This window comes from Bacillus sp. FSL W8-0920 (assembly GCF_038593215.1).
In the GTDB taxonomy this organism is placed as follows: domain Bacteria; phylum Bacillota; class Bacilli; order Bacillales; family Bacillaceae; genus Bacillus; species Bacillus pumilus.
Genome location: NZ_CP151974.1, coordinates 3,109,805 through 3,164,145, shown reverse-complemented (window position 1 = coordinate 3,164,145; position 54,341 = coordinate 3,109,805). Strand labels below are relative to the sequence as shown.

Below are 54,341 nucleotides of genomic sequence, written 5' to 3'. Positions count from 1 at the left end.
TCGGCTTGGCGCATGACGTTAAGTCGTTTGTTCGATACAACGCGAATAAGGCGCTCATGAACCTCGGCTTTGATGCGCATTTTCCAGATGAGCCGGTCAATCCGATTGTGATTAACGGACTAAGTACAAAGACGAAATCTTTCGATATGTTTAGTCTAAAAGGGAACGGTTACAAGAAAGCGACGGCTGAAGCAATCCGCGATGAGGACTTCTTTTTCGATGATTAGAGATGAGTTAGTCGGTAGGTTCTTCAAAAACAACGCCGACCAATCGTATCAAGTTGTGCGTTTCGTCGGTAGGAAAAAGAACGGAACTTCGATATTTCGTGTTCGTTTTCTTCAAACTGGTTATGAAAGAGACGTAGAAAAAGTCGAGATTAAGCGAGGTAAAATAAAAGACCGTTTCCAGCGATCAGTCTTCGGGATTGGTTATTTAGGGGACACGAAAATGGTTGGATATAAACGCGAGTATAGCGTGTGGGCAGGTATGTTAGAGCGTTGTTATGACAAATCTAGCAGCGGTTATCCCAACTACGGAGGGGTCGGCGTTTCCGTATGCGAACGTTGGCACTCCTTCGAAATGTTTTTGAAAGATGTTACTCGGATTGAAGGGTTTGATAGGGAGCTTTTTGATAATGGAGCACTTGAGTTAGATAAGGATATTAAACAGTTCGATTTATGTAAATCTAAACGGGTGTATTCGGTGGATACGTGCTGCTTCGTGACAAGAGAGATTAATAGAAAATATCGAGATGTCTCGGCAACGAAACTACTATTCAAAGCCACCTCCCCTTCCGGAGAATCATTTACGGTTTCTGGCCTACGTCCCTTCGCAGCCAAACACGGATTACACCGTCCGATCATTAAGAAGTGTCTCCGCGGAGAGCGCGCTGACTATAACGGATGGACTTTCGAACTCATCCGCGAGTCTAATTGGGGACGGAGTAAAAGCGCCTGAGAATCGGATATTTTATTTTTCCGCAGATTAATGTCCCGATTTCCGGCGCCCACATGCGACTGTACTTATGAAAGCGAAAATAAGGAGCTGATCATATGCGACAGACGATTAATAAAGGCGCTCTAATTGCGGCGTCAATCGTGCCGGCATTTTGGTACGCACATGCAGCGGGCTTTTGGTGGTTCGTGGCGGCGGGTGCGCCGTTCTTACTATACGTAGCAACAATGACGGGTGAAGACGTCAAGCAGGCGAAGGAGGGCGAATAAATGAGCGCGATAGATGCAGAAGTGTCCGACTTGCTTGGGAAGACGCTTGTTGAGGTTTCGCAGCAAGGCGACGACGTATTATTTTTCGTTACAGATTGCGGAAAAGAGTATCGAATGTATCACCGTCAGGATTGTTGCGAAGACGTCTATATAAACGATATTTGCGGAGACCTTTCCGATTTAATCGGTCATCCGTTGCTGATGGCGGAGGAAGTAATCAGCGAAGAGGAGCCGCCGGAAAGATTCTCCGATTGCTCATATACGTGGTCTTTTTACAAGTTTGCGACCATCAAAGGCGATGTGACTATCCGTTGGTTCGGATCATCTAACGGCTATTACTCGGAATCGGTCGATTTCGAATTATTGGAGGCCGAGTAGATGAGATTCGTCTTTGCAGCAGCAACAATATTCGGATTTATAACATGGTTAGACTGTTTTAAACCGTCAATAATTGAGGCATTTACGGTGTTTCTAACTATTGAAGCAGCTATGTTGGCGGTCGTTTTCGCCGCACTGAAGGAGGGCGAGTAGATGTTCAGAATTATTATCGAAACTAAAACCAACGTAAGGTATTACGCGGATACTAATAGCGAAGAAGCATCCGAATTCTCGGACGATTTGAAGACCTACGAAAATGACGAGTTTATCGATCTTCATTGTAATCGGACTAAATGGGTTTATCAGATCAGACGCGGTGACATCACGGGTGTCTCGATTAAGAGTATCGAGGAGGAATCGCAATGAACGTAAATATTAAACGGCTATCAGCCGACGCAACAACGCCGACATACGCACATTCGACGGACGCCTGCTTCGATCTATACGCGGCAGCCGACGTCATTATCGAGCCGGGCGCCACAGCGTTAGTGCCGACGGGCCTCGCGTTCGAGATTCCGGCAGGCTACGAAATGCAGATCAGGCCGCGTTCGGGCATTACGTTAAAGACGAACCTACGTGTTCAACTAGGAACGGTAGATAGCGGCTATGCGGGCGAGGTCGGCGTGATCGTGGATAATGCGACAATACTTGGTGCGAAGCATTTGGAGGCCGGCCCCCATAGCGTCTTTCACAGGCGTTCTTGGTACGTCAACACCGCCGATGGGGAACGTACTCATCTTCCGAGTACAGTCTATTCAGGAACGTACATCATCCGCAAAGGAGATCGCATTGCCCAAGCGGTCATCAAACCGGTAGAGCAAGCGACCTTTACGGTTGTGGATGCGCTGGAAGATACGGAACGAGGTGCGGGCGGCTTCGGAAGTAGCGGTATCGGGAAGGCGGCGAATAAATGATCACAGATAAGTGCGATGAGTGCGGTAAAGACGTGCCCGCAAGAGGAGTGTTGACGGTGTTTGACGATGGCTCATTCGAGATAGATGATAATCTTTTCGAAGCTGAATGCGTTGACTGCGGTCGTAGTTGGCTAATTACCGATTATTTATAGAAGGGAGGCGGCGAAATGCGAAAAGTTAAAATCGAAGGATACGTAATTTACGACAAGGATGAATTAATTCACGGAACTTGTGTGACACACGAAATCGACCATTGGCTATTTAATGAAGACTATGTTCGCGAATGGTCTTTTAACGCTGTCTCAGACGAGGAAGTTGAGTATGAGGAGGACGAATAGATGACGAAGTTGCCGCCGAGAAAAAGCGGGAAGACGTCTGTTCATGCCGAACAATTCGAACTAACTTCGGAATACGCACTCGACTTCATTGCGCTGCGTTCAATCGTCTATAGGACGCCGATCAAGACGACCTTACGCTGGGCCAACAAAAACGGCAGCGGATTGTGGGTTAATTTCGGATGGATAAACGAGGAGGAATACAATTCACTAGAACGAGACGTCTATGAAATGATCGTATTTTACGAAAACGTTAGCAGAAACGAAGCAAAGCGGAAGTATAGACGAATTGCGAAGAAGATCAAGGAGGCGTAATTTATGGGATTCGAATATGGGTCGTTATTTGTACACGATAGAAAACTGTGGTTTTTCGAAGGATATTCGACGAATGAAGAAATGTACCAAACGCTCAAATTACGAGGGGCTGGCGGTCTCCAAGTAGAAGCGTTAGCATCCGAATGTTATTTCTTGGGCGCGCCGAGCGAATTTGACTACGAAGAAATAGAACAGAACGCAAGGAGGGGCGGCTAAATGGCGGAAACCAAAATGAACGTACAGCTACTCGCACATACGCAATTAACGCAAGAATTTTTCGATGTTGCCGGTGACGAATTTCGCGACATTTTATTAAATCAACTTGCGACGGATGGGCAGGTCGTCGCCTTATCCGCAATCAGAACGTGCTACAGCGCAAACAAGCCGTCCGAAATCGTAGCCAAAGAAGGCGCCAAGTATTTCGGCTCTAAGGCGTCAGATGGCGGCGGGGGCACGGACGCCGACCGACTATTCCGACAGATCGTCGCATCAAAACACACGTCAACACTTGAACACCTAACGTTCACCTTTGCGATCGAAGGCGTTAGCCGGGCTTTACTGGCGCAATTAACACGGCACCGAGCCGGTTTTAGCTTCAGCGTCCAATCACAGCGTTATGTACGTATGGGAAGCGGCGACCGATCGGGCGGGTTCGATTATGTGGTTCCGAAGGAAGCGAAGATAGGGGCGGCAGAATACGTATTTGTTAGCGCAATGGAGGCGGCGCAAAAGGCTTACGATGACCTCCGCAAAGCAGGCGTGCCAGCCGAAGATGCACGCGCCGTCCTACCGCAAGCTGCGTCTACTAATCTCGTAATGACCGTTAATCTGCGTGCTCTACTAGACTTCTACGCTAAGAGACGGAAAGGTAACGGCGCCCAGGCGGAAATTGCCGACCTAGCCGAAACCTTACGCCAAGAAGTAACCGAAGTCGAGCCGTGGACTGCGCAATTCTTCGAGGGGGTGTCTGCATCGGTATAATAACGACCATGACGCTTGCGTGCGGATTATTATGTACGCAGCAACCCGCGGCAGAAAAGCCAGCGCCTATATTAACGGCTGATCAAGCGGCTTTACAGCGAGCCAATCAGCGCATCAAGACGTTAGAAGGTGAAGTGAAGACGCTAAAGAAGACGAAGGCTAAGAAATCGACGGTCAAGCATCAGACGCAATCAAAGCCGAAGCGCTCGTCATCTAAAACTTACGAAGTGACTGCGTATACGAACGGTGCCGAGTCTACGGGCAAGTCAGCCGGACATCCCGACTATGGCATCACGGCAAGCGGAGTACGTACCAAAACGGGCCATACGATCGCCTGCCCGCCGTCAATGGCGTTTGGCACTCGGCTGAATATTGAGGGCATCGGCGTTAGGGTGTGTGAGGATCGCGGCGGCGCAATTACGGAAGGACATATCGATCTATACGTTGCGGGCGTGGGCGAGGCGCGTAGCTTCGGCCGGCAGCGGCTAAAGGCGGAAATTATAACGAAATAGGGAGGCGTAATAATGGGTGATAAATGTCTTTGGAATTTCGGGTGGCATATGGATTACGGAAGCCTCGAAGGTTTATTCGTCGCAACGGAAGAAGCGGTCGTTAACCTGGTCGGAGAGGAACTATATTTCGGTGAGGTTAACGGGAAGCATAGCGAAATTTTTGGTGTTGTCGAAGAAGGCGACATTGTGAAAGTCGACTTAGATACGGAAACTATTGCGAAGGTTACAGCGGTTCTAGGAACGACTTGGTCCGGTTACAACCCGTTGAATTATCTCGAAGAGGAGGCGTTCTAATGACGGAAGAAAAACGCACTATACACGTATTAAAGGACGAGAAGCTCGGCGTAGACCGCGAATATGTTGCGGTGGATAGGAACGCGGAGGTTGGCGAGAAGATCGTTATAACTAAAGCTGAATACAACGAAGGAGAAATTTACGAAATAGGACATTACGGAAAAGTCTACATTGCTAATGGAGAAGGCGAGGTCAGCGTCGATTTCATCGGGTTTGATAACAGTTTCGTCGATGACGACGGGAAGTGGTTTGTCGGGGATGGAGAATGCAGTGACTACCACGTACTCGAACCGACCGACATCGTCCACATAGACGGTGAGCGCTACCGTATGGAAGACCGTAAGGCGGAAGTAGGCGAAAAGATTATCGTAAATAAAAGCTATGACATGCCAATCGGTCATATCAGCGTGGTGAAAGGTAATGACGTTATGTATGACGATGGTTCTTGTTATTTGGAAGACGAACTCGGCCGTGAGGATTATTTCGACGGAGAAAGCGACCAGCTTCTCGTCCTCACTCCGGTCCAAGACGATGCCGAACCGAAAGAATCCGACGTCATCACCGTACTTGCCAATCTAGGCGCAGAAGTGGCGGAATTAAAACGTACCGCCGCCCGCCATCAAGCCGAAATCAACGCCCTCCACGAAGATAAAGTGCGCCTCGGCGAACAGCTCGCAACACTAACGGCTGACATCGGCATCCAAACGGGGCTGAGCGGCTCATTCATTGCGGAGTTACTTATCGGATTAAAGAAGGCCGGCCTATGAAACTCGCAATCACGGGTAAGCTGGGCGCCGGCAAAGACGAAGCCGTCAAGTATCTCGTAACTATGTACGAATTCTTTCCGTTTACGTTTTCCGCAAAAGGTAAGGCGCTATTTTACGAGTTATTTCCGGAACTGCGAGGCGATTCAAAACAGCGCCAACCCATGCGTGATTTCATTAACGGAATAACGGAGCTAGATGTACCTGGCGCAAGCAACGTATGGGTCGCTTATTTGTTCCGCCGTATCAAAGACCACGAACATTTTCGGAATGGGCGTCCAAGCAACGTGTTAATTACGGATATTCGGAAAGAAGCGGAATATAGACGTGCAAAAGCGGAGGGCTTTAAAATCCTGCGAATCTCCGCCGACTCTGTTACGCGAGCCAAGCGTGCTAGGTGTCGGGGTGACGTATTTAATCTAAATGATTTAAGCCATCCGACAGAAACGGCGCTCGACCATTTCGAAGTTGATTACGAAGTCGCAAATGACGGCACGCTTGACGATTTATATGCGCGACTGGACGAAATTATGGCGATGGAGGGCGTTAAATGACGGAGGTTCCGAATCATGAACCTAATCCGCAAGATGGACGTTATTCTTCTCGTTATTTATCTAGAAAGCGAACGGTTTTATGGGATGAGGCGGCTTACACTGTTTTAACAAGTCCTAGAGACGTATCACTGCATCCCGGGTCGTTAAACGAAAGGAGCGAATACATGGGCGAATTTAACTTAACACCGCAACATACAGCGAATGGTCTCACCGTACTAGAACTATTCTGCGGCGGAGGTCTCGGCGCTGTCGGCTTCAAAGCGGCCGGCTTCGATATTGTAAAGGCGCTCGACTTCGATAAAAACGCAGTCAAAGCGTATCGACACAACTTCGGAGATCACGTAGAACAAGCGGACATCAGTACGGTTGATATCGGCTCTCTACCGAATACCGACGTCATTTTTGGCGGCCCTCCGTGTCAAGATTTCTCCGTTGCGGGCAAAGGCGCAGGCGCCGACGGAGAGCGCGGCAAGTTAGTATGGCGCTATCTAGAAATCATTGCCGCCAAGCATCCGAAAGCATTCGTGTTTGAAAACGTTAAGGGGTTGATTTCGAAACGCCACCGCGCGACATTTGACGATCTATTAACGAAATTCAGCGAAATCGGCTACGAAGTTTCTTGGCAGCTAATCAACGCGTGGGACTACGGAGTGGCTCAGAAACGCGAACGTGTGTTTATCGTAGGAACGCGAAAAGACCTCGGATTCAATTTCGAATTTCCGAAGCCGTTAGAAGGAGATTATAGGACGAAAGTGTTGCGGGATGTTATCGGAGATTTACCGGAACCGTATTCGCAGGACTGTTGTAAGTTTTGGACGCCAAAGCGTGAATACTCGTACGATCAAGCTAACCGCGTACAATCGCTAATCAAACCGTCTAATACGATTCCTGCGCATCACAATAGCGGACAGCCGATCCACCCAACCGAAGCGCCTCGACGTTTCACAGTACGTGAGTGCCTCCGAATTCAATCGGTGCCGGATACCTACGTTCTGCCCGACGACATTTCGTTATCAGCGCAGTACAGAGTCGTCGGCAACGGCATCGCATCTCGTGTCGCATGGTATATCGGTAGCGCACTTTCGGATCAGCTCAAAGAGAACGCGTAGGTACCTTTCGGATAGGCTAAGTGCGGCTGCTTAGACGCCTCGCCATCGCCGATCAAATAAAATCGTATCGGTAGCTCACGATCTTCAAGGCCGGCACCTTCTAAAACGCGACGAGCCGCCTTACTATATGCGCGCTTATCGAACTTAAACGGCTGCACTTCCGTCTTTACTTTCTCCGGCTTCGCGACGACTAGGCAGCCTGCTTCAGCGTCATAGCCGATCGTAAGGTGAAACGGAGCATTTGACGGCAGACCTATCAGCGATCTAGCGGCCGAGTTAACGTATATGCGGCCTTGCTTATCTAACGAAATATAGGCGGTATCATTAACCGCGGAAATCCATTCTAATGCCATACGTACACACCTCGCTTATTTTATAAGACGATTATAGACGATTTACAGGCGGAAAGCAAACGAAGGAGGCGGTATTATTGGGCGCATCGACGAACAAGCCCGACCAACATCTGCGGTATGAAACGCAATATAAACTAGACGGACCCGACGGTGTCAAGGCGGTTTTAGCCGATTACACAACGCTCAGACAACGGCGCTTCTTAGGCGACATGGCTGCTTGCGATATTCTAATCGACCTAGACCGCGCCATCGAATTGGCGGCACTGACCGGAAAGCAATACGAGGCACTACGTCTAGTCTATTTCGATGACCTATCGCAAACACAGGCGGGCGCGGCGCTCGGTATTACGCAGCAAGCCGTGGATTATGCGATTAACGCTGCGGTAAATAAGATCGTCGATATTTACTACTATTGGGCGTCACACGGCGAAGGTTACGGAACGAAGAAAGGGGCGGTTTGATGCTTAAAGTAAGTATCACGAGTCGTATGAAACAGTTCCTATGCGACCATCATTACTACCCGATAGCCATTGCCGAATTAGAGGATCGATCTAGTAAGGTTGTGTACGGCTGTGAAAAATGCGACTACATTTTAATATCGAAAAGGGAGGGCGCTTAATTGACGAAGGAAGAACTACACGAAGCCATTTCGGCTCTATACGAACGCACAAAAGCCGGCGCCTTAGAGCGCGAAGCACGCATATTGGAAATCGACGTTTTACTTGCTAAGTACGACGGCACACCGCCGGCCAACGCACTCGAACGTCTGTCCGACTTAATCTTATACGAAGAACTATCGGATACGCGTCGCAATAAAATGTCAGCCGAAGAATATCCGATCATGTCCGAACGCATGGAAAAGACACGCAAGACCGGTGAAGCATCCGATAAAATGGCTGAAGAATACGACATCACTGGCGCCAATTACGCCGTACCTAAACGTCGTACACGATCACCTTACGATAATTTATTCACGGACCGCCATGCAAAATCACGTAATAAGACGGCGCGCAAACGATACAACGCTTTTGTAAGCGGAAAGTCTAGCGGTCAATTCACCGTAAATATAGCAACCGGCATCAAAACGGTAAGGTCAGACGCTCAATAGGCGTCTTTTGTTTTGCGATAAATACGAAAAGGGGCGGTTTGATGAAGGTGACAAAATATGATCGCGTAGTAAATGAGGACGGAGAGCTCGGTGTATTTGTGCCGGACGCTATAAAAGCCGTCATTAGAACGCCGGAAGAACTCGAAAAGGCACGGCTGCGTGCGACATTAGCGCCGAAGAAACGGTTTCATCATGGGCGCAATTACATCGTATCTTACAACGACACACTCAGCGCTATTATCCGCGACCTATCACTCACGGAAGCAGGCGCAATGGTTAAAATCATGCTTCAGCTACGCATCAAAAGCGACGGTAAGCTCGTCAAAGGGGCGGCTGGAGATCCGATGAATAAGTCGGACATAGCACGTTTGCTTGACCGTAGCCGCTCGAATGCTAATGCGTTAGTCGGCCGCTTGGTTGAACTCGGCTTGATCGAACTAAAATACGACGGCATTTACGTCAGCAGCCGCTTTCATACGATGGGTGGCCGCATTAAAAACGAAGTATTTACGAAGGTCTATACGGTCAAAGCGCGACAGACCATCGCTAATCTGCGCCTAAATGAAATCGGTATGCTTTACAAGATAATTCCGTTCTTTCATTATAGCGAATATTACCTTTGCGCCGATCCTAACGCAGAAAAGGCGGATATTGAGTACATTGGTCGCGAAACGTTAGCCGAACTAATCGGACATGACGCATCGACCGTTTCGAAAATCATGGGCCGTCTGCAAGGCGTAGGCGCCGTTTTAGTTACAGGAACACGCAACGAGGTACGTTACTTAGTGCATCCGGATTTATTGTTCCGCCAGCCCGAAGGATTTAAAACGGAATGGACGGTTGCCGTACGAAAGTTATTCGATGATCACGCCAAGAAGTCGCGATAAAATGGAGGTTGATATTATGAATATTAGAGAATGGTTTGGGATGATTCCATATTCAGAAAAGACAGAGGCTCAATGCGCCCTAGATCGAGTGTTGTCATTGCATAGAGAGGCGATAGTCAAATACCTGGCGGTGCCTGACTGCGGAAGCTTTTATGACCTAATTCATTTAGCAGAAAGGTCTGACAATAAATCAAGCGATGTCTTATTCTTAGCCTGGTTGAAAGAAAAAGGCATACCTCAAATGCGGCATATTGATTTTAGTAAGATAGCCGATCAAGAAAAATTCAGCTATATGATCAATGTTGACGAGTTTGCGCTACAATGTGAGATGGATTTTTCGGATCCTGAAGAAGTCCGCGGCTGTATAGTTTCGTTTTTGAGCGACTTAAAGTGGTATGCTATTATTACGGGAGGTGAGACGGATGATCAAAGCGATCACTAAAACAGGCGAACTAAAGCCAGGCGGATCGCCGTCTAAATAAACGAAAAAGGACGCCTTTGAGGGCGTCTTTATTTTTGCGCTATATTCGCTTAGTCATTCCGCACTTGGAACATTTACGGAGAAACACTCCGCCTTTGATCGAACTGTTAAACTTCGACGTATCGCAATTGTCGCAACGTCCGCTCTTAACGTCGGGCATATCGCGCATATCATAAACGACAGATACGTCATAATCGCCTGGCTGCGGTCTATTCACGTCTTTCACCTCACAACCTTCGTATTATAACGTATCTATGCGCTTATTTAAACAACCTTCCGAAAGCCCTTCCGACGCTGCGTCGCATGATGCGTCCTCCTACGTCGTTTTTCTTCACTGCGTTTACGTCTCCCAAAAATCTAGCCCATCCGTACAAGAATCTGCGGAATTTCATATCGTCGTCCTCCTCGTATTTTAATCGTCGATCACTTCGACTTTCTTATAGCCGGAGCCATCTTCGTACTGCTTTTTCGTAAACTCTACGCTGATCCGATCCCCGGGTTTAGCGTTAACTTTGTCGGGGTTAAAAGCGAAGCCTCCGTCATCTGCCGATACTGCGTAGTCTGCGCCTTCTACAATGTATTCGCGCTGTATCGTTTCTTGCGCCGTTTCTGCTTCGAGAGCCATGTCGTCAGCTACGCGGTAAGCAATATCGACGTCTTCGTTTAGTTTAGCTGCGTAAATTCCTAGTGCTGCGTTGCCCGCGAGTGATAGGCCGAGTAGAGCCGTAATCCATTTCGTCTTTTTCATCGTGATTCCTCCCGTTGGGTATTATTTTCGTATAGTTTTATATCGTATCCGAACGCGATTAGAGCGAGTCTAAAGCCGAAATCAAAGCCGGCAGGTGCGTCGTCGCGTTCTCTTTTAAATAGTTCGGCGGCTCGTTCGAGTGCTTTCGCTGGAACTACTGAGTCGTCCAGGGCCGTCAATTTTACGTCCATTAGGCAATCTCCTCCTCGATATTTAGAAGGCCACCGCAGTTCGGACATTTAGCGGCGGGTTCGATTTCTACGTCTAGCCGGGCGAATGAACAGTCCGGGCAGTTATACTCGATCAATGAAATCAAGTTCCTCTATTAGGTCAGCAACATCATCTCTGTCAATTTGATCAACGTTATTTCTTAACTCGCTTAGAAAAGCGACCATTGCTTTTTTACTAAACTTAGTTAATTCGATTACCGCACTATCTGTTTGAATGTGCAGGGTGATTTTATTCGCTTTATCCTCTAAAGAAAAGTCGTACAGCACTGTTCGATTTCTTAATACTTCTGATATTTGTTCAATTGTTAGTTCTTTTTTCTGGTCTACTTTAAACATAGGATATCCCACTTTCTGTATTTGGTAATATTCGTAAGGTTATCACTCTTTATAATTTTTTTTAAAGGGTTATTTAACAACGATTTTAGTACGCCAGCGCCGTCTAATTAGCGTCGTAATAGTCTAGGAAGGGACGGCTGCTCGACGTCTTATTTTATTAGCGTTTTTATTGCGACCGTGCCACCGAAAATGATTAACGTAACGACGGCTGCGAAGTCAATCGGCTGCATTGCGTTATAATCCGTGAACGCGATCCAAACGACCAGTACGATAATGAGCAACGTATCAACCGTATTAATTTTGCGCATGTGTGGTATAATTGATTGAACCGGGGCTTAACGCCCCGTCCGTTTACTTGCGACGTTTCTTCTTGGAGGGAGACCGTCGCTTTCTTTTTGCTTTCCGTTGCTTCTTCATTGCCGTGATTTCCATTGCGGTTTTGATGATCGCCAACCACGACGCAAGCAAGACGGATATTTTAGTAGCCAGTTCAATCAATTCGTGCACCTCCTTTCTGTACCTTTATTATACGATATCGTATAACGTATGTCAACGGTTATTGCGAAAAAATATTCGATATCGTATAATTACTTATATAAATACGGAGGTGGTGCGGATGAGCAAGCGCATAAATGTAAGGCCGCGTCTGAGAGAACTAATGAAGGCGGACGGTTGGACGCAAACAAGGCTATCGGAAGCGTCGGGCGTTCCGCAGGGTTCTATCTCGCGGTTCGATACGAATAGTCGGCACGAAGATTGGCAGGTCGTTGCGCTAATGAAAGCGGGCGGATGGAAGTACGAAGACCTGTTCGAAATAGAGGACGAAGAAGGCGGAGAGTAGGGACGTTCAGGACGAGCGTCTCTTTTTTGCGCCGAAAAACGGATGGTCGACGTTTCAGTGTGGCGAAAACAGAACAAAACGGCCTTTCAGTGTGGCGAAAACAGAACACGCTAAAACCACCTTGACGCTTAGAGCCACGTGGGATACAGCCGTTTTTAGGCGTTAACGTTGTCTTATTCTTAGGGGAAGACCTAGCGTCACTCCGTTCCGCAGATAACGCAATTGAATACATATATAGAAGGACGGCGGGGCTTTATTTGCGGACGAGGCGGAGCCGAGGGCGCTATCACTTAAGTACATACGGAAGGGACAACGATAATAGGACGGACACACAGACGATAACTAAACGTAAGGACTGCGTAGATATACTTGTGTAACATGCGGATATGCTGTCTTACGTTATAGAGAGACGTAACGCTACGTAACATACTAACGGTAGGGTGACGATAGGTAGCGGTTTATTAGCCGAATAGGGTACCGTCATACAGGCGCTATGTAACGGTAGGCACAGGCGGTGTATATAATATAGTACGAAGACGGACGGTAGGGTGACGGGGAGGGACAGGCGAAGACATCCGCAATCAAGCAAGCGCCGCCGGCGGACGAGGCCTCCGAAAACTCAGGGGGTTGAAAGCCGAAGCCAATCCGTTTATGCAGGATCGTATACATGACGGCCGGCATAGGCAGCCCGTACGAATGGTGGCATGGCGGGGCTGGCACGATGCATAAAGTTAATTCTTTTCGTTGCGCTGCTCGAACGGCTACCGACCGCAGTGCATCAACGTTTGTAGTCAACGCGAATGTAACAGAAAGTCTTTTTGTTACTTTCGTTATGCAACGTTATGAATGCGTTATTCAATAATGATCGCGAAAAATAAACGAAAGCCGCCCGCCCCCAAGCGCCCCGGCCAAAAACGCGGAATCTAGTAAACAAAACTTGCGCACAATTTTTTAAACTCGGGGTGTTAGGCGTACTACAAAACGGAAGAGGAGGCGGTCACATGGACGGATGCATTCGTATTGCGGAAAACAAATACTTGACGAGAGAAACTAGCGAAATGGTTCGCATCTTCTTAGGCGTTGATCGGCCGGAAGATTTAACGCAATTAGACGGCTATGAAATTAAGCAGGAAACTTTCGTAGATCCTAACGGGCTTACGTGGGGAACGAATAACTATCGCCTTATTGCGAAAAGTGAGGACATCCAACCGCAAGAGATTCCGTTGTGTCCGGATGAACCTGGCGTGTTCTATTTCGAGACGGTGACTATACGAGGAGGCGATCGCCCATGATCACGCTACCTACATTCGCCACCTGTGACGCATGTAACCAACGAACCGCCATCGAATTAAAAGAACGCGCCGTACGAAAAAGCGTCGTCGAAACGTACTTTGATTGCATCGTCTGCGGCACGCATTACCCGACCGCGATCACGAATAGCGCGTTAAGGACGAAAATAGAGGCGCTTAAGCAGCTACGACTTACGGACGAGGCAGAACCGGTGGCAATCGCCTCGTTAAAAGCGGAAATAACCGCCGATATGAAAGTATTGCGGGAACGATACGGACTAGCATAACGAATTTAACACGTAAAATGCACGAAATTAGACGTTTTGGTAGCCGACTAGGGTATTCGTAAGGGTAGACGGTGAAAAGCGCTGATTTCGTGTGATTTTGAAGGGAGGGCGGATAGATGACGAAGTATCGCAAAAGACCGGTCGTAGTCGAAGCGGTTCTTTTTGAGCGCGGTATGGAGGATGGCTACGCTAGTTATCCGGTATTTTCGGACAAATTAATCGGGTTCTATCCGAAAAGCGGACCGGTACCTAAAGCGAATAACAAGCCGGCGATCAAAACTCTTGAAGGTTGGTACGAGGTTGAAGTCGGAAAGCATTACATCGTTACCGGCGTTCGCGGCGAGCGCTATCCGGTTGAAAAAGAGATTTTCGAAGAGATATACGAAAAGGTTAACGAATAAACGCAATCAGAACGAGGCTTCCGGTCAGCGCCGGCGGTCTTTTTGTGCTTGCGTTAAAATGCGCAGCAATAAAACGGACAAAGGGAGATGACGTGAATGGCGGAAAACAAACGCGAATCAGTCGGCAATTTAAACGTAAAGGTAGACGTAGATGTTTCGGAGGCTATCAAAGGACTAAAAGCGGTACAGCGCGCGGCGAAAGAGACGGTGAGGTCTCTAGCAGAATTACGTAGCCGAGACGAAGATGGTGGTAAATACAACGAGTACATCAAACGTATTGAAGACGTGGTCGGACAAAGATCCGGCGAGAGAGCGATGACAAACGATATTATTTATCGCGCATACGAAACTAAGTACGCAGGTCCGTTGTTGTTCAGACGAGCCGCCGGCGTTACTACTTCGCTGCGGGCGTTAGTCGAAACGTTCGATGACGTTGTTTATTTATCTTATTCCGACAAAAAAACATTAGAGAACGAATTGAACGGAAAGATCGTATTTAAAGATCCTGGTGTTAGGCTACCTGGATTTGCATCACCGATAAGACTAATAACGATCGAGGTAGTCGACGTGAATAAAGAATCGACGATAGTTATCGACGGCGTCGCAAACACATCAGCCAAGGTATTCAGATAAATAAAAAGCACCACGACCTAAATCGCGATGCTCTCGTATGCGACCGAAATCTCGTCGGCCGTGATTCCTATATATTTCAGCGTATCTTTTTCGGACGAATGGCCGAGAATCGCTGCGATACGATCGACTGCGATATCCATTTCGTACAAACGGTAGCCAAACGTTTTTCTAAGCGTATGAGTACCGATATTGCCGATCTTTTTGGCGATCTCGGCGCGCTCGGCGGCTTCGTTTAGAATGCGATAGGCTTGGACGCGGCTGATCGGCTTGGCGCCCTTACGGCTTGCAAATACGTAGTCTTCGTCGGCGCCTTCGAGTTCATTGACGAGCTTTTTGACGGCGGCTGAAAACGTAATGACACGCGTTTTGCTACGCTTGGCTTCGGTTATTTTAATAGACGTTTGGCCGCGAAGATCCCCGATCTTAAGCGAAAGTAAATCGGAAATACGAAGCCCAAAAGCCGTCCCTAATTGCAATAACAGACGGTCTCGCCCCGGTTTGAGGGCGTTTTTTAGTTTATTGAAATCGCGTTTACTTTTGATCGGATTCACTGCGTTAGCCATCCATATCACTCCAATGTAATAAAATATTATTTTCGATACATTCAATATACGATAACGGATTAATAAAGTCAACGATAAATTGACGGAAGGAGGACGCTAACTTGGCGTATATTAACGGTAAATTCTTAGAACGAGAAGAAAGGCAGGCGCGCATCGAAGCGGTCACCAAGCGGCTGAAGAAACTGCGCGACATAATCAAAGCCGGAAAGCACAGCGACTACCACGTCGATCTTATGCGGAAGGATCGCGACGAACTCATTAAGTTGAAACGGGTACATCGCGCCGAGGTCGATATGCTTTATTTCTTCTACGAATACTTTTCGGAAGCACGGAACCCGGAAAATCCGGATAACCTCGTGCCGACGACCTCAGTAGACATGGACGATGCGCCGAATTTCCACGCCAAGTTATCGTCGATCCTCGACTCGGTATCTAACCGGAATAAAACGGCCCGTATCGCTTGGGCGGCTTCGAGGGGGCACGCAAAGTCGGCGTATCTATCGAATGCCTATCCGGTGCGCGAAATCGTCTATAAAAAGCGCCGAATGATCTTGATTATTTCGGAAACGAACGCTGGATCGATTAAGTTTATCAAATGGGTCGCGGGCCAACTTAAATACAACCAAAAATTGCGGGAGGACTTTGGCGAAGTCCTGTACGAGCAGAAAACGCGCAACGAAAAGGATTCCGAAACGGCTTTTATTACTACGACCGGAATCAAAATGGAAGCCACGTCGCTCGGGACGCAGATTCGGGGATTCCGTAATGGTTCGCAGCGACCGGATTTAGTTTTACTGGACGACTTAGAGTCGCTTGACTCGAACAATACGCCTGAATTGCGGCAGAAGGCGAAGGATTGGCTTAACCAAGACCTTATGCCTGCGGGTGATCCTACGAAAACAGCGTTTATTTTCATGGGAACACTTGTGCATTTCGATAGTTTGCTGAACTACGTATTGAACGAGCGTCGCGATTTTATTAAGAACAGTTTTCCGGCGATCATCAAGCCTCCGAAGAGGACCGATTTGTGGGCGGAGTTCGAACGTATATACAAAGAGTACGTACCAAGCGACGAAGAAGTCGAAGAGATGATGCAGGCGGAATCGGAAGACTCAATGTCCACGCCGAATGCGCGCGCAGCTATTAGTTTCTATGAAGAACACAAAGCGGAAATGGACGGAGGAGCCGAGGTTTTATGGCCAGGGCGATTTCCTTTGCCTGCACTGATGATCGAAAAGGTCAATATCGGCACAAAGGCGTTCAATACCGAATTTATGAATAATCCGATCGACGAGGACTCGCAGCTATTTAAGCCGGAGTCCTTTTCGTATTGGACCGATTTCAAACTCAATCGTAAAGAATACGCAATTTATATGGGAATTGACTTCGCGATGGGTAAAGAGCGTGGCGACTTTTCGGCTATTGTCACGATTGCCAAACATAAAAAGACCGGAAAGATATACATCATTGATGCTTACGGAGAACGGATTCACCCCGACAAGTTTCTTCGTAGGATTGTGGAGAAAGTCATCGAGTATCTACCGGATCGAATAGCGGCAGAGTCTCAAATGGCGCAAGAGTTCTTCATTGATACGCTGAAACGCGAGTTGGTAGTACAAGGATACCCGGCTGGATCGCGCGTCACAAAAATAAATCAACGATCGCGGAAAGAACTTCGTATCGAAGCGCTCATGCCGCAGATCGAAAAAGGTGAGATCGAATTTCACCGTAGTCAAACGCTCTTACTCGAGCAGTTTGAGCGGTACGGCTCGAATTGGCACGATGACCTACCGGATGCCTTAGAGATGGCGGTGAGTGTCAGTAAACGAGCTAAAACGGTGATTCAATCGAAGCCAAAGTTTATGTAACGAAAGGAGGACGTTAAATGTCGAGAGTTAAGCAGCTAGAGGCGCAACTGTCGTTTGAGAAGCGGAAAGCCGCCCAGGCCTGCGCTTTGAATGAAATTATGCCGGAAGGCGGCGAGAAGAAAACGCAGGAGCAACTCGCAGAAGAACTAGGGATGTCGCGAATGGGGTTGTATCGATGGCGAACGCAAGATTCCGCATTCATCGAATACATGAACTTACTCGCAGACGATATGCTATCCAGTCATAGAGCGAAAGTTTACGGTAAATTAATGACGCTGATCGACGGACCACAACCGTCCGTTAAAGCGATTGACTTATTCATGAAACGATACGGACTACTAACCGAGAAGCAAATTATTACCGACAACACAACAACCGACGAGTCAGTCGATGATATTCAAAATGAAGCGGATAAGTTAGACGCACTTCTAAAGGAGGAATAAGCGATGGGTTTTACGGACTTGTTTAAGCACCGCAACCACGAACCCGACGACGGATCGCATACTAAGACGTACAGTATCATCCGACCCGGCGCGCAGTTTCCACCGGCTGACTCAATCGAGCGTCTAGCAAAATATAGGCGTATGAAAAAGTTGTTTGAAGGACGGCAACGAGACGTTTACGAGCGTGCGACTGACGTACTCAAAGACTCGCCGCAAGCGGCGCAACTAAAGAAACTATATATCGCGGTCAATCTCGCAGACATTCTCGTCACGAAGCCGGCTGACCTTCTAGTAGGCGAACCGGTTCAGTTCGAAAGCGGCCTACCCGACGACAGCGAGGAACAAAAAGCTCTAAATCGCTACGTTGAGGAAAACGATATTAATCAGCTTCTTCACGAAAGCGCAACGGCTAACGGATTTCGAGGCGATTCGTGGTTTAAGGTGCGGTACGGATACCGTCAAGACTTTACGGAAGTTGAAAAGCTCAGGCTACCCGTGCCGGCAGACGCCGAGATGGAAGCGATTATCGAACACGTTAGCGCGGGCGCAGTCTTTCCGGAGTTCAGTGCCGGCAACGTCAAGAAGCTAAAGGCGGTCAATATTGCGCAGATTGAATGGGTCGAGACGGAGAAGACGGAAATTCCGTTTTTAAATGTCGAGCGACATATACCAGGCTATATCCTTTACTCGCGTTTCCGTTTGAACGAGAACGGAGTTGATACCTCAACAGGTACACCCATATCCGTATATAAAATCGGCGAACAACTTCCGACAGGTCGCGAAGAAGATATTGAAGAAACGCATCTGCCACATATCCCTGTTTTTCATGTTCCGTATAAGTCGATTGACGACGAGTTCTTCGGAATCGGCGGCTTAGAGAAGTTAGAAACAACGTTTGCTGCGATTAATGATCGCCTAGTGCAGATCGACTATATCCTATGGAAACACAGCGATCCTACTGCGTATGGTCCCGAGATTCAAGACGATGGCGATACGGTCCGGTTCGGAGGCGCATATATTCCGGTAACAAAAGACGATCCGACGCCAGGTTATATGGTGTGGCAGGCGCAACTAGACGCGGCTTTTAAGGAACTCGATGTCTTATTTAGTAGCGTATTTATGCAATCAGAAACACCGCAGTGGCTTTTTGGGACTGTAATGTCGGGAGATAACTCCGGAGGAACCGGAACGTCTCATACAGACGGCGCTGCAATCAAAGCTCGTTTTATGCCGATTCTTTCGAAGGTGAAACGAATTCGTGCGCACTACGATAAAGCGATCCGAGACGCGCTATGGACTTGTATGCTTTTGGAGAAGGCAGTCAAACGAATCAAGGTTGACGAAGCTGTTTATCCGCGAGCTATTTGGAACGACGGAATTCCGCAGAACGAGAAAGAGTGGGCGGAGATCATGCAGATCAGAACGGCAGGTAAGCCGACGCTCGACGTAAGGAGCGCAATCAAGGCGATGGATGACGTTGACGACGAAAAGGCAGACGAGATCATGCGCCGCATTGAAGAAGACGAAACGTCCGCAAATGGCTTTGTAGATGCGTCGATCTTTAATGAGCCGGAACCCGGGGACGATGAGTAATGGCGAAAGTACCGGCACCTAACTACGATTACCAGACGAATCAGCTTGCCGGCCATTATCGAACCGCCATAAAAGACATTCTCGCCGAGCTGGATCGCGTTGATATTTCGGATTTCCGACGAGCCAATGCGTTTGCGACACTTCAGTCAATCAGTCGCATTTTAGCCGATCTTGATACGAAGTCGGCGCGATGGGTTAGCGAAAACGTACCTATTGCTGCGAGAGAAGGCGTTATAAATACGCTTGTCTCACTTAAGGTCGCGGAGTCAGTTGAACAGGCGGCTCTTATCGTAAAGTTCAACGAGTTAAACGAAACAATGGTCGCGGCAGCTATTGCGGACACACAAGCGGACCTTCTAGTGGTCACGCAGAATGTAGACCGGAAAACAAAAGCCGCAGTCAGGCGCGCCGTTTCCGATTCTATAAAGTACAACATGGCGTCGGGCACAAACGGAAGACGGACGATAAGAGACGACATAAAAAAGCGACTCAAAGAATCCGTCATGACCGGAATCGTCGACGCAAAAGGACGGCGCTGGAAGCCGGAAGTATACGCAGATATGGTGACCCGAACGAAAATGATGCAGACATACCGCGAAGCAACGACTAACGAAGCCGTCGATCGCGGCGTTTTGTATGCGCAAATATCATCGCACGGGGCTTCGGATTACTGCCGTTTTCACGAAGGCGAGATCATGAAACTTACGATAGATGCGCCGGGTCCTTATTTAACCTACGACGAATTGCAGGCGACGGGCGAGATATTTCATCCGCGATGTAAGCACGTATATTCGCCGATCAGAAGCGAAGATTTATTGTCCGAACGTTAAGACGTTAAACTAAACGGCTGGTTTATCTAATAGGCGACGGCCTTAAAACGGTTGGAGGACGATATGTTTGTAAAACGATTTATGCCGTTATTTAACGCAGATGATCAAGCAGGCGGGGGTCAGGCGGAAGAACAAACGCCAACGCAACCAAGCGAGGATCAGCCGAAGAAAATCGAGCTTACGCAGGAAGAGTTTGACGAGAAGATTACGTCTCGCGTTAAACGCGCTGTCTCTAAATACGCAGACTATGACTCTTTAAAAGAGAAGCTAAGCGCGTACGAAAAAGCGGAGCAAGAAAAGGCAGACGCAGAACTGACGGAACTCGAGCGCATCAAAAAGGAACTCGAAGCGAAATCGGAGACTGAACAAACCCTTGCGAAGCAAATCGAGGATCTTAAAAAAGCGGACGAACAAAACAAAATTACGAACGAGTTTATTAAGATTGCTACGGCTCACGGCATCGCCTATGTTGACGACGCATTACGTCTCGCAGACTTATCGGGAGTTAAGGTCGATGAGGGTAAAGTGCACGGAATCGAGGGTGTTGTTAGGGAGATCGTTGACAATAAACCTTACCTGATTAAATCCACTCAAAATAGTAAGCCAATAGGTCAAGCTACAAATGGCGGCGGAGAATCGGGCGGGGAAATCAAGACTTTAGAAGCTCAACTAACTACTGCGAAGAAGGAAAAAAACTTTTCAAAGGTTGTTGAGATTTCTAACAAAATAAAGAGTCTACTAAATAACTAGGGGGAAATTAAATGTTAAAGAGTTATGATTTTAAGGATCAAGTACGTCAGTTGGACGCGGGAATCGAGCTAATTCTTCAAGACGAGCCGACTCTTTTAGGGCTTGTGGGACTAAATGGTGAAGCTCTCTTCCAAACTAAATTCGAGTGGATGTCAGATCGTTTAAACTCGAACTTAGCAACGATTAAAGAAGTGGGGGCAGACGGTAAGATTACGGTCGCAGAAGATGACGGATCTAAGTTCCGTAAAGACGCTATCGTTGTTGTCGGGGAGGAATATCTTAAAGTTACCGACGTTTCAGGCGATGTGCTGACAGTTATTCGAGGATTCGACGGCACTACTCAGGAAACGTTAAAAGCCGGTTCTGAATTGCGAATTGTTTCACGCCCGCAAAATGAAGGTGCAGGCGTAGGCATGGACGAAGGGCACGACCGCTATGTTGATTACAACTTCACGCAGATCATCGAAAGATATGCGGCAGTTTCTAACACACAACAAGCTGTTAGAACGCACAACGTAACGGATGAACTCAATTACCAAGTGCAATTAAGACTGAAAGAAATGGCGCGTGAGTTCAACGACTGGTTGATTTATGGACGTAGAATTGACGGTAAGCCACGTATGACTGGCGGACTTTTAAACTTCGCTAATCTTAAAGGATCAGCAAAAGCGAATTTAGAAGGAAAAGAAGTAGAAGCTAAAGATATTAACGCATTGATGGAGCAAGTTTATCTCCGAGGCGGTTCTGTGAATACAATCTTAACGAATACAGCGGGTGCTCGTCAGATTTCCAAAATGGCGACAGACACTATCCGAACTGAACGCACAGACGCAGCTACTGGCCACAGAATCAGCACGTTTGTTTCGGACATGGTTGGCGGCGGAGTCGCTACGGTCATTGTTGACCCTAACTTCCCGAAAGATAAGATCGCTTTGTTCGACCGCAGCATTCTTTCGTTACATCCTTTAACTGGACGTTCTGTATACGATACAGACGCAAGTGTTCCGGGCGCAGACTTTGTTGCAAGACAGATTCGCGGGGAATACGGAATCAAAGTTAAAAACGCTAACGAAAAAATTGCGATTCTCGAAAACATCGCAACGACTGTATCTTAATCGACGGGCTTAATTGCCCGTCTTTTATTTTTTGAAAGGAGGAAATACATTTGGCGATAACGGAGAGTCAAAAACAACGTTTAAACGAGTCAATGCCTATTGCGAATGAGTTGAAACTAGGTGACATTATCCAAAACCTTCAATCTTCTGAAGGCGGGTCATTAGATATTGAGGATGGCGCAATTAAAAATAGGCATATTGGGGATGGAGCTGTAAACTCTCGAACCATCGGAAAGGGCAGTGTTTTTCTCGATAATCTTAATACGGAAGTCAAGTCGATTTTAGACGATTATCGAAGTCGTTTGGAGGCGTTAGAGGGAAAGGGGTCTAGCTAATGGCTGTATATAAAGCGACACCTTTTTATATGATCGGAAGTTCTCAAAAGATTGTATTTGACCACAACGGAACGTATGAGACGGACGACCCGGACGAGATCGAGCTACTAGACGGTTTGTGCCCGAAGTGGGTTACTTGTATAAAATCGGAGGATAAACCGAAGCCGGCGCCAGCTAAAAAGCCCGCCAAGAAATCCTCCGCAAAATAACAGGAGGTGAGGCGATTGGCGGCTACGGTCGAAGGCGCAAACGAATATATCAATTCGATGTTAGTAGATATCGAGGATTGGATAGACGCAGAGGACGATAAGAAGGCGCGGCTATTAAACCGGGCTTCTTCGACTTTAACGCGTGTTTTTCCTGAATACGTCATACCGGACAAAGCAGTCTACGAGTTTGTTAACGTATTGGCGATCGCGTACAACGATACGAACCGATTGAATAAACACGGTATTTCCTCATACTCAATTACCGGCGTTGCTGCGTTTAACTACAAAGATACGTTACGTAGTGAAGACGAGGATCTTATACCACGCGAGTCTATCTCGGCCATCGAAGATGAAAACGGCGTCCAAATCGGAGGCAAGCGAATCAGAAGGACGGTGTTGTAGGTGGCGATATTTCCTATGCGTCAAACTATTACGGTGAAGCGACCGTCTGACGAGCTTGATCGATGGGGAAACCCGGTTAACGATGGCGCTGAATTTACGCTTAAATGCCGTATCGATGAAGGGTCGACCGCAGTTAAGGCGCGCAACAACGGCGTCGTTAAATCCGAGGAAGCCGTCGCATCGGCTCGTATTCTATTAGATCGCCTAGCTGACGTGCGCTATACCGACGTAATCTCTTATACGAATGAACTCGGAGAAACAATGGAAAAGAGACCGAAGGAAATCAACGTTAAGAGACATATCGACGGTAAAGCGTTATTGACGGAGGTGTATCTATGAGTTTTACGCTCGATGCGAGTAGTTTTATAACCGGTATAACTAACGCTAACCGAAGCGCCCTAGAAAGTGCCGCGCAGGCGTTAGGTGATTCCGGCGACGATCTCGGTAGAATTGCGCAGAACATCGCGCCGATCGACAAAGGAACCTTACGCGCGAGTATCAAGAAAAACTACAAACTCGCGAAGGGCAAGGCGGTCGTAGACGTTTCTTTCCGAGCGGTCGAAGGCGGATTCAACTATGCGATATGGACCCACGAAATGGACTACAATCTCGGGCCAGCTTCGCAAGCGGCAGGCGGCATCGAGGGGTACGAAGTCGGAAATAAATACCTCGAACGACCCTTAAAAGGAAACGCCGAGAAGTACGTACGCTGGATCGCTGAAGGCGTTCGTAGGGGGCTGATCTAATGCGTGTAGGCGAGCTAATCGATTTCATTGAGTCGAAAGTCGACGGAAAATATTACGTAAATAAATTTCCGGTAGATAGTAAAGGCGCCGCAATCTCGGTTAAATTGACGGGTGGATTTCCTACGTCTAAGTACACCGGACTAAAGCGGCCGTCCTTTCAAATACTCGTGCGCGGCGAAGCTAGAGACGGCGCAGGCACGGAAGATAAAGCATTTGAAATATACGATGCGCTTACGAACGTTACCGAAGTGCAGGTCGGCGAAAGCTCGATCGTACAGATGCGTTGCAATAACTCGGCGCCATTGTATTTAGGAGACGACGAATCCGATCGTCCGATATATTCATTAAATTTCGATTGCGTAGAGCGTCCTTAGGGGCGCTTTTTATTTTGCGCAAATATAAAAGGAGGAAAATAGATGGCGGCAGGAATCAGAGGGATCAACGTTCCTATCGGACCGGCAATCGTCGAGTTTGGCGAAGGTTCCGAGCTAGTAACGTTTGATATTACAAAAGGCGGCATCGTCTTTAAGGCAGAAACGTCGATTCAAGACACGACGGTTGACCAGTACGGAGACACGCCGGTTAAGTCAACGATGAAAGGTCGAAACGCAGAGGTAACGGTACCATTCGCGCTTCATGATTTAGAACGACTAGCCGCAGCAATGCCGAATAGTCGACTCGTTAAAGACAGTACTGACCCTACAAAAATGAAGCTCGAAGTATCGGGGCAAGCCGGCTTTGATATGTTGGCAGCGGCCAAAAAGCTCGTCATTAAACCGACAGCATCAGGTACGACACCCAACGACTACATCACGATCCCACTTGCGGGCGCTATGTCAGACCCGGAATACACGTACAACTCAGACGATGAGCGTATCGCTAATCTGACGTTTAAAGCATATCCGGACACAGATAACGACGGGCTTCTATATGTTATGGGCGACGAATCAGCGGAATAAAACGGAAGGCATCGCTTAGCGGCGGTGTCTTTTTATTTAGAAAGGAGGTTACGCAATGAGCTTATTTGGTATCGGCACTAAAAAGGTATCAAGCGAACTTACACTCGGCGACAAAACGGTTCAAGTACCGAAACTAACGCCGGTCAAATGGAAGGAACTTTTCGAGGTTGTCGATCGTTTGCCGCATTTATTCCTTACGGTTTTAAGCACTAGCGGTCAGGACGACTTTGCTTCTACGTTAGTCGCTGCGGCTAAGTTGGCGATGGATGAAGTCGCAAAGATTGTCGCAGTCCTTTCCGGTTTAGATGAAGACTACGTTCTCGAAAGCGTTGGAACTGACGAGATCATCGATTTTCTAGTCGCGGTAGTTGAGAAGAACCGCCTGCAATCCGTAGCAAAAAACCTGAAAAGCCTTCTTCCGAAAGCACCGACAGAGTAAAACAAGCGGATGAAGGCGAGTACACAATCGAGGACTACTTAATAGATGCGGCGGTATTGCTCGGGGTCACTCAGCGGCAGATCGAAAATGATTATTACATGGTCGACATACCGAAATTCTTGCGGGCAAAAACGAAGTCTAACGCGATTGAACGGCTCTCTATGATATCGACACTTGTCGGAACAGAAGGGCGCGCAATGGAAGATCGCGATTACCAGCGCATGTTAAAAGACTTACGCAAACAGGCCGGCTATGTAGATCGCGAAGAATTTGACCGTGATAAGTTCGAGCAATTGCGGAACTTCTTTAGATAACGGAGGAAAGGAGGAAAACGAATGTCGGGTACTACAGTAGGTGAAATCGTCGCTCGCTTAACGTTAGAATCAAGCCAATTTAGCGCTGGTGTCTCTCAGGCGGAAAGTCAAATGAATCAGATGAGCAATTCAGCCAAGTCGTTAAGCACGCAAATGGGAATCGTTCAGACGGCAGCCCTAGCAGTAGGTGGCGCAGTAGTCGCGGGCATCGGCGTATCAGTTAAAACCGCGGCAGACTTCGAGCAAGCAATGTCGAAGGTACAGTCGATTTCGGGCGCCACTGGACAGGACTTCGAAGCCCTTCGAAAAGTTGCGATGGATCTCGGAGAATCGACGAAGTTTACGGCGACAGAGGCAGCGCAAGGACTCCAATACTTAGCGATGGCGGGATTTAGCGTAAAAGATCAAGTCGGCTCGCTTCCGGCCGTATTAAACATGGCGGCCGCGGCTTCGGTTGATATGGGAACGTCGGCCGACATTGTATCGAATATCATGACGGGTTTCGGTATCGCGTCGGAAGATTCAACGTACGCGGTTGACGTTCTAGTTAAAACGATGACGACGGCCAACACGGACCTACTTCAACTTGGGGACGCAATGAAATACGTAGCACCGGTATCTACTGCGTTAGGATTTTCATTCGAAGAAACAGCGGCAGCCGTTGCAAAAATGTCTGACGCCGGTATTCAAGGTTCGATGGCGGGTACGGCTTTACGCGCGGGTATGTTGCGGCTTGCTAATCCGGTAGGACGCGCAGCAAAAGTAATGCAGAGATACGCAATTGAAGTCGAGACGGCCGACGGTAAGATGAAGTCGTTGCCGGATATTATCGATCACTTAAATTCGAAGTTTGGCGATCTAGGCCAAGCGGAAAAGACGGCTGCTATTGCGAGTATTGTTGGTACGGAAGCAGCATCGGGATTTGTTTCGTTGCTTGCAGTCGGATCGGATGAAATACGCAAATACACGAAGGCGCTCGAAGGATCAGCCGGAACAGCGCAAAGTGTCGCGGATGTTCAGATGGATAACTTATACGGCGCATTCGAGAAATTTACATCAGCTCTCGAAGGCGTAGGCATCAAACTTGGAAACGAGTTCCTACCGCACCTACGGTCTATCGTCGATCACGGTACGAAGTTAGTCGACTTATTTAGTAAGGTCAACCCGAGCGTCGTAGCGACAGGCCTTGCGATGGTTGGTACGTCAGCGGCGATCGCTTTGACGGCTTCCTCGGCTATTAAGCTAAGCTTTGCATTGCGGGGTTTATTCGCAGCGATGGGTCCTGCCGGATGGATCATAACAGGTCTTTCGATACTCGGCGGTTTATTAGTCGGCGTCAGCGCGGGCTATAAAGCGATGAACACCGTTAGCCTCGAAGCGGCAAACGCGAAGCAAAAGGAAGTCGACGGTATTAATAAGACGATCAAAGAATACGACGGCTTGCAGGCGAAGATGAAACTGACAAATGACGAATTGCTGCGCTACTTAGACAACAAGGACGCGCTGGCTAACGAGAAGGATTCGGCTGCGATTAAAAAGCTAAACGCAGAGCAAGACGGCCTCCGTAAAAGTTCAGGCCTTACGAATGAGGAGTTCGACCGGTTCCTCGAATTGAACGATCAGATCATCAAGAAGTCACCGGAAACAGAGGCGGCTTTCTCAGCGCAAGGTAATGCAATTGCGAAAAATACCGAGGCTATGAAACGTTTGAGCGCGGAGAAAGCGGAAGAGTTGCGCTTAGAACTCGAAAAACAAAAGACGATTGCTGAGCGGAATATGGACGGCCAACTCAAAAAGGAAAAGCAGATACAACAAGAGATTAACGATGTTAAATCACAACGGATTTCTAAAGAAAAAGCCGTATCAGATCAACTAAAGGTTGTCGAAGGTATCGAAAAAAGTATTGCTGAAGCAAAAGACAAGGGAGACAAAGCATCAGCTCAAATGCTCCAAGTTAACTTAGAGCAAGAAAAAAGAATACTCCAAGCTAAACAATCAGAGTTAATTAAAAGCACCGAGACCCTACAAAAAAAGCGAGAGAGTCTTGCGGAAACTCAGAAAGAAATAGGTAAGCTCGATCAAGTAAATCAAAAAATGGTCCAATTAGAGCTTCGTCAAGTAGGTCTTACCGCAAAGAAAGGTCAAGGTGTTGCTGTACTAGACCGTGAGATTATGAAGTTAAAAGATGCGCGTTCAAACCTTATAAATAACACAACCGAAGCAGACAAAAAGACGGCCGAATACCGCGAATCCCTAGCCGCAATTGAGAGCGAAATAGCGAAGCTAGAACGTACAAAGGGTAAGGTAATCGAAATCACCGGTCAAGCATCGCTGATGAATGCTGAGCTGAGCAAGGACCTTAGTAAGCGAATTACGATCATCACGACAGATGTCACCCGTAAAACTGAACGAGCCGTCAGCCGAGGGCGCGGAAACGAAGGAACGTACCACGTCGGAGGCATCGTCGGCAAACCAGCCGGCAAACTACATTCAGGCGGAATGGCATCGAAGTTTATCGACCGTCCAATGAGTCACGAAGTTGATATTCGCGCGCTACGAAATGAGATGGTCTTGACGGAAGCGCAGCAATCGAACTTATTCCGGATGTTAGACGCCGGTCATACGGCTCGTATTGCGTCAGCAGGCGGCCACAGTCCGCAAATACAGGCGCATCTATCCAGCCTCGCATCAGCTATCGAGTCTCTTAAAGGACTATCGGTGGTAATGGAGGGCGAAGTAGTCGGACGTATCGTCGAGCCGCACGTGAGCAGACGGCAGATGGACGAAATAGATCGAAGTAGTTATTAGGGAGGAGGTGAGCGGTTGAGCAACGCTAGTTTTATTAAGGCGATAGCACCGGACGCTCAGAAGATTTACCGGAACTACAATATACTTGCGTCGCTTGTTATTGCGCAGGGTTGCCTAGAATCCGGCTACGGAAATTCGGGCTTGGCTACGAAAGGGAAAAACCTATTCGGCGTTAAAGGCTCGTACAAAGGCGCATCTATTCGTATGTTGACGTGGGAAGTATACAATGGTCGAAACGTTCAGGTCTACGCCGACTTCCGTAAATACCCGTCATGGTACGAGTCGATGCAGGATCTCGCGAAGCTGTATATCAACGGAACGAGTTGGAACCCGAATCACTACAAAGCTGTCGTCGGTCAAACGAATTACCGGAAAGCAACGAAGGCTCTCGTTAGTGCCGGATATGCAACGGACCCAGCGTACGCGACGAAACTGAACAACATTATAGCGACGCATAACCTAACGAAGTACGATACGAAGAAGACAACGGATACTAGCACCGACGTCGATAAGCCGGCGAAACCAAAGCCGGAGCCGACCGTGGTTGATATTGACGAAAACTTTAATGAAGATGCGTTCTCGCCGGATATTGTTTTCGGGAGATCTTCAGCGATTCCGCGTTCGGATGCAAACTTTCGTATTCAGTATCGCAATGGAACGATCATTGATATGGCGAGGGATCTGTCGGTTTTAGTACGTAGCCTAGTCATATCCGCGCCGTCTCCGAATATCACCTACGAAAACATACCGGGGAAAAACGGTTCTTATCGTACAGGCAAAGATTTCGGTAATCGACGGATCACAGCCGAATGTACGATGTATGCTGAAGACGCGGCCGACTTCTACTTGCTTCGCGACGAAATATATAACGCTCTTTATCAGGAATACGAGTTTTATCTAGTCGCGGAAGGCAATCCGAAGAAACGATGGCGAGTTGAGTTGAGCGACAGTTTTGATCCGGAGAGAAGCGGAAGCGTGGCCGATTTTACGCTGACGTTCGAAAGCGCATCTCCTTACTGCGAATCGGTCGGAACGACGCAAGACCCGTTCACTTTTGACGCGAGTCTTTGGCAGTTCGGTGAAAATCTAGAGGATACTATTCCGGTCTATAAACATAAGGCAAAGAGCTTCCGTATTTACAATGCGGGGGCTATTCGTATTGATCCGTTGGAATTGCCTTTCGTCATTTCGTATAAAGGCGCCTCATCTAAGTTAAAGATCACGAACAAAACGACGGGCGATGCGTGGCAATATACCGGAGATACGACATCGAAAGAGACGGTTATTTTGGACGGGGTCAAGGCGCGTAAAGACGGCGTAAGTATTTTCGGAGACACAAACCGACAGCTAATCCGGCTAGAGCCGGGATGGAATGAATTTGTGTTATCGGGAACGAGCGGATCATTCGAAATCAAATTCGATTTCCGATTCTATTATTTCTAGGAGGTGGCGCGATGGAGCTACTTATAAAAACGGTAAGAGGCGAAGTCGAGGCGCTTACTGACTACGATTGTACAGTTCGTGAGACGTCAGAGAATGAGAAGTCGTTAGATGTGTCGATTACGAGTACGAGAAACAACGACCATTCTTTCGGGTTGATCGAAAACGAAAACATACTCATTTGCGACGGAGAGGAATACGTCATCAAAAAGACGCGCCCCGTCACCTCAAACGACACAATAAAGATGGAAGCATCCGGCGTCTATAAACCGTTGATCGATCTAGCGGATAACTACGTTTACAGTAAGTCCGGGAAGAAGCGGAAGATGACTATAGACGACATGGTTGCGATCGCACTCGAAGGGTCCGGCTACTCATACGACATATCACCGGAAGGTCTTGAAGCCACGTTCGAGCTCGAAGATTTCGGCGATGGTTTCTCTAACGATTTATTACGAGATATCCTCGATAAATACAAAGCGGAATACACTTTCGAAGGGAAAAAGGTAGTCATTGCGAAGGAATTGGCGCGAGATACCGACTATCAGATTCGCTACAAATTCAATTCACGCGATGAATCGGTTGAGATCGATACGAGTTCTTTAAAAACGTATATTCGTGGCTACGGAAAGCAGAACGATAAGACAAAAGCCTACGCTGTAGAGCTTGAATACACGAGCCCGTTAGCGGAAATCTACGGAATCAAGCACGCTGCACCTATTCGCGATGATGCTTACACCGATAAAAACGCAGATGAACTAGAGCTTCGTTTGCAGGAAGAACTAACGGACACAATCGAGTTATCCTTGACGCTGACGTATACGGAGCTACGACATTTCGGCGTCCAAGACATCCGCAAAGGCGATTACGTATGGTGCATGATCGATCCGTTCGGAATCAATAAGCGGATTAAGGTCGTCGGCGTTGAACGCTATTCAGACCCGAATAAATCGCCGGTTTATACATTCGGAAAGCTGAAGCGCGATATTAAGACGGACATGAAAAACTTCCGTAAGACTGAAAAGCGCGTATCTAAATTGATTGACGCGTCCGGAAAAGTAAAAGGGACATCGGTAGGTTCCGGGATACGTATCGGAAGCGACGCAAACTTTGACGATGGTTATGACCCGACAACTATTCCGAAGTACGGACCGGCGACCGCGGTTTCGGACGGCTTGATGACGTCGAGCGATTTTCAGAAGCTACAAAGCATCGTAGTCGGTCCGGATGGTAAGCCGCAAGTAGACATGGCTAGCGCATCAAAAGCTGGCCTAATGTCTTCGTCAGATTTCATAAAACTATCGAAGGTCATCGTCAGTTCTTCCGGAGCTAACGTTGATCTAAACAAACTCGTATCGGACCTAACGGCGCTTACTGCGAGAGTGGTCGCGCTAGAATCAAAATAAAGGAGGCACTAAATGGCTAACGTATTTTTAAAGCGGATCGCGTCGGCATGGGATCGCATTGCTCGTAATAACTTGAACGATAACTTCGATAGTATCGAGCAGGGTTTTACGAAAGTCACCGCCGAGTTAAACGCTCATAAAAACGCATCGCCCGCACACAAGTCCGAGCAAATACAGCACGGGCTTTTTACGGCTGCTAATCGCCTAGATAACTTGAACGCTCGCTTTGCGAATCTAGTCGTTAACCACGACGGCGAAGACGTCAAAGAGGTCGTGGATTTGCGGGTAGCACTCGATGCATCCACGCATCCGACGGCGAAAGATCGATTCGATTATGACTTCGCGAAATTGATGAAAAAGATCGAAGACATGGCCGTCTTTGTTTCGTTGCGTCCGTACTTAGAGAAATACGGAAACTTCGATGACGCAATGCAGGCGGCACTGGACCTTTCGAAGTCAACGCCCATTACGCTTGTGGTTCCGCCTGGAAACTACACGCAAACGCGAACGCTACGTATCTTCAGAAATACGCGACTTATCGTTCAGGGAGGCGCAGTTATCAAACGGAACTTCGTCGGTTCTATGCTAGTCAACGGACTTGAACCGGATAATTTCAGCGGTTACAACGGTCACGGGAACATCGTAATCGAGGGCGGAGGTACCTTCGACAGTAACGGCGCGGTAATCAAGCAGCAGTGCTCCGTGTTCGGATTCGCTCATGCTGACGGAATTGTCATTCGAGATATTACCGTACTGGACGTCGTAGGTGGGCATGCGTTTGACTGCGCCGGCAACCAAAACGTCCTGATCGAGAACGTTAAATTTAAAGGCTTCGCTGACTACGTAGGGGATCGTTGGTTCTCGGCGGCCATTCAGCTCGATCTAATGCGTTCATCCGCAAACTTCGGCGCGTTCGGTTCGTACGATCAAACCGTCACGAGAAATATCATTATCCGCGGCAACTATTTCGGGCGTTCAAGTAAGCTCGGCGGATGGGCACGTGCGGTCGATTCGCACACGAGTACGGACGGTGTTTGGTATTCAGTCATTCGAATTTTAGACAACGTAATCGAGGACACGACAGAGTACGCAATCAGCGGCAACAAATGGTACGACACGAGAATTAGCGGCAACAAGATAAACAACTGCGCTTCCGGTATTCGTATTCTTCTTCCGAGAGTCACGACGCAATACACGCAGGATGCAAACGGAAATCCTACGGGGCGTGTCAATAAAACGAAGCACCACGTTATCACAGAAAACACGATCACCAACATTACGAAGAATCATGCGATACAGGTCTACGGACGGAAGGATTATCAGACGATTGACGACGTAGTTATTTCCGGCAACGTAATAGATGGTGTTGTTGCGCGCCACGGAATTCACATCTCCGACGTTTACAACTATACGATTGCAAATAACGTAGTCGACAACGTAGGTCACCACGGCATTCTGATAACCCGAAGCACTTACGGTTCTGCAACGGCTAATACTTTGCGGGGCGTCAAAGGAAACGGAATCCGTATCGAGGAAGGGCGCTGTAATAACGTTACTGTCGCGAATAACGTGTTAAAGGACGTCGGCTTTTCCGGAATCTCCGTATCGGGGGACTCACGGAGAGTACGCGTCTTTTTTAATACGCTTGTAGATGTCGGAACGAGGGCGACAGAAAGCGATGGATATGACGGAATCATTTTCTTATCCGGCGTTGCGCGGTCTATGTGCGCGTTCAACGACATTACCGGTCTAGGAATGCGTCATGGTATTTATCTAACGAATACCTGCTCGCAAATTTCATCGTACGGTAACTACGTAAAGGGCGCGGGCTTTGACGACAGCTATAACGACAACAGCATCGACCCAATCACTTCGACTGCGAACGTTATTTAAAGGGAGGAAAACGGATGTTAGCAAAAGATGGCGCTTTGTCATTCGACGTCAATGCGCAAACAAAGCGGCCTATCAATGCCGCCATACAATTCAGCACGCAAGATATAAAAACGGCGCGCCTGTCCTTTAAACTCACGAAAGACGGCGTTCCTTTACCGTTATCTGCGGTCGTAGGTAAATTAGTCCTTTCGATGGCGGATGGAAGCCGTTTTATACGAGCAATTACATTAGTAAATAAACCGGAAGGGCTTGCCGAATATGTTTTAGCGGCGGACGAAATCCGTCATTATGGCGCAGTAAAAGCCGAATTGATCCTTTATTACACGAACGGTCAAGCGCTATCCATTCATAAATTCGGCTTCAGCATCGAGCAGTCACTTATCGATCAAAATATCGTACCCGTTGCGGAATATTACATCGATGACTTTGAAACGCTGCGGGGGCAAATTAACGATCTTTATGACGATGTAGTAGCAACCGTCGCCGAAATCGAAGCAAAATTCGAAGATTTAGACAACGTTGAAACGAAGGTTGGAGCGCAAGAAAAAGTAGATGCTCACGCAAATAATTCGGATGTCCATGTCACTGCGAAGAAGAAAGCGGAATGGGACTCCAAGGAGACGACGGCCGGCGCGCAAGCAAAAGTAACCGCCCACGCAAACGATGCTATAAAGCACGTGACTAACGAAGAGCGCTCGACATGGAACTCGAAGGAAACTACGTCGGGGGCGCAGCAGAAAGCAGACGCAGCTCTACAGGCGGCGAAGGATCTTATGGCTAACTTTCAGCAACGCAAAATAACTGAAGATACTGGCTTGCCTTTAATATCGTTAAAAGATACATCCGGAAGCATTTTAGAGTCTATAATCAACAACGGATTGGGGCAGGGCACGTTTTACGCAATCGCCCGGTCACGCGACTTACCGAATACCCGATCATTTAGGGGATTTTACCACATGACCGATGCTACAAATGGTAAAGGAACATTCGGATGGGTGTACGCGACAGATTACTTCAATAACGTTTATACGAATTATCTCAATAATAACGTATGGAGCGGATGGCGTCGGATACTAACGGATGCAGATGCTACCCCAACTTGGGAAACGCCGTCTTTAGGTAACGGGTGGAAGCAATACGTATCGCCGGACGGATTTCCTCATACGGTGCGCTACACGAAGGACGCGTTCGGTGTTGTTGAAATCGTCGGCTCAATTGCAGGCGGGGCGCTCGGTAATAACGTCGCCGCATTCACGTTGCTACCCGATTACTTTCCGAATCAATCAATGCATTTTATCGGAGTGGCTTCGAGTGTGGGAACGACGAATGTTCCGCAATACCACCGTACGTATATCGGAACAGACGGAAAGGTTTGTATTCAATCGTGCTCTAATACGGCTAATCCTAACGAATTTATAACGTTTGGCTTCCGTTTTAGGGCGGCGAAAGTATAGGAGGTGCTTTAATGATACGAGCTTATAAATACGATGAAAATTACGTGTGGGAGGAAACCGGAGAGATATTGGTCGATGTAGAAAACGGTGAGGAAATTCCGGAAGGATACACGGCAGTCAGGCCGCAAGATGGTCTATTTATCAAGACGTTTGATCCGGAGAAAGAAGAGTGGTTCGAAGGTGCTACGCAGGAGTACATCGACAGTCTCTTTCCGGAAGCGGCTCCGTCTGAACTCGAAATTGTGCGTCAGCAGCAGGCGGAATTGGTTTTCACATTAATGATGAAGGGAGTGATTTAATGAATTGGTTCGCGATCATCAAGAAGTTTTACGGAGACGGAGATTGGACGAAGGAGCAAGTCGCAGCCGCGGTCGTTATGAAGAAAATTACGCCGGAACAATACGAAGAAATCACAGGCGAGCCATACGTAGAAGCGTAGGCTTTTTATTTTGTAATTAAGGAGGATTTGCGGTGACTCAACCGACTACGCACGAACTTAACGAAAAGATCGCGAAGATACAGGTCGACATCGCCACCATCATCGCAACCCAACAACATCAGACGCGCATCTTCGAAGAGTTCCGAGAAATGGCTGCTATGGCGCTATCTAGGGCGGACACGGCTGACGACAAGGCGAGCGAAGCCCTGCGTATTGCCAAAACGGCCCGTGACGATCTACGAGAATACCGCGACCAGGTTAAAGGTGATCGGCGTTGGCTTATCGGAATTGCGGTTCCGGTTATGCTGGCGTTGGTGCCGGTCCTGTTCCGTTATTACTTCTAAATAAAACGAAAAGGGAGACGATTATATGACGATTAAAGTGACGCAGGATCTTGTATCTCCGAGTAAGTACGGAATTAAATGTCCGAATACGATGAATGCGAAATACATCACGTTCCATAACACAGCTAACGATGCGCCAGCTAAAAATGAAATCTCGTATATGAACGGAAATACGAATCAAGTATCTTACCACTTCGCCGTAGATGACGTAGAGGTTCGTCAGGGGATTCCGGTGAGCAGAAACGCGTGGCATTGCGGAGATGGGAGCGGCGCGAACAGCGGAAACAGAACGTCAATCGGCGTTGAGGTGTGTTATTCAAAATCCGGCGGCGAGCGCTATAAAAAAGCGGAAGCATTGGCGATTAAATTCATTGCGCAGCTTCTAAAAGAACGAGGATGGGGCGTCGATCGCGTTAAGAAGCACGAAGATTGGAGCGGGAAGCACTGCCCGCATCGAGTGCTCGATGAAGGTCGTTGGGGCGCAGTTAAATCGGCTATCGCGAAAGAGCTCGCAGCCCTAAACGGAAGCAAAACGGGTGCAGCGACTAAGCCGGTAAAGCCGTCTAAACCAAAAGCGCCGACTAAAGCGTCAGCCAAAAAACTTACGGTACCGACCGGCGTGATCCGTCAAGGTGCTCGCGGGTCAGCGGTCACTCAACTTCAGAACGCACTAGCAGCCGTATATTTCTACCCGAACAAAGGCGTCAAGAATAACGGCATCGACGGCATCTATGGTCCGAAAACGTCAAACGCAGTCAAGCGATTCCAGTCGACGCAGGCCGGCATCGCAAACGATGGCATTTACGGACCAGCAACACGCGCCAAATTAGTGGCGGCATTAAAGAAAGCGGGGTATAGCGTATGAAGAAGAATATTAGCGCAGGAACGGTGACTCGATTTATTTTGCTTGCGTTGGCTCTCGTAAATAGCGGGCTGACGATGTTTGGCGTGCAGACGATTCCGGTAGACGAGGCGGCAGTGTCCGATTTTATTGCGCTGTTTTTTCTCGGGGCAACTTCGCTTTTAGCGTACTGGAAGGATAACGACGTGTCTAAGAAGGCACGCGAAAGAAAAGCGTTGGACGAAGTCGGCAAGAAGTAGACGGAACTTTTGGCGGTTGCTTACGTATAAAAACGTAGGTAGCCGTCCTACATAACAATAACGTATAATTGAGCGGAGGGGAGGCGGAAGATATAAAGATAAAGAGGATTTCCGTATGTTTTATGACTATAGTTATGACTTTGACGTTATTATCCGGATGCGGGGGCGTAAAAGTAAGTGATTCTAAAAAGGAGATTGAATATAATTACGATGACAATGAGGCTCCTAACCTTAGTTTGGATAAACCAAAAGATTCAAAAACTTTAGATGTCGACTATAAAAGCAATATAGAAGGTATTGATGTGGACATACAAAAAGTTCATTTCTCAGAAGGTTCGCTTGGTTTAAGCATTTCTTTTAAAAATACTTCAGAAGACGAGACTTATTTAGTTTCTCCTGCCACGTTCGTTTTACGTGTTAACTCAGCAAAAACTCTAGGGTCGTCTGAGTTGGTTTTTGTCGACTATAATTCGGATGATATAACTATGGAGGCTAAGGATGATACTTTTAAATCCGTCTCATATTGGTCCTTAGGTGACGTTGATTATGAAAAGATAAAAGAAATCGAATTGCAAGTGCAATTAAGTAAGGGCGCTGACCCTTCTAATAGATCATTAGTCCGTTTTAATAGAACGATAAATTTTTAAACGAAAAGCCCCGTCCCTAACCGGATGGGGCGTTTTTTACGTTTATTATATCCGCAAACTTAACGAAATTAGTATCGCCTCGATTATCCTTCACACGAAATTCCTTCCGTAGATGATCCACGTATACAACGCGACCATTTACTTCGCGAACAAATCCGTCATCATATATTTCGAAATCCAGCGGCAGGTCTTCGCTCACCGCCGAGGAAATAACGAACTCAAATTCGTCGACTTGTTCTTCGCTAAGAGCCGGCCGTTCTATCTTATGCTTCGCGAGGCGTAATTGACGCAAAGCCTCGTTGTGTTCCGGCAATATAAACTTCATCTGCCAGCGATTCTGATCCTTACGTTCGTCCCACATAGGCGACACCTCCGGCTACATTATAACCGAATGTGTGTTCGTTTATCAATCCTTAAAAATTTCGTCCGTAGATGATACACCTCTGTCGATATCTCGGAGTAGCATTTCGAAACTGCTTTCAATATTTTCAGCAATCCTTTTAACAGAAGCGGTTCCAGGTGTTTTTGAATCCTCGTAAAAATGGCCTTCTTTAATGTTATTTAATTGCGATTTAATGTAGCTGATATCTGCTGAAAATTTATCTCTTACGGATGATGTCATAGTTTATTTTCCTCCTATCGTACCTCGAATAGTTTATTCATATCGCTTATTCCTAAAGCCTCGCATATCTTTCCGATGTGTGTTCGATTAACTGTTGTTCTTTGTTGTTGCGATATCTCACTGATAACATTCGGGCGCAATCCTGCTTTTTCTGCGAGTTCTTTTTTAGTCATGCCGATTTCTGCAAGAAGATCGTCTAACTTTACGTATAACTTCATCGAATTACCTCCGTTTCTATAGATTGAGTATATCGGAATATCGCTATCGTGTAAATAAAAATATTGACATATCGATATTTATTTCGTTAATATTAAAATAACGATATAACGATATGGAGGTATCGACATGCATTACTTAGCGGAACACCAAACGTTCTCATCGACGCAGGCTCTAAATACGGCCGTCTACGAACATATCAAACGAAATTCATACGACTTATCCGACACGGCGCGGGCCGCACTCAAACAGATCGCACGTTATGCGGTCAAATTCGCAGGCGCAGCGCATCTCAAAGCGGAAACTCTCGCCGACCTTATCGGAAAGTCGATCAAGACGGCCCGCCGCGTCCTTAATCAATTGTCTGAGCTGAACATCGTCAAGAAGGTCGCAACGACTCGTAAAATCAACGGAGGTAAGGGCGCGAACATCATCGTCATATTACCGTTAGCCGCGAATGACCAGTCGGCAATGACCACTCGACCAGCGCCGGAAAACGCCGATGCACCAACGGTTGAGACGGCGAAAATCGAAAATGAACCATCGGATTCTATTAATCTTAAAAATCAAAAGCACGTTAAAGATACGGCTGCGGTTCCGGCTGAAGCGCTGAAAAACTCGTTGCCAACGGAAATCTACAACGCTATGAGTCGCTACTTTGACGCAGCAGAAATCTATAAATATTACGGCTTGTTATTGCGTGCTAAAGCATCCGTAGACCCTTCGCTAATGATCGAGCATGATCCGGAGTCATTCGTAGATGCGTGGCACAAGACGATTCTCAAAGCGAAATTGAACGAAATTAGCCGTTTTGATGACTACGTATACATTGCGTTCCAACGTGCTGCAAGCGAGGCAAAACGTAGGAAAATGCGTGGTAAATTAGAGGCGTTCGAAGCGTTTCTTGACGGAGAGTGATCGCCACATCGTGCGGCAAACGTAATTGACCGTATGTAAAATCCGGTGTATAATCGCATTGAATACATTCCGGATTCGTGTCCGAAATAATACGGACCGTTATCCGAAATAAGTGTACGTAAGGCTTTCGTAGTAAGAATCGTATTAAATTCCGCAATAGGTTTCCGGTACCACGTCTGCCGGGGGTTCGAATCCCTCCGAGCGCGTCTATACTATCCGATAGGATTCGTTTTATCAATTATGAAAAAAGCTGAAAACCCTTTGAAATAAAGGGTTTTTTGTTTTTTTATGAGCGGTATTGTGTGAGTAAATTGAGAGGAACTTCACTATTTATCATCGTTTAAGTGAAGTAGTTCATTTTGTACCAAAAAGCACGGAGTAAAATTGTTAAAAAGACAAATTTTTTTTATGATAGTGATTAAGTAAAGTTAATCTATAATTGGAGTCTAAAATCATTGAATCAACAATATTCTCAAAGCTTGTTCAACTAAAAGGGCAGAATCCTTTAATAAGGAGGCACTCATGAATTGTGAAAGTGTTTTACATCAAATTGAAGTAGCTGTTAAAACATTAATAGAAATAGTAAGTCAATTAGAAGAAGATGATTTACAAAAAAAACCAACTCCTCATAAGCAGTCTATCGGAGAGTTGCTGGAACACATTGCGATCATTTGTGAAGCGGACTGGCGTATTGCTAATGAGGCTACCCAAGAAGAGATGGAAAAGTTTTATGCTAATGTATCATATAGAACTTTAAAGTCGATAGAAAATGGCTTAATGACTAATTTTCATTCATTAAAAAATAATTATATGAAATTATCGGACACAGAACTACTGTCTCGTACCACTTCATATTGGGGTGTGACATATACAAGGTATGAATGGTTGTTAGAAATATTAGCACATGTATATCATCATAGGGGACAATTACATGCTATGCTTGTTCACTGTTACAATAAAGACCTCAAAATTTTAATGTTTGAATAATGTTCTTCAACTTCAATCAATGAATTTATCTATGCTGATCCGATCTCTATTGAAAACAGTCTGCTGCGTTTAAACAAATGCTGCTCAAAAAATAATAGAAAAAGGACAAAGCACTTAACTTGGGGCTTTGTCTTTTTTCTTCTAGTCATCTCTTAAAATACTAGCCATAAGACTCATTTCTTCCCTTTACAGGCGTATTTGTTGAGCCTGCTGGCTGTATATGATTAACATGGAAGAGAATTGACAATGAGGAGGGATTTCTTGTGGCGAAGATTTTATTGATTACATTTCCCGCTGAAGGGCATGTGAATCCTATGTTAGGGATCATCAAAGCTTGGGCGGATCGTGGAGATGAAGTGCATGCGGTCACAACTGTACATTATGAGGAACGAATCAAACGCTTAGGCGCTCACGTACATAAACATCCAGACTATATTCGGACATTACACGTGGATGAAGGAAATCTCGATTCCATGCAGCCATTCTTTCATGCCATGCTGCAAACATCATTTGATATTTTAGAGGTGGTGGAAACACTTTCTCAGCAGCATTCATTTGATTTTGTCTATTTTGATATGTTTGGGGCAGGGGAGCTTGTTCGAGATTATTTACAAATTCCAGGGATCGGTTCAAACCCATCTTTTGTACTGCAAGAGGCGCATTTTGATACACCACTATACAGAAAAGATGAGAAAGCCGATCATCTGTTAGAAAGCATACAAGAGCGCTTTGGCGTTCAGCCAACGCGTTTGATGCAATTCATGAAAAATCGCGGAGAACTGAATATCGTGTATACAAGTGAGTATTTTCAGCCGTCTGTCGATGCAGTGAACGATTCATTTGTTTTCATTGGACCGAGCTTTCTAAAAAGGGCAGATCAGCATGATTTCCCGCTGGAAGCACTTGAGCAAGATAAAGTCGTCTTTATTTCGATGGGCACCGTTCTTGGGGATACAGAAGCATTTTTTAATATGTGTATTGATGCCTTTGCCGATTTTGATGGAAAAGTGGTGCTCGCAACAGGTGAAAAAGTGGATCGGTCTCTCTTGAAAGAAGCACCTTCTCATTTTCTGATCGAGCCTTATGTGCCGCAGCTTGAAGTGCTTGAGCTGACAGATGTGTTTGTGACGCATGGCGGAATGAACAGTGTCAATGAAGGCATTCATTATCACGTTCCGATGGTTGTCATTCCTGTCGACAAAGATCAGCCGATGGTCGCACAAAGACTGACCGAGCTATCTGCTGCCCGTGCACTTGATAAAGAACAGCTGACAGCAAAGCAGCTAAGAGAAACCGTGGAATCTGTTCTGGGAAGTAACACGTACCGTGCTGGAATCGAAAAAATTGAAGAAAGCTTCCAAACAGCAGGTGGAACAGAAAAAGCATTGCGGGTGATCGATCAATTGTTGCAAACGAAACAGACTCAATCGTGAGTCTGTTTTTTTGATAAAAAAGAGATTGTATTCCCCATTCCTGTATGCTATTATTCATTTCGTAATCATTTCGATTAATAATCGTAATGATTACGATAATATAAGATTTGGGGGAAGTACATATGAGTGATCAGCCTGTTTACATAAAGAAAAAGCAATCCTATGTGACATACACCTTGATGCTGTTTTCAGTCATGGCTTGTTTTTTATTGGCATCATGCTCTGATAACAAAGCGTCTTCCGGTATGAATGACAGAGAAGAAGATGAGCTAGTGTATGCAAGTACAAAAGATATAAGGGATATCAATCCCCATTTATATGCTGGAGAAATGGCCGCTCAAAATATGGTGTTTGAATCGCTTGTTGTCAATACTGAGAAGGGCGTTCAGCCTGCCTTAGCGAAAAGCTGGGACATTTCAAAGGATGGGAGAACCTATACCTTTCACCTTCGAAAAGACGTAACTTTTTCAGACGGTGAGCCTTTTAATGCAAAAGCAGTGAAAATGAATATGGACGCCATCGTTAAAAACATTGAAAAGAATGCTTGGCTGAATCTTGTATCCGAAATCAAATCCACAAAGGCGGTGGATGACGATACATTTGTTCTTACGTTAAAAGAGCCATATTACCCTACGTTAGAAGAACTGGGCTTAACACGTCCCTTCCGTTTTATTTCTCCAAAAAGCTTCATTGATGGAACGACTGCCAAAGGAGTTCAAAGCTATGCAGGCACAGGTCCTTACGTGCTAAAGGAACATAAAAAAAATCAATATGCCGTTTTTGAAGTGAATGACCACTACTGGGGGGAAAAGCCAAAAATCTCAACAGTGAAGTGGAAAGTCATGCCGGATCACCAAACGATTTTACTTGCCCTGCAAAAAGGAGAAATTGATCTCTTATTCGGTGCAGATGGTGACATGATTGACGGAGACTCATTCCAGGCTTTAAAGGAAGCAGGTCAATACGGTGTGACCGTGAGTCCACCTGTTGGTTCGAGGTCAATCGTCATCAATTCAAATCAGCCAATGACAAAAGATCCGAAAGTCAGAGAAGCGTTTCAATATGCCATTCAAAAAGAGATGATCACAAAAGGCATTTTAAATGGAACGGAACAGGTGGCACATACGCTGCTTGCCCCGTCAGTCCCTTACGCAGATATCCCGCTGAAAAAGAAAACCTATCAAAAAGAGAAAGCAGAGGCATTACTGGATGAGGCAGGCTGGAAGCTGAAAAAAGACGGCTACCGCTATCAAAATGGCAAAAGGCTGAGTGTCGCCATTTACTATAATTCCGATAATGCAGGCGAAAGAACGATAAGTGAATCGATCCAACAAGATTTCAAGCAAGTTGGGATCAAACTGGATATTAGAGGAGAAGAAAAACAGGCATTTTTAGACCGCCAGAAAACAGGGAAATTCGACCTGATGTACTCGCTATCGTGGGGACTTCCTTATGATCCACAAACCTATGTTTCTTCGTTCCGCGTAGCATCACATGCTGATTATCAAGCTCAACTAGGGTTGAAGAAGAAAAAGTGGCTGGACGAGACGATTACGAAAGTATTGGTAGAACGAGATGAGCAAAAGCGGAAACAAATGTATCGAGACATCTTGACGTATATTCATGATGAAAATATCTATATCCCAATCTCTTATTCTGTGACAAAGGCCGTCTATAATAAGCGCCTGAAAGGTATTGGTTTTCATGTGTCACAGTATGAAATTCCCTTTGACCGTATGTATTTTTCGTCATAAAGAGGGGGCGGAGACATGACACGCTATCTCTTAAAACGAATATTGCTGCTTTTTCCGCTCATGATGTTCATTACTTTCTTTGCCTTTGTCCTGCTGACGATGCGGGCAAGTGATCCAGCTGAGGTTGCTTTGCGGGTGAATCAAGTGACGCCAACAGAAGACATGATTGAATCGATGCGGCAGGAGCTAGGCTTAGATCAGCCATTTCTTATACGATATGTCACATGGCTCAAAGATGGACTAACAGGGGATTTTGGCAGGAGTTATGTTACACAGGAGCCAGTTTTTGATCTTATCATGGAGGCGCTGCCTGCCACATTGCAGCTTGCAGGAGCAGCGCTCTTTTTCATCATTGTATTGAGTTTGTTACTCGGAGTGATCTGTGCATATGCTGCGCATACATGGGTGGATCGAGTACTGCGCGCTTTTGTATTTATCGCTGCTTCAATGCCTAGTTTTTGGTTAGGGATTTTGTTTATTTGGCTTTTTTCTGTCAAATTCAATTGGGTCAATACGAGTGGAATGGAAGGGTTCAAATCAATTATTCTCCCAGCTGTCACACTATCGCTGGGCTACTTATCGACCTATGTGAGACTCATTCGCAATCAAATTCTGAAATTTCAGCATGAGCCATTTGTTTTTTATGCAAGAGCTCGCGGATTAAAGGAACGGGCTGTTCAATTGAAAGTGATGAGACATGCGCTTCAATTAGCGGTGACAGCACTTGGTATGTCTATCCCGAAACTCATTGCTGGCACGGTTATTATTGAAAATCTTTTTGCTTGGCCAGGGGTTGGCCGGTTGTGTGTAACAGCTATTTTCCATGCCGATTTCCCTATTATTCAAGCCTATTTATTTGTGATGGGGTTCCTTTTTGTTGTGTGTAACCTCATGGCTGATGTTGTGCAAATGACCATGAATCCGCAGCTGCGAAAGGAGGCCTGAGAACGATGATAGGGTGGAGTCAATTAAAAAAAGACCGCATGGCGGTTCTTTCTATCTGGCTGTTAGTACTTGTCGTTTTAGCAGGACTGTTTGCACCAGTATTAGCACCACATGATCCAACAGAAACAAACATTCTTCAAAAATATGCCGGCATCAGCCTGACTTATCCGCTCGGAACGGATCAGCTCGGAAGATGCGTATTATCACGGCTTTTATATGGGATTCGGACCACAATGCTTGCGGCCATGCTGACGATGTGTCTGACGATGCTCATTGGCACCTCACTTGGACTCATGGCGGGCTTTTTCCGAGGAAAGGTGGACGGCTTGTTGATGAGGGCGTGTGATGTCATGCTCTCCTTCCCAGCAGAAGTGATGATTCTAGCGGTTGTCGGGATACTGGGGCCTGGACTGTTCAATATTATTTTGGCAAATGTCCTAGCGAAATGGGCCTGGTATACAAGGATGATTCGTTCATCTGTTCTGCAATATGCGAATGAACCATCTGTTCAGTTTGTAAAAGTATCTGGCGGCTCCCCATTTTACATCCTGAGAAAGCATTTATTTCCTCGCATTTCAGGAGAAATAGCTGTTTTTGCGACACTTGATGCGGGTTGGGTCATTTTAAATATATCGGCCCTGTCTTTTCTGGGATTAGGTGTGAGCGCACCTACCCCGGAATGGGGGATGATGCTCAACGAAGCGAAAAATGTCATGGTGACCCATCCAGCCCATATGCTTGCGCCTGGGCTCGCCATCTTATTTGTGGTCATGGCGCTGAACTTTTTAGGAGACAGCCTGCAGCAGGCTACGACCCCTGCGATGTATTATCACAATAAGAAGGGAGCGAGACCATTTGCCTTTCATCGACGTAAAAAACCTGTCCGTACATGATCCAGTCCAGCAAAAGAGTATCGTGGCGAACATGACATTCTCCCTACAGCAGCAACGCTGTTTAGCCATAATTGGAGAAAGTGGAAGCGGAAAATCAACCGTCGCAAAAGCGTTAATTGGCTTGATTCCACCTTCGTTAGAAGTGGAGGGAGCGATCATGTTGGATGGCGAGTTATTGACAACTCAGACAGCTGAGCAGTGGAGAGGCAAGCGGATTGGCTTCATCTCACAGGATGCGATGAATGCGTTCAATCCTATCGAAACCATTGGTCATCAAATGATGGAAACGTTCCAGCGGCATTTGGGCTTACGTGGAAATGAGGGGAAAGCACATGCCATCGCTGGACTGGAGCGTGTTCATTTGAAAAATCCAAATGAATTGTTGAAGCAATATCCTCATGAATTATCTGGCGGTATGCTTCAGCGAGTGATGATTGCGATCACGATGATGCTTTCTCCTGATGTGATCATTGCCGATGAACCAACTGCGTCGCTTGATGCGTATAATCGGCGTGAAGTCATCATTCAATTACAGAGCCTAAAAGAAGAAACAAGTGCCGCTTTGATCATCATTTCGCATGATTTAGGCGTTGTTCAGGCGATCGCTGACGAGGTGTTGGTGATGCATCAAGGGGAGATGCTTGAACATCGCCCAGCTGATAAGATATTCACAGCAACTGAGCATCCACAAACGAAGCATTTACTTGAGACGAGGCGCCGATTATCTGCGCCCCTAGAAACGCTGCGGCAGCATAGAGTGAGGGCATTTCCATGTTGATCACAGCTGATAGCCTCATCAAACATGGAGAGAAGAAAGGTTTCTTTTCTCGGCAGATGCGGTCAAAACCACGCATTTCAAACGTCTCGTTTGAAATCGATAAGGGACAATGTGCTGGGTTAGTTGGTGAAAGCGGCAGTGGTAAAAGTACATTGGCACGAATCCTGCTTGGTTTAGAAAAAATAAATAGCGGCAAGGTGCAGATTGATGGGAAGTCAGCTGACATATGGCGGAAAATGAACCGTGGAAAAATGAGTGTGGTCTTTCAGGATTATCGATCTTCAGTTCACCCTTCCTTTACGGTGAAAGAGATCGTTGCGGAGCCTATGCGATTGTTAAAGCAGGAAAAAAATGTGGATCAGAAGATTTTATCGTTGCTTGAACAAGTCAGACTACCCTCTTCTTTACTAAATCAGTATGCTCATCAGCTAAGCGGCGGTCAGCTCCAGCGAGTGTGTATCGCACGAGCCATATCAACGCACCCATCCATTCTCATACTAGACGAAGTCCTGAGCTCACTAGATGTCTCTGTTCAGGTGCAAATATTGGAGCTGCTCGAGACATTAAAACAAGAGCTAGACATGACCATCCTTATGATTACTCATGATATAGAAGCGGCAGTGTATCTATGTGATCGTCTCCTTTTTTTACATGAAGGAAGCATAGTGGAAGAATGCAAAAAGGATGAACTGCTTGATGCGGTCCATCCATTTACGCTGAAATTAATGGATTCACTTATGCCATTTCAGCTTGACAAAAAATAACCAATCTTTTATTGTAAACGTAACAAACGACGGAAGGGTGACCCAATGCAATGAAGTACTAATCCTATGACCTGTAAGCAAAATGAAAAAACGAAGGCAGTGAGCAAACGATTGGTTTGCCATGTTTGCTGCGTTTTCATTTTTTAGCTTCGGAATAGGATGGTACAGCTTGGGAATCAAAGAATGAGAAGATTGATACGGGGGATGTGTGTGTTCAGATAGGAACGGCACGTCATCTGGAATTGATCCGCTTATTTTTGTACACCATTTTGCCTCCTATTCTGAGAATGGGAGGCTTTTTCATGTCTCCTGATACGAAAGGAGAGGGTTGGATGTTAGTAAAAGCCAATCAGTTAAAGGTGTTTCGAAAAGATCGATTGTTATTTGATATCGAGGAGCTTGCCATCCATCAAAGTGACCGCATTGGACTTGTCGGGGCAAATGGAAGCGGGAAAACGACGTTATTGCATGTGCTCGCGGGGCAAGAGACACCAGACAGTGGCACGTTTGCCGCCACAACGACCTGCACACTGCTTCCTCAGCTAAAACAAGCGGATGGCACACAGAGTGGTGGTGAGATGACCCAGACTTATATTGAAAGCGCGTTAAACTGTCCTTCTGCCCTTTTATTAGCAGATGAACCAACGACTCATTTAGATACAGAGCACATTGAGTGGCTGGAAGAGAAGCTGAACAATTATCAAGGAGCCCTCATTGTCGTTTCACATGATCGTGCTTTTTTAGATGCGGTATGTACGGAGATTTGGGAGCTGGATCATGGACAGCTCAATCAATACAAAGGCAACTACACGCAATTTGCACAGCAAAAAGAGCTGGCGCATCGTCAGCAGGTGGAAGCGTACGAAGCTTATACTCAAAAGAAAAAACAGTTAGAGCATGCGCTAGAAAAGAAAAAGAAAAAAGCCGACAAAGCGACAAAGCCATCCCAAAAGCTGAAATCCTCAGGGCCAAAAATTGCAAAGCCCTACTATGCAAATAAGCAAAAAAAGCTGCAAAAAACAGCCAAATCGATTGAAACAAGGATGGAGAAATTAGAAAAGGTTGAGAAAGTAAAAGACATTCAGCCCATTCAAATGACGCAGCACACAATGAAGGAAGTAGCGAGCCGTACCATTTTGCGAGTGAAAAATGTAGATGGCAAGGCGGGCGATCAATTGCTTTGGAAGCAGGCGAATGTGGAAGTGAGAGGCGGGGACAAGGTCGCCATCATTGGCAAGAATGGGAGCGGGAAAACGACATTTCTCCGAATGCTGGTAAATGGACATCCCGGAGTTTCTCGCTCAGAAGCTGTCAAGCTCGGCTATTTTCGTCAGGATCTTTCAGGATTAAAGGTAGATGAATCGATTTTACAAAATGCGCTGAAAGAGGCAGTTCAAGATGAGACAGTGGTACGAACGGTTTTAGCGAGACTTGGGTTTCGAGGGGATGACGTGTATAAACCTGTCGGGGTGTTAAGCGGAGGAGAACGGGTGAAGACCATGCTGGCGTCCTTGCTTGTCAGCGATGCCAATGTTCTCATGCTGGATGAACCGACGAACTTTCTAGATCTGGCGGCAGTTGAAGCGCTTGAAGGTCTATTGAAGGATTACTCGGGTACGGTTGTGTTCGTTTCCCATGATCGCAGACTGATTGAGAATGTGGCGACTCGCATTTTCCATGTTCATGAAAAGCGTATTGAAGCTTTTTGTGGAACATATGAAGCGTATAAACAAAAAGGCGACAAACCAGCTGTGACCCAAAGAGAAGAGGAGCTTCTGTTAATTGATTTACAGCTGTCTGAAGTGCTCAGCCGGTTAAGTATTGAGCCGTCTCAGGAGCTGGAGGAGACATTTCAAGCATTATTGAAACAAAAGAAATCTTTGGAGTCATAAAGAAAACCCCTGTGTTTATTGCACAGGGGCTTGTTCATGTCGTTCTTTTTTTAATTGATCAAGCTCACTGACGGTGACGAGCTGATAGCCTTGTTTGGTGAGTTCATGAATGATCTTCACTGCTGCTTGAGCTGAGCTGTCATAAATATCGTGCATTAACACCGTTCTGCCATCTGCTGCATGTGAAAGAACGTGGTTTGTGATCTGCTGGCTGTTGCGAATTTTCCAATCCTCAGGATCAACATCCCATAAAGAGACCTTCATCCCAACTGCTTGATTGATGTCTTGATTTGTCCCACCATATGGCGGTCTAAAGTGCGTAGGTGTATACCCGCTCGCTTTCTCAATCAGCTTCTGAGTATCCTTCACTTGTTTTACCGCCTCCTTTAAAGGCAGTCTTGTTAATAAAGGATGACTGTAAGAATGGTTTCCGATTTCATTCCCGCCTTTTAGAATATCGGCAAGCATACTAGGATAATACTGCACCCTGCTGCCTAATACGAAAAAGGTCGCATGTCCTTTATTTTCCTTCAGTGCTTCTAAAATCTTTGAGGTGGTCGCTGGGTTCGGACCATCATCAAATGTGAGGGCGATGGCTTTTTTATTTGGATCAAGCTTTGATTTTTGCGGCAGCTTGACGGCTTTTCTTTTTGGATTTGGTTCTTTCATTTCATTTTGATTTTTGGTTTTATTCATATATTCTGGCTTCATTATATCTTTCAGCAGCGTTTTTTTAATCGCAAGTGTTTGGGGACCAAGATCCTCGCCGGCTACTTGAGATGCTGGGAAATAAAATTCTACATATTTCTCTTTCAAGGCAAATTGACTGAAGTTTTGGGCAGTAGGGGCTGTTCCTTTCTGAAGGAGCGTCTGATCCTTAGATAAGGTTTTGTCCTTTTGAAGCTCTGAATATGTAATGTAGGATAATTTCTTTAAAAAGTTGGTTTTAGGTAGAAATAAATCTTTTGTGTCAAGAAAGGTTTTTTTCTGAAAATCATAGTTGATTGTGAGATGATTGGTGGTCCCATTTTGCTGACCTGTATAGGTATAAGTCGTAAAGCGAATAGCAGCCGACTGCTTCGCATAATGCACCATATCATAATCAATATTCAGTTCAAAGCGTTTGTTTTCATCGACGTCCTTGGCTTCACTAAACGTCTTTTTGAAATGCTCTAAAGCTGAATTTGCGTAGCTTTGAATCTTGTCATCTAGCTCTTTTTGATGAAAAAGAGGATAGTTGACTGCATATCTCATAAATTTCCCGTCATTTACGAGAGTAACGATTTCGACGTTTTTATAGTTCGTATCCTGCTTTACATTTTTCTTCTCGGTCCCACTTGCTTGTTGATTCTGAAAGAAAGCAACGACTCCAATGACGATCGCAAGTGCAAATAGGCCGATACTCCATTTTCCCTTTAATGACACAACGTTCAAATCTCCTCTCAAGACGGGTCATTCTTTATCAGTTTGACATCTGTTTGTAATATTTTTATAACATTTGACTTACTTTTGTCATTTTAGAGGATGTTCAGGCGGAATGTCAACTATTTTCCTATTAAACTATGAGAAAAAATGATAGGCCATTTCAAACGAGCAAAGACACTGTATGACACTGTCACCTGCATACCTTCATTAATTAAAAAATGAGGTGTACATTGATTTTTGAGAGGCAGGCAGATATAATTTTGATGATTATGATTCTCATTTTCAAACAGACTTTTAATGAAGAAAAGGATGACACCGATTTTGCAGGATAAGCGAACACCTCAACAAAAACGATCATCATATATTCTGTTCTTTTTGATATTTTTTCTCGCCGTCCTTGGTTTGGCGGCTGCCATGTTTTTGGCTGTGTCATATGGTGCCAAAACATTGTCTCTGCAAACGGTTTGGACAGCTGTATTTGACTATCAGTCAGATGTCACAGAGCAGCAGATCATCCATGAGTTAAGACTTCCTCGTGTTTTAGGAGCAGCTCTTGTTGGAGCGGCATTTGCCGTAGCGGGTGCGCTCATGCAGGGGATTACAAGAAACCCGCTGGCCGATGCGGGAATTTTGGGCATCAATGGCGGTGCGATGTTTGTGGTCGCTCTCTGTTTTGCTTTTTTCCCAGGCATCCCTTATTCGGCACTTATGTTGTTTTCCTTTTTTGGTGCAGTGCTCAGTACGCTGCTGATCTTTGCGATTGGTGCGGCTGGCGGCGTTTTGACACCGCTGCGCTTAACTGTAGCAGGAGCCGTTGTGGCTGCATTGCTTCATGCACTTAGCTCTGGAATCGCGATTTATTTTGACTTAAGCCAGGACCTTGCGTTTTGGTATGCAGGCGGAGTGGCTGGTGTGAAATGGCCGCAGCTGACAATTCTTGCTCCGGTCATTCTCATAGTGATCGTATGGGCGATGCTATTAGGACGGTCACTGTCGCTACTGTCGCTTGGTGAAGATGTAGCGGCAAATCTAGGGGTGAAAACGCGACAAGTGCGAATACTAGGAATGGTAGCTGCTGTATTATTAGCAGGGGTTTCTGTGTCAGCAGTCGGCTCCATTGGGTTTGTCGGTCTTGTCATCCCGCATATCGCACGAAAGCTGGTTGGTGTAAACTATCGTTTCGTCATTCCGATGTCAGCGATATTAGGCGCGGTGCTGCTTGTCTTTGCTGACCTTGCCAGCCGCACCGTTAATCCGCCGCGAGAGCTTGCCATTGGCGTGATGGTGGCACTTGTCGGTGTTCCTTTCTTCTTGTATATTGCCAGAAAAGAAGGGAGGAACCTGTCATGAGAGAGAAACAGCGGGCTCTTGTTGTGACAGTCGTTTTGCTTTGTTTAAGTGTGGTTGTTGTGCTGTATAGCTTAAATACCGGTACGCTGAAACTAAATCCTCTTGTGGTCGTCAAAACGTTATTCGGCTTTGGAGATTTTCAAAGTGAAACGGTGCTGTTTGACTATCGTCTGCCTCGAATCGTGGTAACGATGCTAGCGGGAATTGGTCTTGGTATTGCGGGAGGCATTTTGCAAAGTTTATCTCGTAACCCGCTGGCCGATCCAGGGATTATTGGACTGAATGCAGGCGCCGCATTTGGCTTAATCGTGTTTGTGACGTATTTCCACGCACTAGAAGGCAATCCCTCTCTTCTGATTCCGCTCTTTACATTTGGCGGAGGGCTTCTTGCGGCAGCGGTCATCGTGCTTTTGGCGTATGACCGGCAGGAAGGGCTCGTTCCCATCCGGCTGATTTTAGTAGGAATTGCAGTTGCAGCGGGATTCAGTGCTTTGACATTATTTTTGTCATTGAAGCTAGATGAAGATACTTACACATTTGCTTCAAGATGGCTTGTCGGAAATGTCTGGGGGAGAGATTGGATTCATGTGTTAGCGCTTCTGCCTTGGATTGTATGCCTTGTGCCGCTTACGCTGATGCAGTCAAGCACGCTCAATGCGTTGACATTAGGAGATGCTGTCGCCTCAAGTGTAGGTGTACGTGTTCAGCGTCAGCGTCTCCTTTTGCTGACCTTAGCTGTTGGTTTGGCGAGTGCAAGTGTTTCGATGACAGGCGGTATCGGTTTTATTGGACTTGTCGCCCCGCATTTGGCAAGGCGGCTTGTCGGCTCGCTTCATCAATACTTTTTACCGGTTAGTGCGCTGCTTGGCTTGTTGATTTTGGTCAGTGCCGATACAATTGGACGTTCCATCTTTGCCCCAAATGCCATACCAGCGGGTGTCGTTGTGGCTTTTATCGGCGCTCCTTATTTTCTCTATTTATTAACAAAAACGAAATAAACAAGAAAGAGGAACTCATCATGAAAAAATTACTTGTGCTTGGTTTAACGCTCTGTTTTATTTTGCTTGCCGCTTGTGGTCAACAGGAAACAAAGAATAAAGCAACTCAAAATGATCATGGAACACCGAAAATTGCTTCCTTGTCTATTCATTTAACGAATGACTTATTAGCACTCGGTATCAAGCCAGCAGGCTCTGTTGTAGGAGGGGATTTAAAAGATTTTCTTCCACATGCCAAAAAGCAGCTGAGTGGTACGAAGAAGCTGGGCATCGCAGCCGATCCCGATATGGAGTCGCTGCTTGCATTACAACCAGATGTTATTTACGTTGATGAAGAACTAGCTGGCCAAGATTTATCGAAATATAAGAAAATCGCCAAAACGGAAGTGTTTGATTTAAATAACGGCACTTGGCGTGATCATTTGAAAAAAATCGGCAAGCTCGTCAATAAAGAGAAAGAAGCCGATCAATATATTCAGGATTACAATCAAGAAGCAAAAGAAGTCAAATCGCTCATCAAACAAAAGATTGGAAACGGAAAAGTAATGGCGATCCGTGTGACGGCAAAGGAACTTCGAGTATTTAGCATGAAGCGCCCAATGGGTCCAATTTTGTACGAGGATTTAGGCCTCACACCTGTCGATGGGGTGAAGAAACTGGACAGCAAACGGCCATTTGAAGTGATTTCTCAAGAGGTTCTTCCTGACTATGATGCAGATGCTATCTTTGTCGTTGTGAACCGTGATGATAAAGCGCAGCAGGCATTCAAGCAATTAGAAAAGACGCCGATTTGGAAGGGGCTAAAAGCTGTGAAGAACAATCAAGTCTATCCGATTGCCGATCAGCCATGGCTCGATTACTCAGCACTAGGCAATAAAATGGCATTGGATGAAGCGAAAGAGATGTTTTCTACATCAAAATAAGATGAAATCAGGCATCATTCCTTATATAGGCATGATGTCTCTTTTTTTGATCCGGTCTTCTATTCTTTCGGTTTTTGCATACATATGAGAGAGAACGAGCCGTACCGCCCGTGAAGGGGAAGAAAGGGAGGGGTTACAGTTGGAAGTTCAAAAAATTAGTGCAGGTACAATCGCAAGGCTTGTGCTGCTTTTGCTCGCGCTTGTCAACAGTGCGCTAACCGCTGCGGGAAAAAGCCCAATACCTATTGATGAAGAAGGTATTCAGCAATTCATCACGTTAGTCTTTCTTGGAATTACATCTCTCTGGGCCTATTGGAAAAACAATGATATAACGAAAAAAGCACGAACAAAAAAAGCAGAATAAGAGGAAAAAGAGCCTTTTCATGATAAAAGGCTCTTTTTCAGCGAAGCGTCAAACGCCTCTCCCCGCAATTTGACTCTTCCTGAAAGGCTTACGCCCGTCGTTCTCCCATGTTGGCGAGGAATGCTTTTACTTCCTCAATGCTTAAGCCGATAGCTTTCGCCTCACTCATCAGACGCTTCCATTCTGTTATATTCGAATCCGTCAACTTTCTATGAGTGACATGTAACGTCTTTTCTTCCTGCTCCTTTCGGTACGTTTGGAGCAGCTGATAGAGTTCTTCTTTTGGCATGCCGGATTGGACGGCATTGACGATATGCTCCCGCCATTCGTGTTCACCACTCTCAGACTCATGAAACATCAACGTCTCTGCATCAAACAGCTCTTGTAAATCAATCTCTAGCGAAGAGGATACCTTTTTTAAAAACTGGACAGATGGATTTCTGTGGACACCACGCTCTATCTTACTCAAATACGATTTAGAAACATGGGCATCTTCAGCCAGCTGCTGAATGGAGTATCCCTTCCTCTTTCGGTAAATGCGTATCACCTTTCCTATCATTCGATCATCCCTTCTTCCTGGCGAATCGTACTGCGACCTTTTCGTTCATTATAAGAAATAAATTGTTCTTTATAAAATTCAAAAACGTAAGAATTAGGAAGTAAACAAAAGAAAACGAACGATTTCGTTCTTTAAAAAGAACTATAAGACCTATTATGACATTTTTCTTTGCGGGTATTATCTTTTATAATCCAATCATTAACAAAAAGAAACCATATATAACCTTTTTATGATGAAATCGGGAGGTATCTATGAATGAGAATATAGGTTTTAAGCAGCTGTTTTCTGTCATTAAAGAGAAAATGGCCCTTCTGATCCTGATTGTCCTGATCGTAACGGGCATTTCAGCCTACTATCAGTTCTATGTCTCGACTCCTGTATATCAGGCAACCACTCAAATTCTTGTTCATAAACGCAGTAATGACGCACAAGCGAACTTAAACGATATT

Annotated in this window: 76 protein-coding genes (2 of these 76 running past the window's edge); 64 read left to right on the top strand and 12 right to left on the bottom strand. The window is 46.3% G+C overall.

The genetic code is table 11. The annotated features are described in order from the left end of the window. The 14 genes from nrdF to NSS78_RS16205 form a co-directional block, all read left to right on the top strand. On the top strand, positions 1-227 hold the end of the coding sequence (gene nrdF, locus NSS78_RS16270) for a class 1b ribonucleoside-diphosphate reductase subunit beta (protein ID WP_342468203.1). The gene continues 763 nt to the left of window position 1, outside the view; 227 of the gene's 990 nt are visible here — the last part of the coding sequence; its start codon lies beyond the left edge, outside the window; its stop codon occupies positions 225-227. After that, complete coding sequence (locus tag NSS78_RS16265; RefSeq protein ID WP_342468202.1) at positions 220-957, top strand: hypothetical protein; 738 nt, start codon at positions 220-222, stop codon at positions 955-957. The genes nrdF and NSS78_RS16265 overlap by 8 nt, the downstream gene beginning before the upstream one ends. 95 nt (positions 958-1,052) lie before the next feature. Next, on the top strand, positions 1,053-1,223 hold the full coding sequence (locus NSS78_RS16260) for a hypothetical protein (protein ID WP_342468201.1): 171 nt from the start codon (positions 1,053-1,055) through the stop codon (positions 1,221-1,223). Further along, on the top strand, positions 1,224-1,601 hold the full coding sequence (locus NSS78_RS16255) for a hypothetical protein (RefSeq protein ID WP_342468200.1): 378 nt from the start codon (positions 1,224-1,226) through the stop codon (positions 1,599-1,601). Between the two features lie 362 nt (positions 1,602-1,963). Then, positions 1,964-2,515: a deoxyuridine 5'-triphosphate nucleotidohydrolase gene (locus tag NSS78_RS16250; RefSeq protein WP_342468199.1), complete on the top strand. Its 552-nt coding sequence runs from the start codon at positions 1,964-1,966 to the stop codon at positions 2,513-2,515. A gap of 167 nt (positions 2,516-2,682) precedes the next feature. Next, positions 2,683-2,853, top strand: a complete 171-nt coding sequence (locus NSS78_RS16245; protein ID WP_342468198.1) for a hypothetical protein — start codon at positions 2,683-2,685, stop codon at positions 2,851-2,853. Further along, positions 2,854-3,165 (top strand): hypothetical protein, encoded by a 312-nt coding sequence (locus NSS78_RS16240; protein ID WP_342468197.1) that lies wholly within the window; start codon positions 2,854-2,856, stop codon positions 3,163-3,165. A gap of 3 nt (positions 3,166-3,168) precedes the next feature. Continuing rightward, positions 3,169-3,381, top strand: a complete 213-nt coding sequence (locus tag NSS78_RS16235; RefSeq protein WP_342468196.1) for a hypothetical protein — start codon at positions 3,169-3,171, stop codon at positions 3,379-3,381. Further along, entirely contained in the window at positions 3,382-4,146 is a 765-nt protein-coding gene (thyX, locus tag NSS78_RS16230) for an FAD-dependent thymidylate synthase (RefSeq protein ID WP_342468195.1), read from the top strand. A gap of 134 nt (positions 4,147-4,280) precedes the next feature. Then, positions 4,281-4,658, top strand: a complete 378-nt coding sequence (locus NSS78_RS16225) for a 3D domain-containing protein (RefSeq protein WP_342468194.1) — start codon at positions 4,281-4,283, stop codon at positions 4,656-4,658. Positions 4,659-4,670: 12 nt separating this feature from the next. Then, entirely contained in the window at positions 4,671-4,952 is a 282-nt protein-coding gene (locus NSS78_RS16220) for a hypothetical protein (RefSeq protein WP_342468193.1), read from the top strand. Continuing rightward, a complete protein-coding gene (locus tag NSS78_RS16215) occupies positions 4,952-5,719 on the top strand; it encodes a hypothetical protein (RefSeq protein ID WP_342468192.1) in 768 nt (255 codons plus the stop codon). The genes NSS78_RS16220 and NSS78_RS16215 overlap by 1 nt, the downstream gene beginning before the upstream one ends. Next, on the top strand, positions 5,716-6,270 hold the full coding sequence (locus NSS78_RS16210) for a dephospho-CoA kinase (RefSeq protein ID WP_342468191.1): 555 nt from the start codon (positions 5,716-5,718) through the stop codon (positions 6,268-6,270). The genes NSS78_RS16215 and NSS78_RS16210 overlap by 4 nt, the downstream gene beginning before the upstream one ends. A 164-nt stretch (positions 6,271-6,434) precedes the next feature. Beyond that, a complete protein-coding gene (locus NSS78_RS16205) occupies positions 6,435-7,379 on the top strand; it encodes a DNA cytosine methyltransferase (RefSeq protein WP_342468190.1) in 945 nt (314 codons plus the stop codon). On the opposite strand, the gene NSS78_RS16200 is transcribed toward NSS78_RS16205, so the two are convergent. Next, positions 7,358-7,732 carry a hypothetical protein gene (locus tag NSS78_RS16200; protein WP_342468189.1) on the bottom strand — a complete coding sequence of 125 codons (375 nt, stop codon included), beginning with the start codon at positions 7,730-7,732 and terminating at the stop codon, positions 7,358-7,360. The two genes, NSS78_RS16205 and NSS78_RS16200, sit on opposite strands and share 22 nt — an antisense overlap. A gap of 77 nt (positions 7,733-7,809) precedes the next feature. On the opposite strand from NSS78_RS16200, the gene NSS78_RS16195 reads away from it, so the two are divergent. The 5 genes from NSS78_RS16195 to NSS78_RS16175 are packed head-to-tail and all read left to right on the top strand — an operon-like array spanning position 7,810 to position 10,169. After that, complete coding sequence (locus tag NSS78_RS16195; protein ID WP_342468188.1) at positions 7,810-8,193, top strand: sigma factor-like helix-turn-helix DNA-binding protein; 384 nt, start codon at positions 7,810-7,812, stop codon at positions 8,191-8,193. Then, positions 8,193-8,351 (top strand): hypothetical protein, encoded by a 159-nt coding sequence (locus tag NSS78_RS16190; protein ID WP_342468187.1) that lies wholly within the window; start codon positions 8,193-8,195, stop codon positions 8,349-8,351. Before NSS78_RS16195 ends, NSS78_RS16190 begins: the two co-directional genes overlap by 1 nt. Then, on the top strand, positions 8,352-8,840 hold the full coding sequence (locus NSS78_RS16185; RefSeq protein ID WP_342468186.1) for a hypothetical protein: 489 nt from the start codon (positions 8,352-8,354) through the stop codon (positions 8,838-8,840). A gap of 41 nt (positions 8,841-8,881) precedes the next feature. Next, a complete protein-coding gene (locus NSS78_RS16180) occupies positions 8,882-9,727 on the top strand; it encodes a helix-turn-helix domain-containing protein (protein ID WP_342468185.1) in 846 nt (281 codons plus the stop codon). A gap of 16 nt (positions 9,728-9,743) precedes the next feature. Beyond that, positions 9,744-10,169: a hypothetical protein gene (locus NSS78_RS16175; protein WP_342468184.1), complete on the top strand. Its 426-nt coding sequence runs from the start codon at positions 9,744-9,746 to the stop codon at positions 10,167-10,169. A 79-nt stretch (positions 10,170-10,248) separates the two neighbouring features. Here NSS78_RS16175 and NSS78_RS16170 read toward each other — a convergent pair whose 3' ends face one another. The 5 genes from NSS78_RS16170 to NSS78_RS16150 all read right to left on the bottom strand — a co-directional run bounded on the left by NSS78_RS16170 (position 10,249) and on the right by NSS78_RS16150 (position 12,020). Then, positions 10,249-10,377 carry a hypothetical protein gene (locus NSS78_RS16170; protein ID WP_253622932.1) on the bottom strand — a complete coding sequence of 43 codons (129 nt, stop codon included), beginning with the start codon at positions 10,375-10,377 and terminating at the stop codon, positions 10,249-10,251. 243 nt (positions 10,378-10,620) lie between these two features. Continuing rightward, a complete protein-coding gene (locus NSS78_RS16165) occupies positions 10,621-10,956 on the bottom strand; it encodes a hypothetical protein (protein WP_253622196.1) in 336 nt (111 codons plus the stop codon). Beyond that, the gene (locus NSS78_RS16160) at positions 10,953-11,147 is read right to left on the bottom strand and encodes a hypothetical protein (protein ID WP_342468183.1); all 195 of its coding nucleotides are present in this window, start codon (positions 11,145-11,147) and stop codon (positions 10,953-10,955) included. Before NSS78_RS16160 ends, NSS78_RS16165 begins: the two co-directional genes overlap by 4 nt. A gap of 102 nt (positions 11,148-11,249) precedes the next feature. Next, the gene (locus NSS78_RS16155) at positions 11,250-11,522 is read right to left on the bottom strand and encodes a hypothetical protein (RefSeq protein WP_342468182.1); all 273 of its coding nucleotides are present in this window, start codon (positions 11,520-11,522) and stop codon (positions 11,250-11,252) included. Positions 11,523-11,873: 351 nt separating this feature from the next. Further along, positions 11,874-12,020: a hypothetical protein gene (locus tag NSS78_RS16150; protein WP_180310264.1), complete on the bottom strand. Its 147-nt coding sequence runs from the start codon at positions 12,018-12,020 to the stop codon at positions 11,874-11,876. Positions 12,021-12,138: 118 nt separating this feature from the next. On the opposite strand from NSS78_RS16150, the gene NSS78_RS16145 reads away from it, so the two are divergent. The 5 genes from NSS78_RS16145 to NSS78_RS16125 all read left to right on the top strand — a co-directional run bounded on the left by NSS78_RS16145 (position 12,139) and on the right by NSS78_RS16125 (position 14,973). Beyond that, a complete protein-coding gene (locus NSS78_RS16145; protein ID WP_326040912.1) occupies positions 12,139-12,363 on the top strand; it encodes a helix-turn-helix transcriptional regulator in 225 nt (74 codons plus the stop codon). A gap of 1,001 nt (positions 12,364-13,364) precedes the next feature. Next, on the top strand, positions 13,365-13,655 hold the full coding sequence (locus tag NSS78_RS16140) for a hypothetical protein (protein WP_342468181.1): 291 nt from the start codon (positions 13,365-13,367) through the stop codon (positions 13,653-13,655). After that, positions 13,652-13,939 carry a hypothetical protein gene (locus NSS78_RS16135; protein WP_342468180.1) on the top strand — a complete coding sequence of 96 codons (288 nt, stop codon included), beginning with the start codon at positions 13,652-13,654 and terminating at the stop codon, positions 13,937-13,939. The genes NSS78_RS16140 and NSS78_RS16135 overlap by 4 nt, the downstream gene beginning before the upstream one ends. Before the next feature lie 116 nt (positions 13,940-14,055). Next, positions 14,056-14,340 carry a hypothetical protein gene (locus NSS78_RS16130; RefSeq protein WP_342468179.1) on the top strand — a complete coding sequence of 95 codons (285 nt, stop codon included), beginning with the start codon at positions 14,056-14,058 and terminating at the stop codon, positions 14,338-14,340. 96 nt (positions 14,341-14,436) lie between these two features. Next, positions 14,437-14,973 (top strand): hypothetical protein, encoded by a 537-nt coding sequence (locus NSS78_RS16125; protein WP_342468178.1) that lies wholly within the window; start codon positions 14,437-14,439, stop codon positions 14,971-14,973. 17 nt (positions 14,974-14,990) lie between these two features. On the opposite strand, the gene NSS78_RS16120 is transcribed toward NSS78_RS16125, so the two are convergent. Then, positions 14,991-15,536, bottom strand: coding sequence for a tyrosine-type recombinase/integrase (locus tag NSS78_RS16120; RefSeq protein ID WP_342468177.1), 546 nt, complete (start codon positions 15,534-15,536; stop codon positions 14,991-14,993). 101 nt (positions 15,537-15,637) lie between these two features. Here NSS78_RS16120 and terL point away from each other — a divergent pair, with 101 nt between their 5' ends. The 26 genes from terL to NSS78_RS15990 all read left to right on the top strand — a co-directional run bounded on the left by terL (position 15,638) and on the right by NSS78_RS15990 (position 37,071). Further along, complete coding sequence (terL, locus tag NSS78_RS16115) at positions 15,638-17,404, top strand: phage terminase large subunit (protein ID WP_342468176.1); 1,767 nt, start codon at positions 15,638-15,640, stop codon at positions 17,402-17,404. Between the two features lie 17 nt (positions 17,405-17,421). Next, a complete protein-coding gene (locus NSS78_RS16110) occupies positions 17,422-17,847 on the top strand; it encodes a phBC6A51 family helix-turn-helix protein (RefSeq protein ID WP_326040918.1) in 426 nt (141 codons plus the stop codon). Between the two features lie 3 nt (positions 17,848-17,850). After that, on the top strand, positions 17,851-19,440 hold the full coding sequence (locus tag NSS78_RS16105; protein ID WP_342468175.1) for a phage portal protein: 1,590 nt from the start codon (positions 17,851-17,853) through the stop codon (positions 19,438-19,440). Continuing rightward, a complete protein-coding gene (locus NSS78_RS16100; protein WP_342468174.1) occupies positions 19,440-20,270 on the top strand; it encodes a phage minor capsid protein in 831 nt (276 codons plus the stop codon). The genes NSS78_RS16105 and NSS78_RS16100 overlap by 1 nt, the downstream gene beginning before the upstream one ends. Before the next feature lie 63 nt (positions 20,271-20,333). Then, on the top strand, positions 20,334-21,020 hold the full coding sequence (locus tag NSS78_RS16095; protein WP_253622206.1) for a Clp protease ClpB: 687 nt from the start codon (positions 20,334-20,336) through the stop codon (positions 21,018-21,020). Positions 21,021-21,031: 11 nt separating this feature from the next. After that, positions 21,032-22,135, top strand: coding sequence for a DUF5309 family protein (locus NSS78_RS16090; RefSeq protein ID WP_003212730.1), 1,104 nt, complete (start codon positions 21,032-21,034; stop codon positions 22,133-22,135). A gap of 50 nt (positions 22,136-22,185) precedes the next feature. Further along, positions 22,186-22,470 (top strand): hypothetical protein, encoded by a 285-nt coding sequence (locus NSS78_RS16085; RefSeq protein ID WP_253622209.1) that lies wholly within the window; start codon positions 22,186-22,188, stop codon positions 22,468-22,470. Next, complete coding sequence (locus NSS78_RS16080) at positions 22,470-22,679, top strand: hypothetical protein (RefSeq protein WP_253622210.1); 210 nt, start codon at positions 22,470-22,472, stop codon at positions 22,677-22,679. The genes NSS78_RS16085 and NSS78_RS16080 overlap by 1 nt, the downstream gene beginning before the upstream one ends. Positions 22,680-22,694: 15 nt before the next feature. Next, positions 22,695-23,081, top strand: a complete 387-nt coding sequence (locus tag NSS78_RS16075) for a hypothetical protein (protein WP_301288922.1) — start codon at positions 22,695-22,697, stop codon at positions 23,079-23,081. Positions 23,082-23,096: 15 nt separating this feature from the next. Beyond that, positions 23,097-23,420: a hypothetical protein gene (locus tag NSS78_RS16070; protein WP_253622212.1), complete on the top strand. Its 324-nt coding sequence runs from the start codon at positions 23,097-23,099 to the stop codon at positions 23,418-23,420. Next, entirely contained in the window at positions 23,417-23,827 is a 411-nt protein-coding gene (locus NSS78_RS16065) for a hypothetical protein (RefSeq protein ID WP_342468173.1), read from the top strand. Before NSS78_RS16070 ends, NSS78_RS16065 begins: the two co-directional genes overlap by 4 nt. Continuing rightward, positions 23,827-24,201: a minor capsid protein gene (locus tag NSS78_RS16060; protein ID WP_342468172.1), complete on the top strand. Its 375-nt coding sequence runs from the start codon at positions 23,827-23,829 to the stop codon at positions 24,199-24,201. Before NSS78_RS16065 ends, NSS78_RS16060 begins: the two co-directional genes overlap by 1 nt. A gap of 42 nt (positions 24,202-24,243) precedes the next feature. Continuing rightward, positions 24,244-24,786 carry a hypothetical protein gene (locus NSS78_RS16055; protein WP_180310280.1) on the top strand — a complete coding sequence of 181 codons (543 nt, stop codon included), beginning with the start codon at positions 24,244-24,246 and terminating at the stop codon, positions 24,784-24,786. A gap of 55 nt (positions 24,787-24,841) precedes the next feature. Continuing rightward, positions 24,842-25,225, top strand: coding sequence for a hypothetical protein (locus NSS78_RS16050; RefSeq protein WP_342468171.1), 384 nt, complete (start codon positions 24,842-24,844; stop codon positions 25,223-25,225). Positions 25,226-25,281: 56 nt separating this feature from the next. Continuing rightward, positions 25,282-25,539, top strand: a complete 258-nt coding sequence (locus NSS78_RS16045) for a hypothetical protein (protein WP_327839738.1) — start codon at positions 25,282-25,284, stop codon at positions 25,537-25,539. 21 nt (positions 25,540-25,560) lie between these two features. Continuing rightward, on the top strand, positions 25,561-28,347 hold the full coding sequence (locus NSS78_RS16040) for a phage tail tape measure protein (RefSeq protein ID WP_342468170.1): 2,787 nt from the start codon (positions 25,561-25,563) through the stop codon (positions 28,345-28,347). Positions 28,348-28,362: 15 nt separating this feature from the next. Next, positions 28,363-29,790 (top strand): glucosaminidase domain-containing protein, encoded by a 1,428-nt coding sequence (locus NSS78_RS16035; protein ID WP_342468169.1) that lies wholly within the window; start codon positions 28,363-28,365, stop codon positions 29,788-29,790. 11 nt (positions 29,791-29,801) lie between these two features. Next, a complete protein-coding gene (locus NSS78_RS16030; protein ID WP_342468168.1) occupies positions 29,802-31,193 on the top strand; it encodes a phage tail protein in 1,392 nt (463 codons plus the stop codon). Positions 31,194-31,205: 12 nt separating this feature from the next. Next, complete coding sequence (locus tag NSS78_RS16025; protein WP_342468167.1) at positions 31,206-33,086, top strand: right-handed parallel beta-helix repeat-containing protein; 1,881 nt, start codon at positions 31,206-31,208, stop codon at positions 33,084-33,086. 14 nt (positions 33,087-33,100) lie between these two features. Further along, entirely contained in the window at positions 33,101-34,540 is a 1,440-nt protein-coding gene (locus NSS78_RS16020) for a phage baseplate upper protein (protein WP_342468166.1), read from the top strand. Between the two features lie 11 nt (positions 34,541-34,551). Continuing rightward, the gene (locus NSS78_RS16015) at positions 34,552-34,839 is read left to right on the top strand and encodes a hypothetical protein (protein ID WP_253622220.1); all 288 of its coding nucleotides are present in this window, start codon (positions 34,552-34,554) and stop codon (positions 34,837-34,839) included. Beyond that, positions 34,839-34,979, top strand: a complete 141-nt coding sequence (locus tag NSS78_RS16010; RefSeq protein WP_113754996.1) for an XkdX family protein — start codon at positions 34,839-34,841, stop codon at positions 34,977-34,979. The genes NSS78_RS16015 and NSS78_RS16010 overlap by 1 nt, the downstream gene beginning before the upstream one ends. Positions 34,980-35,011: 32 nt before the next feature. Continuing rightward, on the top strand, positions 35,012-35,323 hold the full coding sequence (locus tag NSS78_RS16005) for a hypothetical protein (RefSeq protein WP_144666561.1): 312 nt from the start codon (positions 35,012-35,014) through the stop codon (positions 35,321-35,323). Between the two features lie 25 nt (positions 35,324-35,348). Next, positions 35,349-36,188 carry an N-acetylmuramoyl-L-alanine amidase gene (locus tag NSS78_RS16000; RefSeq protein WP_342468165.1) on the top strand — a complete coding sequence of 280 codons (840 nt, stop codon included), beginning with the start codon at positions 35,349-35,351 and terminating at the stop codon, positions 36,186-36,188. Next, positions 36,185-36,424 (top strand): phage holin, encoded by a 240-nt coding sequence (locus NSS78_RS15995; RefSeq protein ID WP_342468164.1) that lies wholly within the window; start codon positions 36,185-36,187, stop codon positions 36,422-36,424. Before NSS78_RS16000 ends, NSS78_RS15995 begins: the two co-directional genes overlap by 4 nt. A 122-nt stretch (positions 36,425-36,546) precedes the next feature. Further along, a complete protein-coding gene (locus NSS78_RS15990; RefSeq protein ID WP_342468163.1) occupies positions 36,547-37,071 on the top strand; it encodes a hypothetical protein in 525 nt (174 codons plus the stop codon). Positions 37,072-37,087: 16 nt separating this feature from the next. Here NSS78_RS15990 and NSS78_RS15985 read toward each other — a convergent pair whose 3' ends face one another. Genes NSS78_RS15985 through NSS78_RS15975 form a run of 3 tightly spaced genes read right to left on the bottom strand, consistent with a single transcriptional unit; the run spans position 37,088 to position 37,911 of the window. Beyond that, a complete protein-coding gene (locus tag NSS78_RS15985; protein WP_342468162.1) occupies positions 37,088-37,432 on the bottom strand; it encodes a YolD-like family protein in 345 nt (114 codons plus the stop codon). Between the two features lie 45 nt (positions 37,433-37,477). Further along, positions 37,478-37,693, bottom strand: a complete 216-nt coding sequence (locus tag NSS78_RS15980) for a hypothetical protein (protein ID WP_113755001.1) — start codon at positions 37,691-37,693, stop codon at positions 37,478-37,480. Between the two features lie 14 nt (positions 37,694-37,707). Beyond that, positions 37,708-37,911: a helix-turn-helix transcriptional regulator gene (locus NSS78_RS15975; RefSeq protein ID WP_342468161.1), complete on the bottom strand. Its 204-nt coding sequence runs from the start codon at positions 37,909-37,911 to the stop codon at positions 37,708-37,710. 127 nt (positions 37,912-38,038) lie between these two features. Between NSS78_RS15975 and NSS78_RS15970 the strand changes: the two genes are divergently transcribed. The 9 genes from NSS78_RS15970 to abc-f all read left to right on the top strand — a co-directional run bounded on the left by NSS78_RS15970 (position 38,039) and on the right by abc-f (position 48,273). After that, positions 38,039-38,827: a helix-turn-helix domain-containing protein gene (locus tag NSS78_RS15970; protein ID WP_342468160.1), complete on the top strand. Its 789-nt coding sequence runs from the start codon at positions 38,039-38,041 to the stop codon at positions 38,825-38,827. A gap of 522 nt (positions 38,828-39,349) precedes the next feature. Next, positions 39,350-39,814: a DinB family protein gene (locus NSS78_RS15965; protein ID WP_050944245.1), complete on the top strand. Its 465-nt coding sequence runs from the start codon at positions 39,350-39,352 to the stop codon at positions 39,812-39,814. A gap of 263 nt (positions 39,815-40,077) precedes the next feature. Then, positions 40,078-41,247: a macrolide family glycosyltransferase gene (locus tag NSS78_RS15960; protein ID WP_335352029.1), complete on the top strand. Its 1,170-nt coding sequence runs from the start codon at positions 40,078-40,080 to the stop codon at positions 41,245-41,247. Between the two features lie 122 nt (positions 41,248-41,369). Then, a complete protein-coding gene (nikA, locus tag NSS78_RS15955; protein WP_327839761.1) occupies positions 41,370-43,001 on the top strand; it encodes a nickel ABC transporter substrate-binding protein in 1,632 nt (543 codons plus the stop codon). A gap of 15 nt (positions 43,002-43,016) precedes the next feature. Continuing rightward, positions 43,017-43,946, top strand: coding sequence for a nickel/cobalt ABC transporter permease (gene opp1B / locus NSS78_RS15950; protein WP_148959631.1), 930 nt, complete (start codon positions 43,017-43,019; stop codon positions 43,944-43,946). Positions 43,947-43,951: 5 nt separating this feature from the next. After that, positions 43,952-44,839, top strand: coding sequence for a nickel/cobalt ABC transporter permease (opp1C, locus tag NSS78_RS15945; protein WP_310425637.1), 888 nt, complete (start codon positions 43,952-43,954; stop codon positions 44,837-44,839). Next, positions 44,802-45,617 (top strand): ABC transporter ATP-binding protein, encoded by an 816-nt coding sequence (locus NSS78_RS15940; protein ID WP_327839766.1) that lies wholly within the window; start codon positions 44,802-44,804, stop codon positions 45,615-45,617. Before opp1C ends, NSS78_RS15940 begins: the two co-directional genes overlap by 38 nt. Then, the gene (locus NSS78_RS15935; protein WP_310425641.1) at positions 45,611-46,381 is read left to right on the top strand and encodes a dipeptide/oligopeptide/nickel ABC transporter ATP-binding protein; all 771 of its coding nucleotides are present in this window, start codon (positions 45,611-45,613) and stop codon (positions 46,379-46,381) included. The genes NSS78_RS15940 and NSS78_RS15935 overlap by 7 nt, the downstream gene beginning before the upstream one ends. Before the next feature lie 332 nt (positions 46,382-46,713). Next, positions 46,714-48,273 carry an ABC-F type ribosomal protection protein gene (gene abc-f, locus NSS78_RS15930; protein ID WP_327839947.1) on the top strand — a complete coding sequence of 520 codons (1,560 nt, stop codon included), beginning with the start codon at positions 46,714-46,716 and terminating at the stop codon, positions 48,271-48,273. A 15-nt stretch (positions 48,274-48,288) separates the two neighbouring features. Here the strand turns inward: abc-f and NSS78_RS15925 are convergent, their stop codons facing one another. Then, positions 48,289-49,698, bottom strand: a complete 1,410-nt coding sequence (locus NSS78_RS15925; RefSeq protein ID WP_050944242.1) for a polysaccharide deacetylase family protein — start codon at positions 49,696-49,698, stop codon at positions 48,289-48,291. Positions 49,699-50,019: 321 nt separating this feature from the next. On the opposite strand from NSS78_RS15925, the gene NSS78_RS15920 reads away from it, so the two are divergent. From NSS78_RS15920 to NSS78_RS15905, 4 genes are all read left to right on the top strand, one after another. Continuing rightward, positions 50,020-51,048 (top strand): iron ABC transporter permease, encoded by a 1,029-nt coding sequence (locus NSS78_RS15920; protein WP_189282637.1) that lies wholly within the window; start codon positions 50,020-50,022, stop codon positions 51,046-51,048. Continuing rightward, positions 51,045-52,046 (top strand): iron ABC transporter permease, encoded by a 1,002-nt coding sequence (locus NSS78_RS15915; RefSeq protein ID WP_327839773.1) that lies wholly within the window; start codon positions 51,045-51,047, stop codon positions 52,044-52,046. Before NSS78_RS15920 ends, NSS78_RS15915 begins: the two co-directional genes overlap by 4 nt. A gap of 17 nt (positions 52,047-52,063) precedes the next feature. Further along, positions 52,064-52,969, top strand: coding sequence for an iron-hydroxamate ABC transporter substrate-binding protein (locus NSS78_RS15910; protein WP_212045770.1), 906 nt, complete (start codon positions 52,064-52,066; stop codon positions 52,967-52,969). A 139-nt stretch (positions 52,970-53,108) separates the two neighbouring features. Further along, positions 53,109-53,333, top strand: coding sequence for a phage holin (locus tag NSS78_RS15905; protein WP_003212682.1), 225 nt, complete (start codon positions 53,109-53,111; stop codon positions 53,331-53,333). Positions 53,334-53,421: 88 nt separating this feature from the next. Here NSS78_RS15905 and NSS78_RS15900 read toward each other — a convergent pair whose 3' ends face one another. Continuing rightward, entirely contained in the window at positions 53,422-53,892 is a 471-nt protein-coding gene (locus NSS78_RS15900; RefSeq protein ID WP_050944236.1) for a helix-turn-helix domain-containing protein, read from the bottom strand. 251 nt (positions 53,893-54,143) lie between these two features. Between NSS78_RS15900 and NSS78_RS15895 the strand changes: the two genes are divergently transcribed. Beyond that, on the top strand, positions 54,144-54,341 hold the start of the coding sequence (locus NSS78_RS15895; protein WP_251190791.1) for a Wzz/FepE/Etk N-terminal domain-containing protein. Its footprint extends 534 nt past the window's final position; 198 of the gene's 732 nt are visible here — the first part of the coding sequence; the start codon lies at positions 54,144-54,146; its stop codon lies off the right edge, out of view.

What these genes read in the sequence shown, in the direction of transcription:
- NSS78_RS16245 (WP_342468198.1), top strand. Translation starts at nt 2,683, where the DNA reads ATGCGAAAAGTTAAAATCGAAGGATACGTAATTTACGACAAGGATGAA.
- NSS78_RS16175 (WP_342468184.1), top strand. Translation starts at nt 9,744, where the DNA reads ATGAATATTAGAGAATGGTTTGGGATGATTCCATATTCAGAAAAGACA.
- NSS78_RS15995 (WP_342468164.1), top strand. Translation starts at nt 36,185, where the DNA reads ATGAAGAAGAATATTAGCGCAGGAACGGTGACTCGATTTATTTTGCTT.
- NSS78_RS16250 (WP_342468199.1), top strand. Translation starts at nt 1,964, where the DNA reads ATGAACGTAAATATTAAACGGCTATCAGCCGACGCAACAACGCCGACA.
- NSS78_RS16165 (WP_253622196.1), bottom strand. Translation starts at nt 10,956, where the DNA reads ATGAAAAAGACGAAATGGATTACGGCTCTACTCGGCCTATCACTCGCG.
- NSS78_RS16050 (WP_342468171.1), top strand. Translation starts at nt 24,842, where the DNA reads ATGAGCTTATTTGGTATCGGCACTAAAAAGGTATCAAGCGAACTTACA.
- NSS78_RS15900 (WP_050944236.1), bottom strand. Translation starts at nt 53,892, where the DNA reads ATGATAGGAAAGGTGATACGCATTTACCGAAAGAGGAAGGGATACTCC.
- NSS78_RS15915 (WP_327839773.1), top strand. Translation starts at nt 51,045, where the DNA reads ATGAGAGAGAAACAGCGGGCTCTTGTTGTGACAGTCGTTTTGCTTTGT.
- NSS78_RS16265 (WP_342468202.1), top strand. Translation starts at nt 220, where the DNA reads ATGATTAGAGATGAGTTAGTCGGTAGGTTCTTCAAAAACAACGCCGAC.
- NSS78_RS16020 (WP_342468166.1), top strand. Translation starts at nt 33,101, where the DNA reads ATGTTAGCAAAAGATGGCGCTTTGTCATTCGACGTCAATGCGCAAACA.
- NSS78_RS15980 (WP_113755001.1), bottom strand. Translation starts at nt 37,693, where the DNA reads ATGACATCATCCGTAAGAGATAAATTTTCAGCAGATATCAGCTACATT.
- NSS78_RS15975 (WP_342468161.1), bottom strand. Translation starts at nt 37,911, where the DNA reads ATGAAGTTATACGTAAAGTTAGACGATCTTCTTGCAGAAATCGGCATG.
- NSS78_RS15985 (WP_342468162.1), bottom strand. Translation starts at nt 37,432, where the DNA reads ATGTGGGACGAACGTAAGGATCAGAATCGCTGGCAGATGAAGTTTATA.
- NSS78_RS16010 (WP_113754996.1), top strand. Translation starts at nt 34,839, where the DNA reads ATGAATTGGTTCGCGATCATCAAGAAGTTTTACGGAGACGGAGATTGG.
- NSS78_RS16235 (WP_342468196.1), top strand. Translation starts at nt 3,169, where the DNA reads ATGGGATTCGAATATGGGTCGTTATTTGTACACGATAGAAAACTGTGG.
- nikA (WP_327839761.1), top strand. Translation starts at nt 41,370, where the DNA reads ATGAGTGATCAGCCTGTTTACATAAAGAAAAAGCAATCCTATGTGACA.
- opp1C (WP_310425637.1), top strand. Translation starts at nt 43,952, where the DNA reads ATGATAGGGTGGAGTCAATTAAAAAAAGACCGCATGGCGGTTCTTTCT.
- NSS78_RS16155 (WP_342468182.1), bottom strand. Translation starts at nt 11,522, where the DNA reads ATGTTTAAAGTAGACCAGAAAAAAGAACTAACAATTGAACAAATATCA.
- opp1B (WP_148959631.1), top strand. Translation starts at nt 43,017, where the DNA reads ATGACACGCTATCTCTTAAAACGAATATTGCTGCTTTTTCCGCTCATG.
- abc-f (WP_327839947.1), top strand. Translation starts at nt 46,714, where the DNA reads ATGTTAGTAAAAGCCAATCAGTTAAAGGTGTTTCGAAAAGATCGATTG.
- NSS78_RS16110 (WP_326040918.1), top strand. Translation starts at nt 17,422, where the DNA reads ATGTCGAGAGTTAAGCAGCTAGAGGCGCAACTGTCGTTTGAGAAGCGG.
- NSS78_RS16205 (WP_342468190.1), top strand. Translation starts at nt 6,435, where the DNA reads ATGGGCGAATTTAACTTAACACCGCAACATACAGCGAATGGTCTCACC.
- NSS78_RS16255 (WP_342468200.1), top strand. Translation starts at nt 1,224, where the DNA reads ATGAGCGCGATAGATGCAGAAGTGTCCGACTTGCTTGGGAAGACGCTT.
- NSS78_RS16200 (WP_342468189.1), bottom strand. Translation starts at nt 7,732, where the DNA reads ATGGCATTAGAATGGATTTCCGCGGTTAATGATACCGCCTATATTTCG.
- thyX (WP_342468195.1), top strand. Translation starts at nt 3,382, where the DNA reads ATGGCGGAAACCAAAATGAACGTACAGCTACTCGCACATACGCAATTA.
- NSS78_RS16140 (WP_342468181.1), top strand. Translation starts at nt 13,365, where the DNA reads ATGGACGGATGCATTCGTATTGCGGAAAACAAATACTTGACGAGAGAA.
- NSS78_RS16135 (WP_342468180.1), top strand. Translation starts at nt 13,652, where the DNA reads ATGATCACGCTACCTACATTCGCCACCTGTGACGCATGTAACCAACGA.
- NSS78_RS15990 (WP_342468163.1), top strand. Translation starts at nt 36,547, where the DNA reads ATGACTATAGTTATGACTTTGACGTTATTATCCGGATGCGGGGGCGTA.
- NSS78_RS16100 (WP_342468174.1), top strand. Translation starts at nt 19,440, where the DNA reads ATGGCGAAAGTACCGGCACCTAACTACGATTACCAGACGAATCAGCTT.
- NSS78_RS16160 (WP_342468183.1), bottom strand. Translation starts at nt 11,147, where the DNA reads ATGGACGTAAAATTGACGGCCCTGGACGACTCAGTAGTTCCAGCGAAA.
- NSS78_RS16065 (WP_342468173.1), top strand. Translation starts at nt 23,417, where the DNA reads ATGAGTTTTACGCTCGATGCGAGTAGTTTTATAACCGGTATAACTAAC.
- NSS78_RS16125 (WP_342468178.1), top strand. Translation starts at nt 14,437, where the DNA reads ATGGCGGAAAACAAACGCGAATCAGTCGGCAATTTAAACGTAAAGGTA.
- NSS78_RS16025 (WP_342468167.1), top strand. Translation starts at nt 31,206, where the DNA reads ATGGCTAACGTATTTTTAAAGCGGATCGCGTCGGCATGGGATCGCATT.
- NSS78_RS16000 (WP_342468165.1), top strand. Translation starts at nt 35,349, where the DNA reads ATGACGATTAAAGTGACGCAGGATCTTGTATCTCCGAGTAAGTACGGA.
- NSS78_RS16070 (WP_253622212.1), top strand. Translation starts at nt 23,097, where the DNA reads ATGCGTCAAACTATTACGGTGAAGCGACCGTCTGACGAGCTTGATCGA.
- NSS78_RS16240 (WP_342468197.1), top strand. Translation starts at nt 2,854, where the DNA reads ATGACGAAGTTGCCGCCGAGAAAAAGCGGGAAGACGTCTGTTCATGCC.
- NSS78_RS16145 (WP_326040912.1), top strand. Translation starts at nt 12,139, where the DNA reads ATGAGCAAGCGCATAAATGTAAGGCCGCGTCTGAGAGAACTAATGAAG.
- NSS78_RS16220 (WP_342468193.1), top strand. Translation starts at nt 4,671, where the DNA reads ATGGGTGATAAATGTCTTTGGAATTTCGGGTGGCATATGGATTACGGA.
- NSS78_RS16130 (WP_342468179.1), top strand. Translation starts at nt 14,056, where the DNA reads ATGACGAAGTATCGCAAAAGACCGGTCGTAGTCGAAGCGGTTCTTTTT.
- NSS78_RS16260 (WP_342468201.1), top strand. Translation starts at nt 1,053, where the DNA reads ATGCGACAGACGATTAATAAAGGCGCTCTAATTGCGGCGTCAATCGTG.
- NSS78_RS16190 (WP_342468187.1), top strand. Translation starts at nt 8,193, where the DNA reads ATGCTTAAAGTAAGTATCACGAGTCGTATGAAACAGTTCCTATGCGAC.
- NSS78_RS16060 (WP_342468172.1), top strand. Translation starts at nt 23,827, where the DNA reads ATGCGTGTAGGCGAGCTAATCGATTTCATTGAGTCGAAAGTCGACGGA.
- NSS78_RS16090 (WP_003212730.1), top strand. Translation starts at nt 21,032, where the DNA reads ATGTTAAAGAGTTATGATTTTAAGGATCAAGTACGTCAGTTGGACGCG.
- NSS78_RS16180 (WP_342468185.1), top strand. Translation starts at nt 8,882, where the DNA reads ATGAAGGTGACAAAATATGATCGCGTAGTAAATGAGGACGGAGAGCTC.
- NSS78_RS16215 (WP_342468192.1), top strand. Translation starts at nt 4,952, where the DNA reads ATGACGGAAGAAAAACGCACTATACACGTATTAAAGGACGAGAAGCTC.
- NSS78_RS16015 (WP_253622220.1), top strand. Translation starts at nt 34,552, where the DNA reads ATGATACGAGCTTATAAATACGATGAAAATTACGTGTGGGAGGAAACC.
- NSS78_RS16120 (WP_342468177.1), bottom strand. Translation starts at nt 15,536, where the DNA reads ATGGCTAACGCAGTGAATCCGATCAAAAGTAAACGCGATTTCAATAAA.
- NSS78_RS16055 (WP_180310280.1), top strand. Translation starts at nt 24,244, where the DNA reads ATGGCGGCAGGAATCAGAGGGATCAACGTTCCTATCGGACCGGCAATC.
- NSS78_RS16080 (WP_253622210.1), top strand. Translation starts at nt 22,470, where the DNA reads ATGGCTGTATATAAAGCGACACCTTTTTATATGATCGGAAGTTCTCAA.
- NSS78_RS16170 (WP_253622932.1), bottom strand. Translation starts at nt 10,377, where the DNA reads ATGCGCGATATGCCCGACGTTAAGAGCGGACGTTGCGACAATTGCGAT.
- NSS78_RS15965 (WP_050944245.1), top strand. Translation starts at nt 39,350, where the DNA reads ATGAATTGTGAAAGTGTTTTACATCAAATTGAAGTAGCTGTTAAAACA.
- NSS78_RS16040 (WP_342468170.1), top strand. Translation starts at nt 25,561, where the DNA reads ATGTCGGGTACTACAGTAGGTGAAATCGTCGCTCGCTTAACGTTAGAA.
- NSS78_RS16210 (WP_342468191.1), top strand. Translation starts at nt 5,716, where the DNA reads ATGAAACTCGCAATCACGGGTAAGCTGGGCGCCGGCAAAGACGAAGCC.
- NSS78_RS16095 (WP_253622206.1), top strand. Translation starts at nt 20,334, where the DNA reads ATGTTTGTAAAACGATTTATGCCGTTATTTAACGCAGATGATCAAGCA.
- NSS78_RS15935 (WP_310425641.1), top strand. Translation starts at nt 45,611, where the DNA reads ATGTTGATCACAGCTGATAGCCTCATCAAACATGGAGAGAAGAAAGGT.
- NSS78_RS16030 (WP_342468168.1), top strand. Translation starts at nt 29,802, where the DNA reads ATGGAGCTACTTATAAAAACGGTAAGAGGCGAAGTCGAGGCGCTTACT.
- NSS78_RS15970 (WP_342468160.1), top strand. Translation starts at nt 38,039, where the DNA reads ATGCATTACTTAGCGGAACACCAAACGTTCTCATCGACGCAGGCTCTA.
- NSS78_RS16105 (WP_342468175.1), top strand. Translation starts at nt 17,851, where the DNA reads ATGGGTTTTACGGACTTGTTTAAGCACCGCAACCACGAACCCGACGAC.